The organism is Pseudomonas pisciculturae (assembly GCF_015461805.1).
Classification (GTDB): Bacteria; Pseudomonadota; Gammaproteobacteria; order Pseudomonadales; family Pseudomonadaceae; genus Aquipseudomonas; species Aquipseudomonas pisciculturae.
The window spans coordinates 915,675-972,476 of the sequence record NZ_JACVZE010000001.1 but is presented as its reverse complement, the minus strand read 5'-3'; the positions used below and the strand labels follow the sequence as shown (position 1 = coordinate 972,476).

The 56,802-nt window shown below is 58.7% G+C and carries 54 protein-coding genes (2 of these 54 running past the window's edge); 29 read left to right on the top strand and 25 right to left on the bottom strand.

What is annotated here, in order from left to right; translation table 11 throughout:
- A protein-coding gene (locus tag ICY20_RS04400; protein WP_159959233.1) for a YciK family oxidoreductase crosses the window boundary here: on the top strand, positions 1-272 show its 3' portion. It extends 469 nt beyond the left edge of the window; only the last 272 of its 741 coding nucleotides appear in the window; its start codon lies off the left edge, out of view; the stop codon is at positions 270-272.
- 151 nt (positions 273-423) lie between these two features.
- Here ICY20_RS04400 and ICY20_RS04395 read toward each other — a convergent pair whose 3' ends face one another.
- From ICY20_RS04395 to ICY20_RS04370, 6 genes are read right to left on the bottom strand one after another with little or no spacing between them, the layout of a single operon-like run.
- The gene (locus ICY20_RS04395; RefSeq protein WP_159959235.1) at positions 424-1,938 is read right to left on the bottom strand and encodes an ABC transporter substrate-binding protein; all 1,515 of its coding nucleotides are present in this window, start codon (positions 1,936-1,938) and stop codon (positions 424-426) included.
- A 1-nt stretch (position 1,939) separates the two neighbouring features.
- Complete coding sequence (locus ICY20_RS04390) at positions 1,940-2,938, bottom strand: ABC transporter ATP-binding protein (RefSeq protein ID WP_159959237.1); 999 nt, start codon at positions 2,936-2,938, stop codon at positions 1,940-1,942.
- Positions 2,935-3,891, bottom strand: a complete 957-nt coding sequence (locus ICY20_RS04385) for an ABC transporter ATP-binding protein (protein WP_194937005.1) — start codon at positions 3,889-3,891, stop codon at positions 2,935-2,937. The genes ICY20_RS04390 and ICY20_RS04385 overlap by 4 nt, the downstream gene beginning before the upstream one ends.
- Positions 3,888-4,745, bottom strand: a complete 858-nt coding sequence (locus tag ICY20_RS04380; RefSeq protein WP_194937004.1) for an ABC transporter permease — start codon at positions 4,743-4,745, stop codon at positions 3,888-3,890. Before ICY20_RS04380 ends, ICY20_RS04385 begins: the two co-directional genes overlap by 4 nt.
- The gene (locus ICY20_RS04375; RefSeq protein ID WP_159959243.1) at positions 4,742-5,689 is read right to left on the bottom strand and encodes an ABC transporter permease; all 948 of its coding nucleotides are present in this window, start codon (positions 5,687-5,689) and stop codon (positions 4,742-4,744) included. The genes ICY20_RS04380 and ICY20_RS04375 overlap by 4 nt, the downstream gene beginning before the upstream one ends.
- 3 nt (positions 5,690-5,692) lie before the next feature.
- Positions 5,693-6,580 carry a proline iminopeptidase-family hydrolase gene (locus tag ICY20_RS04370; protein WP_159959245.1) on the bottom strand — a complete coding sequence of 296 codons (888 nt, stop codon included), beginning with the start codon at positions 6,578-6,580 and terminating at the stop codon, positions 5,693-5,695.
- A gap of 183 nt (positions 6,581-6,763) precedes the next feature.
- On the opposite strand from ICY20_RS04370, the gene ICY20_RS04365 reads away from it, so the two are divergent.
- Both ICY20_RS04365 and ICY20_RS04360 read left to right on the top strand, forming a co-directional pair.
- Complete coding sequence (locus ICY20_RS04365) at positions 6,764-7,528, top strand: LuxR family transcriptional regulator (protein ID WP_194937003.1); 765 nt, start codon at positions 6,764-6,766, stop codon at positions 7,526-7,528.
- Positions 7,529-7,622: 94 nt separating this feature from the next.
- Positions 7,623-8,555, top strand: a complete 933-nt coding sequence (locus ICY20_RS04360) for a proline iminopeptidase-family hydrolase (RefSeq protein WP_194937002.1) — start codon at positions 7,623-7,625, stop codon at positions 8,553-8,555.
- Between the two features lie 54 nt (positions 8,556-8,609).
- Here ICY20_RS04360 and ICY20_RS04355 read toward each other — a convergent pair whose 3' ends face one another.
- Positions 8,610-10,112 (bottom strand): nucleobase:cation symporter-2 family protein, encoded by a 1,503-nt coding sequence (locus tag ICY20_RS04355; protein WP_194937001.1) that lies wholly within the window; start codon positions 10,110-10,112, stop codon positions 8,610-8,612.
- Positions 10,113-10,285: 173 nt separating this feature from the next.
- Here ICY20_RS04355 and ICY20_RS04350 point away from each other — a divergent pair, with 173 nt between their 5' ends.
- Both ICY20_RS04350 and ICY20_RS04345 read left to right on the top strand, forming a co-directional pair.
- Positions 10,286-11,236: a LysR family transcriptional regulator gene (locus ICY20_RS04350; RefSeq protein ID WP_159959253.1), complete on the top strand. Its 951-nt coding sequence runs from the start codon at positions 10,286-10,288 to the stop codon at positions 11,234-11,236.
- 143 nt (positions 11,237-11,379) lie between these two features.
- A complete protein-coding gene (locus ICY20_RS04345; protein ID WP_159959255.1) occupies positions 11,380-12,213 on the top strand; it encodes a nucleoside-binding protein in 834 nt (277 codons plus the stop codon).
- A 147-nt stretch (positions 12,214-12,360) separates the two neighbouring features.
- Here ICY20_RS04345 and punC read toward each other — a convergent pair whose 3' ends face one another.
- A complete protein-coding gene (punC, locus tag ICY20_RS04340) occupies positions 12,361-13,545 on the bottom strand; it encodes a purine nucleoside transporter PunC (RefSeq protein ID WP_159959257.1) in 1,185 nt (394 codons plus the stop codon).
- 122 nt (positions 13,546-13,667) lie between these two features.
- Here punC and punR point away from each other — a divergent pair, with 122 nt between their 5' ends.
- Positions 13,668-14,582 carry a DNA-binding transcriptional activator PunR gene (gene punR, locus ICY20_RS04335; RefSeq protein ID WP_159959259.1) on the top strand — a complete coding sequence of 305 codons (915 nt, stop codon included), beginning with the start codon at positions 13,668-13,670 and terminating at the stop codon, positions 14,580-14,582.
- A gap of 119 nt (positions 14,583-14,701) precedes the next feature.
- Here punR and ICY20_RS04330 read toward each other — a convergent pair whose 3' ends face one another.
- The gene (locus ICY20_RS04330; protein WP_159959261.1) at positions 14,702-15,871 is read right to left on the bottom strand and encodes an aspartate aminotransferase family protein; all 1,170 of its coding nucleotides are present in this window, start codon (positions 15,869-15,871) and stop codon (positions 14,702-14,704) included.
- Between the two features lie 103 nt (positions 15,872-15,974).
- Here ICY20_RS04330 and ICY20_RS04325 point away from each other — a divergent pair, with 103 nt between their 5' ends.
- A complete protein-coding gene (locus ICY20_RS04325) occupies positions 15,975-16,880 on the top strand; it encodes a LysR family transcriptional regulator (RefSeq protein WP_159959263.1) in 906 nt (301 codons plus the stop codon).
- Here the strand turns inward: ICY20_RS04325 and ICY20_RS04320 are convergent.
- Positions 16,877-17,500 carry an HAD family hydrolase gene (locus ICY20_RS04320; protein WP_194937000.1) on the bottom strand — a complete coding sequence of 208 codons (624 nt, stop codon included), beginning with the start codon at positions 17,498-17,500 and terminating at the stop codon, positions 16,877-16,879. The two genes, ICY20_RS04325 and ICY20_RS04320, sit on opposite strands and share 4 nt — an antisense overlap.
- Positions 17,501-17,699: 199 nt before the next feature.
- The gene (fabV, locus tag ICY20_RS04315) at positions 17,700-18,893 is read right to left on the bottom strand and encodes an enoyl-ACP reductase FabV (RefSeq protein WP_159959267.1); all 1,194 of its coding nucleotides are present in this window, start codon (positions 18,891-18,893) and stop codon (positions 17,700-17,702) included.
- 309 nt (positions 18,894-19,202) lie between these two features.
- Between fabV and ICY20_RS04310 the strand changes: the two genes are divergently transcribed.
- The 5 genes from ICY20_RS04310 (at position 19,203) to ICY20_RS04290 (ending at position 22,817) form a co-directional block, all read left to right on the top strand.
- Entirely contained in the window at positions 19,203-20,027 is an 825-nt protein-coding gene (locus tag ICY20_RS04310; protein ID WP_194936999.1) for an aspartyl/asparaginyl beta-hydroxylase domain-containing protein, read from the top strand.
- Positions 20,028-20,177: 150 nt separating this feature from the next.
- Positions 20,178-21,551 (top strand): nucleotide 5'-monophosphate nucleosidase PpnN, encoded by a 1,374-nt coding sequence (ppnN, locus tag ICY20_RS04305; RefSeq protein ID WP_159959271.1) that lies wholly within the window; start codon positions 20,178-20,180, stop codon positions 21,549-21,551.
- A 173-nt stretch (positions 21,552-21,724) separates the two neighbouring features.
- On the top strand, positions 21,725-21,982 hold the full coding sequence (locus tag ICY20_RS04300; protein ID WP_194936998.1) for an AbrB/MazE/SpoVT family DNA-binding domain-containing protein: 258 nt from the start codon (positions 21,725-21,727) through the stop codon (positions 21,980-21,982).
- A complete protein-coding gene (locus tag ICY20_RS04295) occupies positions 21,979-22,374 on the top strand; it encodes a PIN domain-containing protein (protein WP_159959275.1) in 396 nt (131 codons plus the stop codon). The genes ICY20_RS04300 and ICY20_RS04295 overlap by 4 nt, the downstream gene beginning before the upstream one ends.
- Positions 22,375-22,442: 68 nt before the next feature.
- Positions 22,443-22,817, top strand: coding sequence for a hypothetical protein (locus tag ICY20_RS04290; RefSeq protein WP_159959277.1), 375 nt, complete (start codon positions 22,443-22,445; stop codon positions 22,815-22,817).
- 53 nt (positions 22,818-22,870) lie between these two features.
- On the opposite strand, the gene ICY20_RS04285 is transcribed toward ICY20_RS04290, so the two are convergent.
- Positions 22,871-23,776 (bottom strand): LysR family transcriptional regulator, encoded by a 906-nt coding sequence (locus tag ICY20_RS04285; protein WP_159959279.1) that lies wholly within the window; start codon positions 23,774-23,776, stop codon positions 22,871-22,873.
- 120 nt (positions 23,777-23,896) lie between these two features.
- Here ICY20_RS04285 and ICY20_RS04280 point away from each other — a divergent pair, with 120 nt between their 5' ends.
- Positions 23,897-24,568, top strand: a complete 672-nt coding sequence (locus ICY20_RS04280) for an NADPH-dependent F420 reductase (protein WP_159959281.1) — start codon at positions 23,897-23,899, stop codon at positions 24,566-24,568.
- An 82-nt stretch (positions 24,569-24,650) separates the two neighbouring features.
- Here ICY20_RS04280 and mqo read toward each other — a convergent pair whose 3' ends face one another.
- Positions 24,651-26,297 (bottom strand): malate dehydrogenase (quinone), encoded by a 1,647-nt coding sequence (gene mqo, locus ICY20_RS04275; RefSeq protein WP_159959283.1) that lies wholly within the window; start codon positions 26,295-26,297, stop codon positions 24,651-24,653.
- 479 nt (positions 26,298-26,776) lie between these two features.
- Between mqo and ICY20_RS04270 the strand changes: the two genes are divergently transcribed.
- The 3 genes from ICY20_RS04270 to ICY20_RS04260 all read left to right on the top strand — a co-directional run bounded on the left by ICY20_RS04270 (position 26,777) and on the right by ICY20_RS04260 (position 29,860).
- Positions 26,777-27,964, top strand: a complete 1,188-nt coding sequence (locus ICY20_RS04270; RefSeq protein WP_194936997.1) for an MFS transporter — start codon at positions 26,777-26,779, stop codon at positions 27,962-27,964.
- 110 nt (positions 27,965-28,074) lie between these two features.
- The gene (locus ICY20_RS04265) at positions 28,075-28,737 is read left to right on the top strand and encodes a Wzz/FepE/Etk N-terminal domain-containing protein (protein ID WP_159959287.1); all 663 of its coding nucleotides are present in this window, start codon (positions 28,075-28,077) and stop codon (positions 28,735-28,737) included.
- Between the two features lie 283 nt (positions 28,738-29,020).
- Entirely contained in the window at positions 29,021-29,860 is an 840-nt protein-coding gene (locus ICY20_RS04260) for a protein kinase family protein (RefSeq protein WP_194936996.1), read from the top strand.
- 177 nt (positions 29,861-30,037) lie between these two features.
- Here the strand turns inward: ICY20_RS04260 and ICY20_RS04255 are convergent, their stop codons facing one another.
- A complete protein-coding gene (locus tag ICY20_RS04255) occupies positions 30,038-31,480 on the bottom strand; it encodes a hypothetical protein (RefSeq protein WP_194936995.1) in 1,443 nt (480 codons plus the stop codon).
- Positions 31,481-31,567: 87 nt separating this feature from the next.
- On the bottom strand, positions 31,568-32,608 hold the full coding sequence (locus tag ICY20_RS04250) for an acyltransferase family protein (protein WP_194936994.1): 1,041 nt from the start codon (positions 32,606-32,608) through the stop codon (positions 31,568-31,570).
- A 428-nt stretch (positions 32,609-33,036) separates the two neighbouring features.
- Between ICY20_RS04250 and dusA the strand changes: the two genes are divergently transcribed.
- The gene (dusA, locus tag ICY20_RS04245; protein WP_194937102.1) at positions 33,037-34,047 is read left to right on the top strand and encodes a tRNA dihydrouridine(20/20a) synthase DusA; all 1,011 of its coding nucleotides are present in this window, start codon (positions 33,037-33,039) and stop codon (positions 34,045-34,047) included.
- Positions 34,048-34,222: 175 nt separating this feature from the next.
- On the top strand, positions 34,223-35,149 hold the full coding sequence (gene tal / locus ICY20_RS04240; protein ID WP_159959375.1) for a transaldolase: 927 nt from the start codon (positions 34,223-34,225) through the stop codon (positions 35,147-35,149).
- Positions 35,150-35,286: 137 nt separating this feature from the next.
- Here tal and rssC read toward each other — a convergent pair whose 3' ends face one another.
- Together rssC and rssB are read right to left on the bottom strand one after the other, a co-directional pair.
- On the bottom strand, positions 35,287-35,769 hold the full coding sequence (rssC, locus tag ICY20_RS04235) for an anti-sigma factor antagonist RssC (protein ID WP_010566476.1): 483 nt from the start codon (positions 35,767-35,769) through the stop codon (positions 35,287-35,289).
- Positions 35,769-36,950 (bottom strand): two-component system response regulator RssB, encoded by a 1,182-nt coding sequence (rssB, locus tag ICY20_RS04230; RefSeq protein WP_159959377.1) that lies wholly within the window; start codon positions 36,948-36,950, stop codon positions 35,769-35,771. The genes rssC and rssB overlap by 1 nt, the downstream gene beginning before the upstream one ends.
- A 276-nt stretch (positions 36,951-37,226) precedes the next feature.
- On the opposite strand from rssB, the gene ICY20_RS04225 reads away from it, so the two are divergent.
- On the top strand, positions 37,227-37,523 hold the full coding sequence (locus ICY20_RS04225; protein ID WP_194936993.1) for a PilZ domain-containing protein: 297 nt from the start codon (positions 37,227-37,229) through the stop codon (positions 37,521-37,523).
- Positions 37,524-37,584: 61 nt separating this feature from the next.
- On the opposite strand, the gene ICY20_RS04220 is transcribed toward ICY20_RS04225, so the two are convergent.
- Complete coding sequence (locus tag ICY20_RS04220) at positions 37,585-38,274, bottom strand: MlaA family lipoprotein (RefSeq protein ID WP_194936992.1); 690 nt, start codon at positions 38,272-38,274, stop codon at positions 37,585-37,587.
- Positions 38,275-38,447: 173 nt separating this feature from the next.
- On the opposite strand from ICY20_RS04220, the gene ICY20_RS04215 reads away from it, so the two are divergent.
- Both ICY20_RS04215 and ICY20_RS04210 read left to right on the top strand, forming a co-directional pair.
- On the top strand, positions 38,448-39,056 hold the full coding sequence (locus ICY20_RS04215) for an HAD family phosphatase (protein WP_194936991.1): 609 nt from the start codon (positions 38,448-38,450) through the stop codon (positions 39,054-39,056).
- Positions 39,057-39,166: 110 nt separating this feature from the next.
- On the top strand, positions 39,167-39,433 hold the full coding sequence (locus ICY20_RS04210; RefSeq protein ID WP_194936990.1) for a DUF4404 family protein: 267 nt from the start codon (positions 39,167-39,169) through the stop codon (positions 39,431-39,433).
- Between the two features lie 138 nt (positions 39,434-39,571).
- On the opposite strand, the gene queF is transcribed toward ICY20_RS04210, so the two are convergent.
- Positions 39,572-40,402: an NADPH-dependent 7-cyano-7-deazaguanine reductase QueF gene (gene queF, locus ICY20_RS04205; protein ID WP_159959385.1), complete on the bottom strand. Its 831-nt coding sequence runs from the start codon at positions 40,400-40,402 to the stop codon at positions 39,572-39,574.
- Between the two features lie 61 nt (positions 40,403-40,463).
- Positions 40,464-40,976, bottom strand: coding sequence for a copper-resistant cuproprotein CopI (copI, locus tag ICY20_RS04200; RefSeq protein WP_159959387.1), 513 nt, complete (start codon positions 40,974-40,976; stop codon positions 40,464-40,466).
- A 156-nt stretch (positions 40,977-41,132) separates the two neighbouring features.
- Here copI and ICY20_RS04195 point away from each other — a divergent pair, with 156 nt between their 5' ends.
- Both ICY20_RS04195 and ICY20_RS04190 read left to right on the top strand, forming a co-directional pair.
- Positions 41,133-41,813, top strand: a complete 681-nt coding sequence (locus ICY20_RS04195) for a heavy metal response regulator transcription factor (RefSeq protein ID WP_159959389.1) — start codon at positions 41,133-41,135, stop codon at positions 41,811-41,813.
- Positions 41,810-43,156, top strand: a complete 1,347-nt coding sequence (locus ICY20_RS04190) for a heavy metal sensor histidine kinase (RefSeq protein WP_194937101.1) — start codon at positions 41,810-41,812, stop codon at positions 43,154-43,156. The genes ICY20_RS04195 and ICY20_RS04190 overlap by 4 nt, the downstream gene beginning before the upstream one ends.
- Before the next feature lie 105 nt (positions 43,157-43,261).
- Here ICY20_RS04190 and ICY20_RS04185 read toward each other — a convergent pair whose 3' ends face one another.
- The 3 genes from ICY20_RS04185 to ICY20_RS04175 are packed head-to-tail and all read right to left on the bottom strand — an operon-like array spanning position 43,262 to position 46,506.
- The gene (locus tag ICY20_RS04185) at positions 43,262-44,506 is read right to left on the bottom strand and encodes a lipoprotein-releasing ABC transporter permease subunit (protein WP_159959391.1); all 1,245 of its coding nucleotides are present in this window, start codon (positions 44,504-44,506) and stop codon (positions 43,262-43,264) included.
- Between the two features lie 58 nt (positions 44,507-44,564).
- A complete protein-coding gene (lolD, locus tag ICY20_RS04180) occupies positions 44,565-45,248 on the bottom strand; it encodes a lipoprotein-releasing ABC transporter ATP-binding protein LolD (protein ID WP_163011976.1) in 684 nt (227 codons plus the stop codon).
- 7 nt (positions 45,249-45,255) lie between these two features.
- Complete coding sequence (locus ICY20_RS04175) at positions 45,256-46,506, bottom strand: lipoprotein-releasing ABC transporter permease subunit (protein ID WP_194936989.1); 1,251 nt, start codon at positions 46,504-46,506, stop codon at positions 45,256-45,258.
- A gap of 94 nt (positions 46,507-46,600) precedes the next feature.
- Between ICY20_RS04175 and ICY20_RS04170 the strand changes: the two genes are divergently transcribed.
- Together ICY20_RS04170 and ICY20_RS04165 are read left to right on the top strand one after the other, a co-directional pair.
- The gene (locus ICY20_RS04170) at positions 46,601-47,185 is read left to right on the top strand and encodes a PilZ domain-containing protein (protein ID WP_159959395.1); all 585 of its coding nucleotides are present in this window, start codon (positions 46,601-46,603) and stop codon (positions 47,183-47,185) included.
- 43 nt (positions 47,186-47,228) lie between these two features.
- On the top strand, positions 47,229-47,951 hold the full coding sequence (locus ICY20_RS04165) for a glycerophosphodiester phosphodiesterase (RefSeq protein ID WP_159959396.1): 723 nt from the start codon (positions 47,229-47,231) through the stop codon (positions 47,949-47,951).
- A gap of 42 nt (positions 47,952-47,993) precedes the next feature.
- Here the strand turns inward: ICY20_RS04165 and sthA are convergent, their stop codons facing one another.
- Positions 47,994-49,388: a Si-specific NAD(P)(+) transhydrogenase gene (sthA, locus tag ICY20_RS04160; protein ID WP_016975273.1), complete on the bottom strand. Its 1,395-nt coding sequence runs from the start codon at positions 49,386-49,388 to the stop codon at positions 47,994-47,996.
- A gap of 236 nt (positions 49,389-49,624) precedes the next feature.
- Between sthA and ICY20_RS04155 the strand changes: the two genes are divergently transcribed.
- A complete protein-coding gene (locus tag ICY20_RS04155; protein ID WP_194936988.1) occupies positions 49,625-50,146 on the top strand; it encodes a chalcone isomerase family protein in 522 nt (173 codons plus the stop codon).
- A 191-nt stretch (positions 50,147-50,337) separates the two neighbouring features.
- On the opposite strand, the gene ICY20_RS04150 is transcribed toward ICY20_RS04155, so the two are convergent.
- Positions 50,338-51,801, bottom strand: a complete 1,464-nt coding sequence (locus ICY20_RS04150) for a glyceraldehyde-3-phosphate dehydrogenase (RefSeq protein ID WP_053136545.1) — start codon at positions 51,799-51,801, stop codon at positions 50,338-50,340.
- A 340-nt stretch (positions 51,802-52,141) separates the two neighbouring features.
- Between ICY20_RS04150 and mfd the strand changes: the two genes are divergently transcribed.
- The 3 genes in view from mfd to ICY20_RS04135 are tightly spaced (at most 11 nt apart) and all read left to right on the top strand, a layout consistent with a single transcriptional unit that may run on beyond the window.
- Positions 52,142-55,591: a transcription-repair coupling factor gene (mfd, locus tag ICY20_RS04145; protein WP_159959402.1), complete on the top strand. Its 3,450-nt coding sequence runs from the start codon at positions 52,142-52,144 to the stop codon at positions 55,589-55,591.
- Between the two features lie 11 nt (positions 55,592-55,602).
- Entirely contained in the window at positions 55,603-56,169 is a 567-nt protein-coding gene (locus ICY20_RS04140; protein ID WP_159959404.1) for a CsiV family protein, read from the top strand.
- Between the two features lie 9 nt (positions 56,170-56,178).
- Positions 56,179-56,802, top strand: the 5' end (the start) of a protein-coding gene (locus ICY20_RS04135; RefSeq protein WP_194936987.1) for a DEAD/DEAH box helicase. The gene runs 2,067 nt beyond the window's last position; the window shows 624 of its 2,691 coding nt (coding positions 1-624); it begins with the start codon at positions 56,179-56,181; its stop codon lies off the right edge, out of view.

The following is a 56,802-nucleotide window of genomic DNA, read 5'->3' as shown; positions in this document are numbered from 1 at the left end:
GCAAGGGCCGGGCGTATTGGGGGGCTTACGGGGTGTCGAAGTTTGCCACTGAAGGCTTGATGCAGACGTTGGCCGATGAGCTCGACACTGTCGCGCCAGTGCGGGCCAACAGCATCAACCCAGGTGCCACACGCACCAGCATGCGGGCCCAGGCGTATCCGGGCGAGAACCCGACGGACAACCCGACGCCGGAGGAAATTATGCCGGTGTATTTGTACCTGATGGGGCCGGACAGTACCGGCATCAATGGGCAGGCGTTCGACGCACAGTAGTCGAAACGCCGCAGGGCTAAATGTGGGAGGGGCGGTGCGACGGTTCGACTTGCTCCCGATTGCAGTGGGTCAGTCAATACATACAGTGACTGACACACCGCTATCGGGGGCAAGCCCCTCCCACATTTGGTTTTGCGTTGGGCTTGAGAGGTTAGTTTTTCACCACTTCTTCAAGGGTGAAACGGCCCAGCGGGTTTTGCAGGAAGTTGCTGATATTGCTGCGTGAAATATTGATGTACGGGCTGTAGTACAGGTCAATCCAGTTCACATCCTGCTTCGCCAACTTCTGCAACTCCACATACATCTGCTCGCGCTTGACCGGGTCGGCCTCGATTCGCGCAGCCGCGACCAGATCTTTGACCTTGTCGTTCTTGTAACGGGTCATGTAGTTCTGGTTGGTGTCGTGGCCCAGCACGAAGGTGGTTTTCTGGTCCGGGTCGAGGATGTCGTTGGTCCAGTACATCACCGAAATGTCGTACTCACCGTCCACCAGCATCTGCCAGCTTTGGGTCGGGTCGACCTTTTGCAGGTTGGCGGTGACGCCGACCTTGGCCAACTGGTCCTTGATGATCACCGCAATCTGCTCGTCGGCTTCGTTACCGGCGTTGACCACGTAGTTCAGCTTCAAGTCCTTGGCACCCGCGGCGGCCAACAGCTTTTTGGCTTCGGTCGGGTCGTACGGGCGTTGCAGGTTGTTGGCGTAGTGGTACAGCGAACCCTTAGGGATGTAGGAATAGGCCACGGTGCCTTGACCGAAGGTGGCGGTCTTCACCAGCGATTGTTTATCGATGGCCATGTCCAGCGCCTGGCGTACTTCCGGCTTGGCCAGCAAGCCGTGCTCGTGGTTGATTAGCAGGTGATCTTCACGGGTGGACGGGTCGGAATGCACCACCACGTTTTTATCTTTCTTCAGCTCTTCTACCCGCGAAAAGGGCACGAAGATCGCGGTGTCCAGTTCGTTGTTCTGCACCATGCGCATGCGGGTGTTGTCGTCGGTCACCGAGACCCACTCCACACCGTCCAGGCTCACGTTCTTGGCTTGCCAGAAGTTCGGGTTCTTTTTCAGGATCACCCGATCGCCCTTGCGCCACTCGTCCACGGTAAACGCACCGGACGTCACCGGGTTTTCCGAGTAGGCGTCTTCGCCCATCTTGGTCATGGCTTTTTCCGACAGGATCGACACCGTCGGCGACGCCAGTTGTGAGAGGAAGGCTACGGCAGGGGTCTTGAGCGTGACCACCAGGGTTTTGGTGTCAGCCGCCTTGGCAGTGTCGATCAGGTTGAAAGGGTCAGCCCACAGTGAAGCCTTGTTGTCGCGAATACGCAGCAGGCTGAACGCCGCATCTTCAGCGGTGATCGCCGAGCCGTCAGAGAACTTCGCATCACGCAGTTTGAAAGTGTAGGTCAGGCCATCCTTGGAGATATCCCAGCTTTCTGCCAGCCCCGGTTCCATCTTGGTGCCCAGGTTATCCACGCGCACCAAGGTGTCGTAGACGTTGGCGAATACCCAAGTATCGCGATTTTGCGCGCTTTTGATCGGGTCGAACGTGGTGCTGTCTTCACGGCAGCCGATGGTCAAGACACCGGCGGCGTGCGCCAACCCGGCAGTAAGGGACCAAGCGGTGAGCGTCGCCGCGGCGAGTAGCTTCAAGTGGCGCGATTGCATGTCATAACTCCTTGTTTATAACGGCAGGAAGGGTCAACGGCTGTTCAAGCACGCAACTGTACCGATGCTCGTGCAGGAAGTGGGTAGGCGGCAACACTACGGAACACATGGCCTGCGCATGCCGGCAGCGCGGGTGAAAGGCGCAGCCGGCAGGCAAATTCAGCGGGCTCGGTGGCTCCCCCGGCAGGGGTTCGGTAGGCAAAGGCCGATGGGGGTCAATCTCTGGAATCGCCTGGATCAGCGCCGCCGTGTACGGATGGCGTGGCGCGGTAAATACAGCCTCCACCGGCCCCTCCTCAACGATCTTGCCCAGGTACATCACCGCCACTCGGTCGCACAGGCGACGCACGATGGCCAGGTCATGGGCGATAAACAGGATCGCCAGGTTCATGCGCTGTTGCAGCTCAAGCAACAGGTTGATGATCTGGCCCTGGATCGACACATCCAACGCCGCCACGCATTCATCGGCGATGATCAGGCGCGGCTCCACGGCCAACGCCCGCGCGATGCCGACGCGCTGGCACTGGCCGCCGCTGAGGGAGCCGGGTTTGCGGCTGGCAAGCTCGGGGCGCAGGCCGACAAGGTCGAGCAGCTCATTAACACGCGCGGGAATCTGCGCGGCAGTGACCTTGCGTTGTACTCGCAGCACTTCGGCAAGGGTTTCGCCGATGGTGTGGCGCGGGTTCAGCGCCGCGTAGGGGTCTTGGAAGATCATCGCGGTTTCATGGCGCAAGCGGGCGATGTCGATGGGGCTGCCGTGGGCCATGTCGATGCCATCGAACAGCACCTGGCCTGCACTGATGGGGTTAAGGTGCAAAATCGCCCGACCGAGGGTGCTTTTGCCGCTGCCGGACTCCCCCACCAGCCCCAACGTTTCACCCGCCGCCAGGCTCAGCGACACACCATTCACCGCCCTCACCCACTGCTTGTTAAGCCCGAAAAAGCCGGTGCCGGACGCGGCGAACTTCACTTCCAGATCCTTGATCTGCAACAGGCTCATGGGCGCGCCTCCAACGGGTAGTGACACGCCACGCGCGCGCCCTCGGGCAACACCTCGGTACACAAGGCGCCGACGTGCGAGCAACGCGGGTTGAACCGGCATCCGGCGGGCAAGGCGTCCAGCAACGGCGGCTGCCCGGGGATGGTGCGCAACAACGCGTGACCGCTACTGTGGGCTGGCTGGCAGTCGATCAGGCCAGCGGTGTACGGGTGTTGCGGATGGGCCAGCAGGTCGTATTTGCTGCCGAGCTCACAAAGGCGCCCGGCGTACATCACCGCGATGGAATCACAGGTCTGCGCCACCACGCCCAGGTCGTGGGTAATCATGATGATCGACAGGCCCCGCTGATCGCGCAGGTCCAGCAACAACCGCAGGATTTGCGCCTGCACCGTCACATCGAGGGCGGTGGTCGGCTCGTCGGCAATCAGCACTTTCGGGTTGCAGCCCAGCGCCACGGCGATCATCGCCCGCTGACGCATGCCGCCGGAAAATTCGTGCGGGTAATTGTCGACACGCGCCTGAGGATCGGGGATGCCCACCTGACGCAACACGTCGATGGCCTGCCTGCGTGCGTCTTTTTTCGATGCGCCTTGATGCAGACGAATGCCCTCGGCGATCTGCTCACCGATGCGCATCAACGGGTCGAGGTGGCTGCTGGGGTTCTGAAAGATCATGCCCAGTTGCCCGCCGCGTACGGCGCGCATGCCGGCATCGTCCAGCTGCAATAAATCCTGACCGGCAAGCCTCACAGCGCCACCGTGCACCCGTAGATTCGGCGACGGCAGCAAACGTATCAAACCGCGACAGGCCATGGTCTTGCCCGAACCGCTCTCGCCCACCAAACCCAGAATCTCACCCTCGGCCAGGTCAAAAGACACGCGGTCAACCAGGGTCACATCGCGCCCGGCATTCGTGGCGATCACGCTCAGGTCCTGCACCTGCAACAGACTCATGAGCGATCCCCCAGCACTTGCGCGACACCGTCAGCCAGCAGGCTGAAGCCCATGGCCAGGGTCACAATGGCCAACCCCGGAAACGTGCAGATCCACCAAGCCGTGGTGATAAAGGCTTGCCCTTCGGCAACCATCGTCCCCCACTCGGCGGTGGGCGGTTGCACACCCAAGCCCAGGTAGCTCACGGCAGCGCCATTGAGCAGCACCAGTACGGCGTCAGACATGGAAAATACAATCGAGCCGAACATCGCATTGGGCAGCAGGTGCCGGAACAGAATGCGCCCGTGACCAAAGCCCAGGCTTTTAGCAGCCAGGGCAAAATCGCTTTCTTTGAGCACCAGAATCTGCGAACGGATCAGCCGCGCATACGACACCCACCCCACCAGCGCCATGGCGATATAAAAGCTCTGCAAGCCCGGCCCGAGGATGGCCATGATCGCCAGCATCAACACCAGAAACGGAAACGCCAGAATCACGTCGATCACGCGCATGCATACGCTGTCGAAACGCCCGCCGATATAGCCCGAGACCGCGCCCACAAAGGTGCCGATCAGAAACGGGAAGATCACGCCGATGACCGCCAATTGCAGGTCAATGCGTGCGCCCCAGATCACTCGCGAAAGAATGTCGCGACCGTAATTGTCCGTACCAAAGGGATAGGCCACGCTCGGGCCAAGCAGGCTGAGATCGGTGTTTTGCGCAATCGGGTCATAGGGCGCGACCCACGGCGCAAACAGCGCAAGCGCAATCCACACCAGCAGAATCAACAGCCCCCATGCCGCGGTCAGGCGGCCATCGCGAAAACCAAAACGCAGGCGCAGACGCCACGGGGCAATCAATGGGCGGCTGCTCATTGCATCTTCACCCGGGGGTCAAGGGTCACCGTGACGACATCGGCGATAAAGTTGACCACCACCGTCGCGCAGGCCAGCACCATGGCCACGCCCTGCACCACCATGTAGTCGCGGGTAAAGATGCCGCGCACCAGCAATTGGCCGATACCGGGGATGGCGAAAAGGCTTTCGATCACCACCGTGCCGCTGATCAGCCAACCGATATTCACTGCCAGCAGGTTGACCGCCGGCACCAGAGAGTTGGGCAACACATGACGGCGAAACACCGCCGCTTCAGGCAACCCGCGCGCCCGTGCTGCGGTGACGTGGTCAGCCTGCAATTCCATCAACATGCTCGCCCGCAGGTTGCGTACCAACACAGCCGAGAGTGCCAGGGCGATGGTCAGGCACGGCAGCACCATATGGTGGGCCTTGTCCAGCCAGGTGCGGCCGTAGCCAGAGACCGGAAACAGCCCCCACTGCACGCTCAACAACAGGATCAGCATCAAGCCCAGCCAAAACGCCGGCATGCCCAGACCGACGGTGGTGAACACGCGAATCAGGTTGTCGGCCCAGCCGCCCTTATTGCGTGCGGCTACGGTCGCCAGCGGTACCGCGATCAACAATGCAAGCACCACGCTGCCCAGCACCAGCACCAGGGTCGGCTCGATGCGGGTGACGATCAGTTTCAGCGCATCGACCTTATACAACAGGGATTGGCCGAGATCGCCCTTGAGCAGGTTTTTCAGGAAGTAGAAATATTGCAGCCACAGCGGCTGGTCGAGCCCGTACTGGGCGCGGATTTTAAGCAAGGCGTCGGGTGTGCTGCGCGAGCCCAGCAGCGCACGCGCCGGGTCGCCAGGTATCGAGCGCACCAGCACAAAGGTAATCAGGCTGATGCCAAACAGCACCGGCAGCAATTGCAGCGGCCGGGACAGTACAAAGCGGTAGCGCGACAGGTTCATCCGTCAGCCTCGGTGACGCGCAAGAAAGTCCAGCAGCACTGGGAAATACGCCTGGGGTTCTTCGTAGAACGGCATATGGCTGCTGTTGGGGAATACATGCAGTTCGGCGTGCTTGGCTGCCACCTTCATGCGCATGGCGCAGGCCGGAGTGAGTTCGTCGTGCTGGCCGGTAGTGATCAGCATCGGCATCTTGAACGCGGCCATCTCCTTGAGGCGATTCCAGTCCTTGAGGTTGCCGATGTAGAGGAATTCGTTGGGGCCTTGCATGGTTTCGTAAGGCCCCATGTTCCAGTCGCCAAGGGAGCGTTTGACCGGCTCGGGCCACTCGTCGAGGCGACACACGTGGCGGTAGTTGAGCAAGGTGATTGCGGCCTGGTACTGCGGGTGGTCCAGGGTGCCCATGGCCTCGTGGCGCTGCATCATGGCCACGGTTTCGCTGCCGAGGGCGCCGCGCAGGCGCTCTAGCTCTTGGGACAGGTGCGGAATGTCGCCGACGGTGTTTTCGAGGATCAGGCTTTTCAGGGCGTCGGGATAATGGATGGCGTATTCGATACCCAGCCACCCACCCCAGGAATGCCCGAGCAAATGCACGCGGCCCAGGCCCAGGGTTTGGCGCACGGTTTCGACTTCTTCGACATAACGGCGGATTTCCCACAGTGAAACGTCGGTCGGTCTGGCTGATGCGCCCGTGCCAAGCTGGTCGAATGCAACCACTCGCAGGTTATGGTCTTTGAGCCAGCCATGGGCGTCGCGCAAGTAGTCACACGGCAGGCCTGGCCCGCCGTTGAGGCACAACAGCACCTCATCACCTTCGCCAAAGCTGTAGACCACGAGGTTATGACCGTCGACTTGCACGTTGTATTGCTGGTCGGGGGCAATTTCACGCCACATGCATACATTCCTTGTGTTGTATCGGCCTCGCAGGCAGCGGCCGCTTAACAGGCCAACACTACCGAGGTTGCCGTGCGTCCATAACCTAGCATTTCTTATAGGTTTGGCCTGGCAGTCCTTCGCCGGGGCGTGGCATTCTACTTGCAGCAAGTCGAGATTCAAATGAATTCGGGAGCAGAACGGATGCTGGCCAAGCTAACCGCCTTCAATCACCGTCTGATGCCGGGCAGGAGCCTGGACGAGCAGATGGACAACACCTTTGTCCTTGCCCAGCAGTTGGGTTTCGATGCCTTGGTGTATGACTACACGCCTGTGCCCATTGACCAGGATGGTGCACTGATCACCCCTTCGGTGCTGGAGCTGCGCAACACGCCGCCAGGCTGGCACACCCTGTGGTGCAGCGAAGGGTTTTACCAGATCGATCCGGTGCAACATCTGGCCCTGAGCAGCGTGTCACCCTTCGTGTGGTCCTACGACCCCAAAGCCGATACTGCCCTGCAAAAAATCATCGACCCCTGCCACGCCCCGGTTTCCTCCTACCTGCATGACCAGCAACTGACCTGCGGCGTCAGCGTGCCGATCCACCTGCCCCGTGGCGGCTTTGCGTCGCTGACCGGCCTGCGTACCGGCAAGGCGCGCGCCGTACTGCAAGATGCGCAGCAGACCTTGTCGGATTTCAGCCTGATTTCCCATGCCTTGCAGGAAGCCGCCTACCCGCTGTTCGGCAAAGAGCTACGCACCTACCCGCATATCCACCTGACCAAACGTGAACGCGAGTGCCTCAAATGGGCTGCGGACGGCCTGACAGCTGCCGAAATCGCCAGTCAATTGAGCCGTTCACTGGCGGTGGTCACCCTGCACTTGGCCTCGGCGATGCACAAGCTGGGCGCCAAGAACCGCGTACAAGCCGTGGTGCGCGCCACCCACTACCGTCTGCTCGAAGACTGACCCAGCAGTAAAAACCTAGCTGTTTTGCTAGTTACCTGAATTGCCCGCACGGATTATCGTGGCCCTGATCCTTTTTTTCAGAGCAGGGCACGAAATGGAATTCATCGAAAAAATCCGCGAAGGGTATGCGGCGTTTGGCGCCTACCAGACTTGGTACCGTGTCACCGGTGACCTGAACAGCGGCCGTACACCGCTGGTGGTGATCCACGGCGGCCCAGGCTGCACCCATGATTATGTCGACGCGTTCAAGGACGTTGCCGCCAGCGGCCATGCCGTCATCCACTATGACCAGCTGGGCAACGGGCGCTCCACGCATTTGCCCGACAAAGACCCGTCCTTCTGGACCGTCGGTCTGTTCCTCGAAGAGCTGAACAATCTGCTGGAGCACCTGCAGATCAGCGACAACTACGCGATCCTCGGCCAGTCCTGGGGTGGCATGCTCGGTAGCGAGCACGCGATCTTGCAGCCCAAGGGGTTACGCGCGTTTATCCCGGCCAACTCGCCGACATGCATGCGCACCTGGGTCAGCGAAGCCAACCGCCTGCGCACCCTGTTGCCCAAAGGCGTGCATGAAACCTTGCTCAAGCATGAGGCCGCCGGCACTTACCAAGACCCGGAATACCTCGCAGCATCGCGGGTGTTCTATGACCAGCACGTTTGCCGGGTCAACCCTTGGCCGGAAGAAGTGGCGCGCACCTTTGCCCAAGTGGACTCAGACCCCACGGTGTATCACGCCATGAGTGGCCCGACCGAGTTCCACGTCATCGGTAGCTTGAAAGATTGGAAATCCATCGGCCGCCTGTCGGCGATCAACGTGCCGACCCTGGTGATTTCCGGCCGGCACGACGAGGCCACGCCGCTGGTGGTCAAGCCGTTCCTGGATGAAATTGCCGACGTGCGCTGGGCACTGTTTGAAGACTCCAGCCACATGCCCCATGTGGAAGAACGCCAAGCGTGCATGGGGACAGTGCTGAAGTTTTTGGATGAGGCGTGCTCGGTGCCGTACAAAGCACTCAAGGCTGGCTGAACCACAATCCTGGATAAGTTCCAATATGGGTGGGGGGCCCCCCCCCTCCCACATTTAGACTTCGCTGGCCTCAGCTTGTGTGACTTTCTTCGGGGCATCGGCCACCAACGGAATCTCCCGACCCTCGGCGTCAAACAGCTTGCCGCCCTTGAAATAATCCCCGTCGCGCAGTTCCGATACATCACGGAAGCACAAGCTGCGCTCAGTCCCCGCCACAAACACCGACTGCTGGTCCGAATTCCCCGCGGTGAAGTGGTTGAACGCCAAGTTCAGTAGGATCGCCATGATCGCCGACGAGCTGATACCCGAATGGAAAATGGTCGCGAACCAACTCGGGAACTGATCATAAAAGCTGGGCGCCGCGATGGGAATCATGCCGAAACCGATGGAAGTCGCCACAATAATCAGGTTCATATTGTTGCGGTAATCCACCTTCGACAGCGTCCGAATGCCGCTCGCCGCCACGGTACCAAACAGCACGATGCCCGCCCCGCCCAACACCGACGTTGGCACGGCCGCGATGACCCGGCCCATGAACGGCAGCAGCCCGAGGATCACCAGAAACAACCCGCCGGTCGCCACTACAAAACGGCTTTTGACCCCGGTAACCGCCACCAGGCCGACGTTCTGGGCGAACGCGCTCTGGGTGAACGAACCGAAAATCGGCGCGAACATGCTCGACAACATATCGGCACGCAGGCCGTTGCCCAAGCGTTTGGAGTCAATCTTGGTGTCGATGATTTCGCCCACCGCCAGGATGTCCGCCGAGGTTTCCACCAGGGTCACCATCACTACGATGCACATGGAAATGATCGCTGCCACATGGAAGGTTGGCATGCCGAAATGGAATGGTGTAGGGAAGCCGAACATCGGCCCTTGGGTGACGCCCGAGAAGTCCGCCATGCCCAGGAACACCGCAATCACGGTGCCAATCACCATCGCCAGCAGGATCGACAGGCGCGAGATGGTCGCGCTGCCGATCTTGCTCAACAACAGCACCAATACCAAAGTGAGCGCCGCCAGGCCGACATTCGACATGCTGCCGAAATCTGCCGCGCGGCTGTTACCGCCCATCGCCCAGCGCGCTGCAACGGGCATTAGGGTCAAGCCGATGGTGGTAATCACGATGCCGGTCACCAGGGGCGGGAAAAACTTGGTGATCCGCGAGAACACCGGCGTGATCAATAAGCCGATAAACGACGCGGCCATCACCGCCCCGAGAATCGCCGGCACCCCGCCGGCGCCGTCGCTGCCCACAATCGCCACCATCGTCGCCACACCGGCGAAGGACACACCCTGCACCAGCGGCAACTGACAGCCAAAAAACGGCAGGCCAAGGGTTTGCAAGAGTGTGGCCAGGCCACCGGCAAACAACGACGCGGCGATCAGCAAGCCGATATCCGCCGGCGACAGACCGGCCGCCTGGCCGACGATCAGCGGTACGGCAACGATGCCGCCGTACATGGTGAGCACATGCTGCAGGCCGTAAGCCATGTTGGCCGCGACGCCTAGATTTTCATCTTCAGGCCGCTGCGGTGACGCCTTCGGGATAGTCATGGTGAGGGGATCTCTGTTTTTGTTGTGCAATCACTGTATGCAAAGGAATCAAGGGATGTCCATAGAGTTGTATACAATCAATCCCACAATAGGCTCTACCCAGTCGTTACAAAAATCCATTCAGCCGCCCTGCCCTGTGGCTTGAAGCCGTGCGCAAAAGGACCTGAAAAAAAATGCTCAACCGTAAGCTGCGTATTCACGCCCCAGCGATCTATTACTTCGACATGGTGCGGCGCTGTCATTCGATCCGGGAGGCGGCGCGTCGCCTTAACGTGGCGTCATCGGCGGTGAACCGACAGATCCTCAAGCTGGAAGATGAAATGGGCACGCCACTGTTCGATCGCCTGCCGGGCGGGCTGCGGGTAACAGCCGCCGGTGAGATCCTCACCCGCCACGTGACGCTGCTGTTGCAGGATGTGGAACGGATGCGCGGCGAACTGGATGGCTTGCACGGTGTGCAGACTGGCCATGTGGAAATTGCCACGGTGGAAGGTGCCGCCGTCGAACTGCTGCCCGCCGCCCTCAAGCGCATGCGCGAGCGTTACCCGCAGGTGACGATTGGCGTGACGGTGCAAGGTTCGCAGTCGATCCCAAGTGCGGTGACCAATGGCCAGGCTGATGTTGGGCTGGCCTTTGCCCTACCCCGAAACGCTGAAATTACGCAGCTGTGTGTCGGGCATTTCCGCTTGGGTGCACTGATGGCCCCCACCCACCCGTTGGCCGGTGAGGCCAGGGTCAGCTACGGGCAGTGTTGCGAACATGGGGTGATCCAGGCCAAGAGCGAGCTGTCGGTGCATCACCTGATCGCCCCGTTGCATAAGCGCACAGCGGCCGCGAACAAACCCTTGCTGCACAGCAACTCCATGGAGTTGGCCCGGCAGTTGGCGCGCCAGCAATTGGGCATCGCCTTTCAGACCCGTATCGGCATCGAGGCCGACCTGGCACGCGGCGAACTGCTGCATATCCCCTTGAGTGACCAGGGCGGCATCTTCAGCGACCTCGGCGTGTATGCCCGCAAAGACCGCGACCTGCCGGTAGCAGTGCAAGCCCTAACCCACTTGCTGGGCGAGGAAATCGCCCTGCGCGAACGGGAAGAAACGCTCTGCGCGCCGCGTATTTCCTGACTTTAACGGCAGTTTCGTTGCTGCCGATTCGGCATCGGCCCAGGCGAGATTCTGTTCTTTGGCGCACGCCGCCCTTGTGCTGATACTGCGCCGGTCGGCCCCTGCAAGGCCGTCATGAGCCAAACGCCAAAGGAACTAAAACAATGAAAAAGGCACTGCACGGCGCAACCGTATTGCTCACCCTGCTCGGCGGCGGGGAGGCCGTCGCGGTGGAATGGATGAACAACAGCGTAGGGTTTCGCTACGGCCAACAGTTCACCAATCCCAATAACCCCGACGATTTCAGCAAGCGCATCTACAGCTTTACCCACGCCAGCGGCTACCAATACGGCAGCAACTTCCTGAACCTGGATGTGTTCCTCTCCGACAGCCGCGACCCACGCAAGGGCACCGATCATGGTGGCAGTGAGGTGTATGCGGTGTACCGGCATCAGTTGTACGCATCACGGGTGTTCGATGTACCGCTGGGCACCGGTGTGATCAAGGATTACGCGCTGACCCTGGGCTTCGACGCGAACCGCAACAACAACTTCGCCTCCGCCAAAAAGCGTGCCCTGGTGATTGGCCCGACCCTCAAGTTCAATACCGTCGGCGTGTTGGACCTGAGCCTGATGTACTACAAGGAAAAGAACCACACCGGCATCCCTGGCGCCCGGGAGTCGAACCACACGTTCGACGATACCTACATGCTCAACCTGACGTGGATGCGCCCGTTCGAGATCGCCAACCATGGGGCGAAATTCCAGGGTTTCATCAATTACGTTGGGGAAAAAGGCGAGGATTACCATGGCCGCGATACCGCGCCGGAAGCGCTGATGCGTACGGCGTTGATGGTGGCAGTGCGACCGGGCAAGAGCGTGAAGCCGAACCTGTATCTCGGGGTGGGCTACGAGTACTGGCATAACAAGTTTGGTGTGGACGGTGGCCGGGGTAGCCGCACGTCGACGCCGACGGTGAATATGGAAATCACCTTCTAACTCATGCAGCTTAAACACTGAAGAAACCCAATCAAAATGTGGGAGGGGGCTTGCTCCCGATTGTGGAGTGTCAGTACTGAAAATGCTGACTGACACACCGCTATCGGGAGCAAGCCCCCTCCCACATTTTTTTACCGTATTGCCAGGTCAAGCCTTTGCCAGTTCCGAATTATCCGATTTCGGCCGCGCCAACCAATACCCCAACACCGCCAACGGCGCCGTCGCCAGCATCACGATCACGGTAATCAACAGGGGCTGGTCAATCATCGACGACACCAACAAGCTGCTTAAAAAGCACAGCCCCAATTGCAGCGTATTTTGCAGCGCCGCCGCCTTGCCGGAATTTTCTGCAAAGGGCATCAGCGCATTCGCCACGACGATGGGATAACTGGCACCGTTGACCAGTGCCATCAGGCAGAACGGAATCAATAAAGTCGTAAGGGTCGGCACGGTCAACGTGGCAACCAGATACAACGCCACCATGCTGATGCAGTAAGCCAGCAGCAACCACGGCAACAGCGTCTTACCCTGCAAATGCTGCAAGGCACTGCGGCAGCTGTAGCCGCCCACCAGAAAAGCCAACGTCGGCAGCACGTAGCTCAGGCCGATGTCATTCGGGCTGTAGCCCATGTCTCCGAGGATGAACGGTGACGCGGTCAGCCAGGCGAAGAAGCTGGCCGAGCATGCGGCGAACATCATCACGTTGCCGGTAAACACGCGAGAGGTCAGCAACTGGCCGTAGCCCAGGCGTGAAGTTTCACCTTCAACCGCCTGGCGTTTCGGCACGGTGCGCAGGAATAATGTAGGCAGCAGCAACAGCAACGACACCCCCAGCAATACCCCGAAGATCGCCTGCCAGCCAAGGTGATTCAACACCATCGCGCCCAACAGCGGCGCCAGGGCTGGTGACAGTGACATCAACGGCATGATGCTGGCGAACACGCGATGGGCCTTGTCCGCCGGGTAGCGGTCAATTACCAGCGCTTGCCAGCTCACGGCGGCGGAACACACGCCAATCGCTTGCATAAAGCGCAGCGCCAGCAGTTGCGGCGCAGTCTCGACCCAGAACATCCCCGCACAGCCCAGTACGAACAGGCTAAGGCCGGCAAGCAGAATCGGCTTGCGCCCCAAGCGGTCAGACAACGGCCCCCACAACAACTGCCCCACCGCAAAGCCGGCGAGGAAAATACTCAGGCTGGCGCCCACCGCCCCCGCGCCAATCTGCAACTGCTCGCCCATGGCGCCAAACGCAGGCAAGTACATGTCCATGGCGAGATAACCGAGCATGCTCAGCCCCGCCAGATACCAGGTGAAACCAAAAGAATTTTTCATCGACGCCTTGTAGATCCTGCCATCAAACTATTTGCTGACTGGCGCCCATTATGAAGCTGACAGTTTGTGTGTGAAGCGATAATAATTGGACACCTCTATCAATAATTTTGAAGGCAGCGACGATGTGGTCCGAATACTCCCTGGATGTAGTCGATGCGGTGGCGCGCCATGGCAGTTTCAGCGCAGCCGCCCAGGAATTGCACCGCGTGCCGTCGGCCATCAGCTACACAGTGCGTCAGATTGAAGAATGGCTGGCAGTGCCCTTGTTCGTGCGACGCCATCGCGATGTGGAACTGACGCCCGCCGGCCGCCTCTTTATAGAAGAGGCTCGCGGCGTGATGAAAAAAATGCTCGGCACAAGGCGCCTGTGCCAGCAAGTGGCCAATGGTTGGAGCGGCCAGTTGAAGGTGGCGGTGGACTCCATCGTCAAACCCCAACGCTGCCGGCAATTGGTGTTGGATTTCTACCGGCAGTTTCCCGAGGTGGAGTTGTTGCTGGAGTACGAGGTGTACAACGGCGTGTGGGATGCCCTGGCGGACGAGCGCACTGACATTGTGATCGGCGCCACCAGCGCTGTACCGGTGGCCAGCCACTTCAGCTTTCGCGATATGGGTTTGCTGAACTGGCTGTGTGTGGTCAGCGCGAAGCATCCACTGGCAGCACTGGAAGGTTTGCTCAGCGACGACCAATTGCGCCCCTACGCCTCGCTGTGCATGACCGACACGTCGCGCAACCTGCCCAAGCGCGACACCTGGACCCTGGATAACCAGCGGCGGCTGGTGGTGCCGAATTGGCCGTCGGCCATCGATTGCCTGCGCGATGGCTTGTGCGTTGGCATGGCGCCGGCGCATCAGGTGTTGCCGTGGATTGAGCGCGGTGAACTGGTGGCCTTGCAGTTGAGCCGGCCGTTTCCGGCCAGTCCCTCGTGTGTGGCGTGGGCGCAGAACAAATTGTCGCCGGCAATGGCGTGGCTGCTGGATTACCTGGGGGACAAGGAGACCATGAACCAGGAGTGGCTGAATGGGCATGACCTCTGAAAACAATGGAGATACCTTGTGGGAGCTGGCTTGCCTGCGATAGCGGTGTATCAGTGAGCACATTAGTCACTGGCTCTCCGTTATCGCAGGCAAGCCAGCTCCCACATTTTGATCATATTTCAAGCAAGTAAACGGGTAATGGCCCGTACGATCATTTCCACCTCCTTGGCATCCAGGGTCAACGGCGGCAACAAACGAATGATCTTGCCCCGTGTCACGTTAATCAGCAGACCATGCTCTTGCGCGGCGCGCAGGGCCAGGTCGCGATAAGGGCTAGCCAACTCGATACCGATCATCAGGCCTTGCCCACGAATCGCCAGTACCTGCGGATGCTCGGCCAGCTCAACCCGCAACCGCGCCAGCAGGCGCTCGCCTTGTTGCGCAGCATTGTGCAGCAAGCCCTGCTCTTCGATGATATCCAGCACGGTACACCCCACACGACACGCCAGCGGGTTACCGCCAAATGTGCTGCCATGGCTACCGGGCGTGAACAGTTGAGCCACCGCCGACCGGGCCAGGCACGCGCCGATGGGCACGCCGTTGCCGAGGCCTTTTGCCAGGGTCATCACGTCAGGAACGATGCCTTCATGCTGGAAGGCAAACCAGGCGCCGGTACGACCGATGCCGGTCTGGATTTCGTCGAGCATAAGCAGCCAACCGTGACGGGTGCAGTGATCGCGCAAGGCCCGCAGGTAGCCCGGCGGCGCTGGCAGTACGCCGCTTTCACCCTGGATAGGTTCCAGCAGCACCGCGGCGATACGTGCACCAAAGGCTCTAGTGATCGCCTCTATCGCAGCCATATCGCCAAAGCCGACCTTGAGGAAATCCCCCGGCAGCCGTTGAAAACCCAGGCGTACCGAGGGCCCGTCACTGGCCGCCATCGTGCCGAGGGTGCGACCGTGAAAGGCGTTTTCCATCACCACCACCAACGGTTCCTCAATGCCCTTTTTCCAGCCATGCAACCGCGCCAGTTTCAGCGCGGTTTCGTTGGCTTCGGCGCCGGAGTTGTTGAAGAAGGCACGGTCCAGGCCGGACAGCTGGGTCAGGCGCTGGGCCAACCGTTGTTGCCAATCGATGCTGTAGAGGTTGGAGGTATGCAACAACAAACCGGCTTGTTCACTGATGGCCGTCACCAACCTGGGGTGAGAGTGACCGACGTTGGTCACCGCCACACCGGCCACGGCATCCAGGTACTCGCGACCTTGCTGGTCCCACAGGCGCGTGCCCAGGCCGCGGGTAAAGCTCAGGGCCAAAGGTTGGTAAGTGGTCATCAGGCAGGCGGCGGTCATGGTGGCGGGCTCCAGTGCATCGTTGTGATGGCGCCAGTATCGTTAGCCACCAGTGATGGATAAACTGCACATTCCTGCAATGACTTTAAATCAGGGCTTGATAATGGATTTATTCCAGGCAATGTCGGTATATGTGAAGGTGGTGGAAACCGGCAGCATGACCGCAGCCGCCCAGGCGTGCGGTCTGTCGACCACCATGGTCGGCAACCATCTGCGCGCCTTGGAGCAACGCCTGGGCGTCAGCCTGCTCAAGCGCACCACGCGCAAACAAAGCCTCACGGAATTTGGTGGGCAGTATTACCAACGTTGCCTGGAAGTACTGGGGCTGGTGGCAGACTCCGAACAACTGGCCGAACAGGCACACAGCGAGATACCCAAAGGCACCTTGCGTATCACTGCTCCGCCAGCCTTTGGCACGGAGCGCCTGGCGCCGGCCTTGAGCGAATTTGCCCAACGCTACCCGTTGATCAAACTCTACGTCGTGCTCAGCAACCAGCGCGTGGACATGGTCGACAGCGGCTTCGACGTGGCCATCCGCCTCGGCGAATTGGAGCCTTCAAGCCTGATCGCCCGGCCGATGCAGGACTACACCATCACCCTCTGCGCCTCACCTGATTACCTGGCACGGCGCGGTATACCGCAAACCCCTGAAGATTTGCAGCAACATGACTGCCTGGCGTTCGCCTACCCTTCCACCGACGATTGGCGCAACGCCGACAAGCTGTGGCGCATGACTGGCGAAGAAGGCGAAGTGGAGGTGCCGGTATCCGGCTCACTGACCATCAATAGCTCCCAAGGCCTACGCCAGGCGGCTGTGCAAGGCATGGGCATCGTCATGTTGCCCGATGCCCTGGTGCAGCCGGACCTGCAGACCGGCAAGCTGGTGGCCTTGCTGACCACCTATCAGTTGCCGAGCCGCCCCATGCACGTGCTGTATGGCCAAGACCGTTACCGTCTGCCGAAACTGCGGGCTTTTGTCGACTTTGTGATGGAAAAATGGGCGCGCTAAAAGCCCACTCCCCACTCACGCAACTGCGCGGCGGTGCGCTCGGCCGACACATGATGGATACCTTGCCAGCCAAGAGCCACGGCAGCGTCGATATTGCCCTCGACATCATCGATAAACACAACTTCAGCGGGCTGTATGTCAGGCAAATAGGCGCGCACCTGGCTCAGGCTGGCGTGATAGATCGCCGGATCAGGCTTGATCAACTTCAACTCACCCGACACCACGATGTCACGAAAATGCTGGAGAAACGGGTAATTGGCCAACGCATAGGGAAAGGTCTCTGCCGACCAGTTGGTGAGCCCGAACAACGGCATATTTGCCTGGTGCAACGCCTTGAGAATCGCCACGCCTTCGGGCAGCGGGCCCCGCAACATCTCGTGCCAACGCTCGTAATAGGCCTGGATCAGGCGCTCATGGTGGGGATGTTGCTCGATCAGGCTGCGGGTGCCCTCGGCAAGGGAGCGACCGGCGTCTTGCTCGGTGTTCCAGGCTTGAGTGCAGATGGTATCGAGGAACCATTGCCGCTCGTGATCGTCGGCAATCAGCTTGCGGTACAGGTGGTGCGGGTTCCAATCGAACAGGACACCGCCGAAATCAAAAACTACTGCACGAATCGTCATCAGATCCTCCGTTAGCGTGAGTGATAGCGGAAGGAGTCTGGCAGATCTGAGCAGCAACTGGCGTGTAAGACGGTTCTGAAAAACACACAGGTCAAATGTGGGAGGGGGCTTGCTCCCGATCGCGGTGTGTCAGCCACAGATTAGCTGACTGACATACCGCAATCGGGAGCAAGCCCCCTCTCACATTTTTTGACCGTGTTTAGGCTTGAACCAAGCCATTGATCTTCACAGTCGGGTTCACATCAGCTTCGTAGTCCACACCGTCGATCTCGAAACCGAACAAGCGCAGGAACTCAGCCTTGTAGCCGGCAAAATCACTGATCTCGTTGACGTTGTCGTCGGTGACCTGGTTCCACAGTGCAGCCACAGCGTCCTGGACCTTGGGCTCAAGCTCGGCCAGGTCGGCACGCAGGCGGCCGTCGGCGTCGAGTTTCGGCTCGTTGCCGTAGAGGCTGTCCTTGAACAGGCCGTAGACCTGCTCGATGCAACCTTCGTGGGTGCCCTGCTCTTTCATCACTTTAAACAGCAGCGACAGGTACAGCGGCATGATTGGGATCGCCGAGCTGGCCTGGGTGACCACAGCCTTGAGCACCGACACGCGGGCGTCACCCTTGAGTGCGGCAAGGTTGTCGCGCAGGGTCAGGACTTTTTTGTCCAGGTCTTTCTTGGCTTCGCCGATGGAGCCGTTCCAGTAGATGTCCTGGGTCAGCTTCTCGCCGAGGTAGGTGAACGCAGTGGTCTTGGCGCCTTCGGCCAGTACATCGGCGTCACGCAGGGCGTCGATCCACAGCTGCCAGTCTTCACCGCCCATCACTTTGACGGTGCCGTCGATTTCTTCCTGGGTCGCGGGCTCAAGGGTGGTGTCGACCACCACGCCTTTGTCGGTGTTGATACCGCGCAGGGTCACGGCCTTGCCGATCGGCTTGAGGGTGGAGTTGTGCACCACGCCTTGCGGGTCGGTACGGCGTGGCGCGGCCAGGCTGTAGACCACCAGGTCGATCTTGCCCAGGTCTTTCTTGATGGTTTCGATAGTCAGGCGCTTGATCTCATCAGAGAACGCGTCGCCGTTGATGCTCTTGGCGTACAGGCCTTTTTCGACAGCAAACTTCTCGAACGCGGCGCTGTTGTACCAGCCGGCCGAGCTCAGCTTGCCTTCTTCGCCTTCTTTCTCAAAAAACACGCCCAGGGTATCGGCGCCGCAGCCAAACGCAGCACTGATGCGCGCGGCCAGGCCGTAGCCGGTGGAAGCGCCCAGGACCAGCACCTTCTTGGGGCCGCCTTCAATGGCGCCGTGCTGGGTAACGTAGTCGATCTGCTCTTTGACGTTCGCTTCACAGCCAACAGGGTGAGCGGTCACACAGATAAAGCCACGAACCCGCGGTTTGATGATCATAAAATTTCTGCCTCTTCCAAGGGGTCGACGGCCAGTGGTGGCCATTCAACTTCATTCGTACCGGTCTATGACGTCCGAAAAACCGAAGCGTCACGATAGTCGCAAATCTTCTGTTTACAAAATCCAATCGGTAAAACACCTATCCCGTTAAAAACGGAGTAAAGCCTTCACAATTTCGCAATATTTATAACGCTCAAACGGCGCAGGACGCCTTATCATGGCGCAGTTGTTTCAATATGTTTCAAACCCCCACCACTCGCAGCCAGGGACCCGGACCTGTCGAATGGCGTCCTGCTGGAGCTCTGCTGCATGAACAAGCCTGCTTTGCGTAAAAAAGCGATATCGGTCGCCTGGGTACTGGGCGTACTGCTGATCATCGATGTGTTCCCCGAAACCACCGTGGTGTTTCTCAGCCTGGTGCTCGTCTGCGGTATTTACGACTTCCTGCGTAACGGCCTGTACGACATGCCCACCCTCAAAAAATACTTTATCGGCAGTGGTCGCAACACCTGGCTGCTGGCACCGTTCAACACGTTGTTTGATCTGCTGAGTTCGCGTAACCGCCACGTTTATACGATGCACGACTTGCCACCCGCCTGGCGTGCAGACCTGCAACAGGTGATCAACGACGCCATGGCCCACAAAGATGAAATCATTGGTTACCTGGATGAACGCATGGCCGAGAAAAAGCGCGGCATGTTGTTTTTTCAATGGTACGGTCGGCCCATCGAAACCACACTCGATATCCCGGCACTGCGGGAAAAACTGCCATTCGTGAAGACCATCGGCGTGTCGGTCTTCAACGAAAACCGCTCGACCTCCTTTCACTTCGGCCCGCTGCGCATGATGTTCCGCGTGCTTTACAACATGGCGCCGGCGCCTCATCACGAGGGTGTTTACATCCAAGTGGGCAATCACAAGCACTACTGGCACGATGACCCGCTGTTTATCTTCGACGACACGCTGATGCATGCCTCCTTCAACAAGAACGACGCAAAGCGTTACTGCCTGTTTATCGATATCGTGCGGCCGACGCCGTTGCCTTTGGTGCTCAACGCCCTGATCGCGGGGTTTGCCGGGATGGTCTTTACCCTGCGTCGGGTTTTCTACAAAAACTGGAAGCTGATTCAGTAAGTTCTGCGGCATGATGGTGCTGGACGGTGTTTGCACTCGGCACAGGGCCTGAGGTAAATATCCGTCTCGTGCGACCGTATTCGGCGCCCATCATTCTCAAGCCATCGCGGCCCGCTGCGGGTGCGGTGGCTGTGCTTTCAAGGAATCAGAATGCCCCAACGTCAAGTGATCAACGCCTCCGTCAGCCCCAAAGGCAGCCTCGAAACCCTCTCCCAACGTGAAGTGCAGCAACTGAGCGAAGCCGGCACCGGTAGCACCTACACCCTGTTTCGCCAGTGCGCCCTGGCCATCCTCAACACCGGCGCACATATCGACAACGCCAAGACTATCCTCGACGCCTACCAAGACTTTGAAGTGCGCATCCACCAGCAGGATCGCGGCGTGCGCCTTGAACTGCTGAATGCGCCGGCCGATGCGTTCGTTGATGGCGAAATGATCGCCAGCACCCGCGAGATGTTGTTCAGCGCCCTGCGTGACATCGTCTACACCGAAAATGAGTTGGACAGTCAGCGCATCGACCTCAGCAACTCTCAGGGCATCACCGACTACGTGTTCCACCTGCTGCGCAACGCCCGTACGTTGCGCCCCGGCGTCGAGCCGAAGATCGTGGTGTGCTGGGGCGGGCACTCGATCAATACCGAAGAATACAAATACACCAAGAAAGTCGGCCATGAACTGGGCCTGCGCAGCCTTGATGTGTGCACCGGCTGTGGCCCCGGCGTGATGAAAGGGCCGATGAAGGGCGCGACCATTTCCCACGCCAAGCAACGCATCACCGGCGGGCGCTACCTGGGCCTGACCGAGCCCGGCATCATCGCGGCAGAAGCGCCGAACCCAATCGTCAACGAGCTGGTGATCCTGCCGGACATCGAAAAACGCCTTGAAGCATTCGTGCGCGTGGGCCACGGCATCATCATCTTCCCCGGTGGCGCCGGTACCGCCGAAGAGTTCCTGTACCTGCTGGGCATCCTCATGCACCCGGACAACCGCGACCTGCCGTTCCCGGTCATCCTCACCGGGCCGAAACACGCCGCGCCCTACCTGCAACAACTGCATGCATTTGTCGGCGCCACCCTGGGCGAAGCTGCGCAGGCGCACTACCAGATCATCATCGACGACCCGGCCGAAGTGGCGCGCCAGATGACTGTTGGGCTCAAGGAGGTGAAGCAGTTCCGTCGCGAGCGCAATGACGCTTTCCACTTCAATTGGCTGCTGAAGATCGACGAGGGCTTCCAGCGCCCGTTCGACCCGACCCACGCCAATATGGCCAGCCTGCAACTGAGCCATTCGCTGCCACCCCATGAACTGGCAGCCAACCTGCGCCGAGCATTCTCCGGGATTGTGGCGGGCAACGTGAAGGACAAGGGCATCCGCCTGATCGAGCAGAACGGCCCGTATGAGATCCACGGCGACCCGGCCATCATGAAGCCGCTGGACGAGTTGTTGCAGGCATTTGTCGCCCAGCACCGCATGAAGCTACCAGGTGGTGCGGCCTACGTGCCGTGCTATCGCGTAGTGCAATAAGGGCCAGTATTGAGTCACATGTTGTAGCGCTTTGATTGCTCACAAAGGTATGCGAATGGGCGTGAGTCGGACTAGGTTTTACTTATTCCGATTCACCCCCAACCTACGAGCAACCTATGGACCAACGGATCTTGTCCTCCATTACTCCTTACCCTAAGGTAAGGAGCATCACGATGGAGACCGTCACTATGGCAACCGCAACACTCACCTCAAAAGGGCAAATCACCATTCCCGTCCAGGTCAGAACGGCCCTGGGCCTCGAAACCGGAGACCGCGTCGAATTTGTCGAGATGGAAGACGGCAAGTTTTCCATCATTGCAGCCAGCAAAACCGTGCATGACCTCAAGGGCCTTATCCAGAAGCCCACCAAAGCGGTTTCCCTTGAAGACATGAACCGTGCTATCGCGGCTCAAGGAGCGAATGCTGGATGATCGGCCTGGATACCAATGTGCTGGTGCGCTACGTAACCCAGGATGATCCGGTGCAATCGCCCAAGGCATCCGAGCTGATCGAGTCGCTCACTGCATTTTCTCCGGGCTTTGTCAGCCTGGTGTCCGTGGTGGAGTTGGTCTGGGTTTTACAAAGCTGCTACACATCGGCGAAAAGCGACATTGTGACCGTACTGGAAACGCTGCTGCGCACCCGTGAACTGACCATCGAACATGCCGAGATCATCTGGCAGGCGCTGCGGCGCTTCACCGCGAGCAAAGCCGATTTTGCCGACTGCCTTATAGAGCGTTGCGCCCATGGGGCCGGCTGTGAGTACACGGCTACGTTTGACCTTAACGCCGCCAAGGGTGCTGGGATGAAACGGCTGACATGAGCCGCTGCATTGCCACTACCTCCAGGCTTTGGTAAAAACGCTCAACCTTGTTTTAGAGACAGATTCACGTGCGCACATTTGTTCTCGCTGCCTTGCTCATAGCCTCTACGCAGGCCAATGCCGAAGCCATCACCTGGCCCGACCTGCCGCACAGCTGTTTTGTCAGCGGCCGGCCCGCCACCAGTGCGGATGTAGACACAGGTTGTGCGGCATTTCTGATCAATGTGAAAGGTCAAGCAGCAGGCACCCCGATAAAGCTGGATATTCCGCAGTACGCCATGCACATCGACGAAGCCACCGGCAAGGAAACACCGGTGATCATCATCCAGGCGGAAGAAAACGGCGAGATAAAAGCAGTGGGCTACAGAGAATTGGGCACCGATCAACTCGGTGCCGCGCTGTTGCGGGAGGTTCGTCTGCTGGGCACCAAAAAGCCTGGCTAGCCAAGGTTCAGCGAACCCAACCACCCTGGTTCCTGCTCGGCCCCGAATCATTTTTAACAGGTGATATCTGTCGGGCTGCTGAACCCGTCGCGCCCGAAACGCAGCAGCACAGCCTCAACAAAGCACCGCAGCTTGGCCGTGCGTTGCCGATTCGCCGTATACACCAGATGCATCGGGCGGCTCGGCGGATCAAACCCCGGCAGTACCCGCACAAGCTCGCCCCTATCCAGCGCCCCGCGCAAAAAGTCTTGCGGGCCGAGAACAATGCCAAAACCATCCAACGCAGCAGACATCAGGGCGCGGCTCTCATTGACCTGCAAGCGACTGGACACCTGCACCCTCGACACAGCAGAGCCTTGCTGGAACGCCCATTCCCGATCCGCCGGTCGCGACCAGAAGACGTAACCGAGGCATTCATGCTGTTCAAGGTCTGCCGGTACCAAGGGCGCGCCCCGTGCCGACAAATAGGCGGGCGCAGCGCAGGCCACCAGTTGATAAGGCGCCAGGGGCCGGGCCGTAAGGCTGCTGGTCGCCAGGGGGCCAATCCGGAATGCCACCTCATAGCCCTCCTCCACCAGGTCGACGAAACGATCCGTCAGGTTCAGGTCGATTTCCACATCCGGATGATCACGCAGAAACTGAGTCACCAATGGCATCAGACTGTAGGAACCGAAGGTCACCGGGGCGGTGATTTTCAGCTTGCCGCGCGGCGTGTCGTTCATGATCTGTGCGAGCGAATCAGCGGCATCGGCCTCCGCCAAAATGTGCCGGCAACGCTCGTAGTACGCGCTCCCCAACTCAGTGAGGCTTTGCCGTCGCGTGGTGCGGTTAAGTAAACGGGCACCGAGTCGTTGCTCTAGGGCCGCGACATGTTTGGCCACCATCTGTGGCGACATATTCAAACGCGCAGCGGCACGCGCATAGGAGCCCAACTCGGCGGCCATTACAAAGGCATTCATGCTGGAAAGGCGATCCACTATTCACAACCCTCAGTAACAACAGCGACACGTTATTGATTATTTATCGCCGCTCAGTAGCCAATCATCATAGCCACTCCCGCAACTCAACGGAGCAAGGACATGAAGATTGGCGTTATTGGAGCAGGCTTTATCGGGCGCGCCGTGGCCGAACTGGCGCTGGCTGCCGGGCATGAGGTGATGCTGAGCAACTCCCGCGGCCCACACACCATGAGCAGCGTGCGCAGCGGCATACCCGGCGCCCAAGTGGGCAGCGCTGAAGATGCAGCCCGGTTTGGTGACGTTGTACTGGTCGCCATCCCGTTTGAGCATTACCGCAACGTGCCCGCGCAGTGGCTGAAAGGTAAAACGGTGATGGACCCCAATAATTACTACCCGGACCGCGACGGACATTTCCCTGCCCTGGACCGCTTTGAAACCACCACCAGCCGGCTGATCGCCGAGCATTTTTCACAGTCACACGTGGTGAAAGTGTTCAACGCGATCTTTGCGCCCGAGTTGATGCTGGACGCACGCCCTCATGGCGCTTCAGGTCGCCGCGCACTCCCGGTAGCAGCAGATGACGCTGCGGCAAAGGCGCAGGTAATCCAGCTGCTCGATGAGCTAGGTTTTGATGCGGTGGATGCAGGCGGGCTGAATGAAAGTTGGCGATTTGAACGTGCCAAACCAGCTTATTGCATTGCGCTGGACCAAGCCGGCTTGAAGGCAGCACTGGCGGCGGCCGAGCGAAGGGTTGAGCTGCCCCACCCCGAACGTAACCCCACCAAAGCCTGACAATCGCGCTCACTGCAAACAGCCAACAAAAAGCCCGCTGACCGTTACCGGTTCAGCGGGCTTTGTTGCAGCTCGACTTGGCTTACAGCGCCAGGTCAGACGCTGGCTTGCTCGGCTCTGCCGCAGGCTTGGCAGCCTCAGTCGCCTTAGGAGCAACCATCTGCGGGATAGCAGGCGGTGGAGTCAGTTGCAGGATTTCGGCGGTATACGCCCATTCCTTGGCAACCGCTTCCGGGCTTTCGTTCAGCTTGGTGCCGTAGCTCGGTACGATCTGGTGCAGTTTGGCCTGCCACTCAGGGGTCGCAACCTTGTCCTTGAACACTTTTTGCAGCACGGTCAGCATGATCGGAGCCGCGGTGGACGCGCCTGGCGATGCACCCAACAGGCCTGCAATGGTGTTGTCGGCGGAGCTGACCACTTCTGTACCGAGTTTCAGGACGCCGCCCTGCTCTTCGTCACGCTTGATGATCTGCACGCGCTGACCGGCTTGCCACAGACGCCAGTCTTCTTTCTTGGCGTTCGGGAAGTACTCTTTCAGGGCATTGAAGCGGTCATCATCCGACAGCATCAGTTGGCCAGCAAGGTACTCGACCAGTGGGTATTCACGAATACCGACTTTGGTCATTGGCCAGATGTTGTGGGTGGTGGTGCTGGTCAGCAGGTCCAGGTACGAGCCTTCTTTCAGGAACTTGGTCGAGAAAGTCGCGAACGGGCCAAACAGAATCACACGCTTGCCATCCAGCACGCGGGTGTCCAAGTGTGGAACCGACATCGGTGGCGCGCCAACCGAGGCTTTGCCGTAGGCCTTGGCCAGGTGTTGCTCGGCAACGGTTGGGTTCTCGGTCACGAGGAACGAGCCACCTACCGGGAAGCCAGCGTATTCCTTGGCTTCAGGAATGCCGGACTTTTGCAGCAGGTGCAGTGCACCGCCACCCGCGCCGATAAACACGAACTTGGCGTCGGTTTCAGTCTTGGTGCCGTCTTTCAGGTTTTTGTAGCTCACACGCCACGAACCGTCGGCGTTCTTGGTGATGTCCTGCACTTCGCTCGACAGTTTCAGGTCGAACTTAGGGGTGGTTTGCAGGTGAGCGACGAACTGGCGGGTGATCTCGCCGAAGTTCATGTCGGTACCGATCGGCGACCAGGTGGCAGCGATTTTCTGGTTCGGGTCACGCCCTTCCATCATCAGCGGAACCCACTTGGCGATCTGCGCCGGGTCTTCGGAGTACTGCATGCCGGCAAACAGCGGGCTGGCTTGCAGGGCTTCGTAACGCTTCTTCAGGAACTTGATGTTGTCATCGCCCCACACAAAGCTCATGTGCGGAGTGGAGTTGATGAACGAACGTGGGTTCTTCAGCACGCCCTGGCGGACCTGCCACGACCAGAACTGACGGGAGATCTGGAACGCTTCGTTGATCTCGACCGCTTTCGGGATCTCAACGTTGCCGTTCTTGTCTTCCGGGGTGTAGTTCAGCTCAGCCAACGCCGAGTGACCGGTACCCGCGTTGTTCCAGCCGTTGGAGCTTTCCTGGGCGACGCCATCGAGGCGCTCGACCATTTCCATCGACCAGTCCGGCTGCAGCTCATTGAGCCATACACCCAGGGTTGCACTCATGATGCCGCCGCCGATCAGCAGCACATCGACTTTCTTTGCCTCTTCCGCGTGAACGGAACTGATCCCCAGCGACAAAGCCAGCCCCAGCAAGGCAGTGTTTACTTTTTTAAACATCAGTAGCACCTATGATAAAACGCCATCCGCCCTACCGCCCCAAATCGTGAGCAAGCCTTCATCACGCTGCGCCAGGCAACGCACCGCGGGGTTCGCACATTCACTTGAGGGCCGCAGGGTGGGCACACAAGGCCGACGTATCGACCTCACTTTTATGTCCCTTCTGCGCTGACTTTTTATCATTATTGGCTTCAGCTACCTGGGCAACAGCCAATCGCTGGGACGTATACGGGTGTACGTACCAGATAGAGACTAGACCAAGACGGCGCGCAGAATATCACGCTAAACGGGCGATATGCGCTGTTTGGCCAATTGACAGCGCTAAAACGCCGGTTTTAGCAAGCTTGGCGGGCGCGACCTGAGGTCACAGGCGCCAAACTGCATTGAACTATCACCCCACGGCCCGTTCTAGACACCTTCGCCGCTGCTTGCGTAGCATCGGCGACTCCTTCGTGCAATCCATCAGAACAGAGCGATCCATGTCTATCCACCAAACACCCGGGCACATCCTGCCCGCGCGCAGCGCCGCCAAAATGGAAGCTGCCATGGCCGTGGGCGCTTTCGCTATCGGTACCGGCGAATTCGCCATCATGGGTTTGATGCCCGAGATCGCCAACAACCTGCACCTGAGCGAACCCCAGGTGGGCCACGCCATCAGCGCCTATGCGCTGGGGGTAATGGTCGGCGCGCCACTGCTGGCAATTCTCGGCGCCAAATTATTGCGCAAACATATGCTGCTGTTACTGATGGGGCTGTATGCCTTGGGCAACCTGGCCACAGCGTTTACACCGACCTTTGGCTCGCTGGTAGCCTTTCGCTTTATCAGCGGCCTGCCCCACGGCGCCTACTTCGGTATCGCCGCTGTGGTGGCATCGAGCATGGTGCCCAGCGACAAGCGCGCCGGCGCCGTGGCACGGGTGATGATGGGGCTGACCCTGGCGATGCTACTGGGCAACCCCATTGCTACATTTCTTGGCCAATACCTGGGATGGCGTTCAGCGTTTGCACTGGTGAGCGTCATTGCCCTGTGCACCATCGCGTTGGTCTGGCGCTTTGTCCCAGACAGGCGCGACGAGCCGCGCAGCGACCCTCGTAAAGAACTGCGCGCCTTCACCAAACCCCAGGTATGGATGGCACTGGCCATCGCTGCAATCGGTTTTGCAGGGATGTTCTGCGTGTTCAGCTACCTGGCACCGACGATGCTCGAAGTGACCAAGGTATCGCCGCAGTGGATTCCCTTTGGCCTGGCAGCCTTTGGCGCGGGCGCAATTATCGGCAATATCGCCGGCGGCAAGCTGTTTGACCGCATGCAGTTCCGTGCGGTGGGTTTGATCCTGGTGTGGTCGACGGCCGTGCTGGTGTTCTTCCCGTTTGCTGCGGGGTCAGTGTGGGGCGTGTTGTTGGGCATTGGCCTGGTCGGCACCATGATATCGCTGGCCGCACCGCTGCAAATCCGGTTGATGGACATCGCCCATGAAGCACCGAGCCTGGCGGCTGCATCCAACCACGCGGCCTTCAACCTGGCGAACGCATTGGGCCCATGGTTTGGCGGGATGGCAATTACGGCGGGGCTGGGCTGGACGAGTACGGGCTATATAGGTGCGGCCACCGCATTGGTGGGGCTCGGCATTTACCTGATCGCTCGACGGATGCAGGGCGGGCATTGATACAAAGGTGGGGGGTAGGAAAACTTCCCCCCGAATACTCCCCCCGAATATTCAATGGCAGATTGTATTTTTTTCTCTACAATCCGGGGACGTTTAGAAAGGAACTTTTCGTGAGCATTTCAACGAATCCCGCGCCTCGCCCCCAGAATGATGAAATAGAGTTGATCCCCTTACTCCAAACGCTTTGGAGCCACAAACTAACGATCCTGGCAACAACCGTTGCAGGCATTCTTATCTCGCTGTCTCTCTATGGGGTAATGCCCGAACAATGGACCGCGAGCACTTACATCACCAAACCGTCGCTTTATAATTTATATAAAGAAGTTAATGGCCAGGAAGAGAGCGTCGGCGAACATTCACAACCCGCGCAATCGGGGCTGTATAGCGCTATACAAAACGACCTTTTCTATACTGCAATGGGCGTGATGGCTTCCCAGTCCATTTCCTTGAGAGAGACAGCACCCAAAACCGGCAACAGCGAACCCATCCTCTATATTGCTTCGACCACTGCCCGCACCTCAGAACACGCTGCTGCTCAATTGAAAGCGGCCTTGGACAAGGCAAACAACGACGCTTTATCCCTCAGCCTACCGGCTTCGGCTGCCAAGAACGATGTCAGAGCCTTCAATGCGCTTGATGAAGTCAAAATCGTCAACAGCATGAGCGCCAAGAAACTTACTGTGCTGGGGGCATTTCTGGGTCTATTACTTGGCAGTGTATTTGTGATTAGCCGTTGCATCATCCGCCAACACAAGCAGACAGACCACACTTAGGCTCAATCAAAAACTCGCTGGCCAACTTTAAATAATGCAGTGACGGCTATTGGCCGCCACTGCATTTTGCCTTTAATTTCCCATACCTATTTTCATTGCCTATCCAGTGCAACGGATACGCGACGACAAAAACCCACAAAATAACCACCAAGTCAACCGAAAATCAACTCAAGCCCACCAAAATTAAATAAATTTCACTTTCAGACAGGTTGGGTTCAGGTTGGATCCAATGACATCAATCTGTAACATGTCCTACATATTTCATAAATGACAAGGATGTGTTTTGAGCTTTCCTGACAGAAGTGTGCTCCAGGGCTTTCCAACGACACTCAACCATCGCAACGCAACGGTTTTCACCGTAGACATCGCTGACATCAGCGCTCAGCAGGCGATTCAGGATCTGATCGACGCACGCCACGAGTTGCAAGACCGCATCAGCGCACCGCTCAAAGGAATGGAGAGCGACCTGTTCGCCAAATCCCAGCCGCTCGACAGCCTGCGCCCTAAGCTAAGGGTGACCTTGGGCCGCGCAAAACGTGATGGTGCTTTCGACTGGCCAGTAGAAGAAGTGATCAACACGTTCGGCGCACAGCAACGTGGGGCGCCGGTAGCCCCCTTGTATGGCTTCGGTTACCGCAAGTCCGCGCTTGGCCTGATCCAGGAATATTTCATCTTTACCCAGATGCTGGATGGCCACCTCAATGGACTGGAATGGCTCGAACAAACCCGCGATATCCAGAGCCTGATCAGCGTGTCGTTCAACCTGCTGCGCGCCCTGCACAGCAAAAACATCGTGCACATGGACTTTTGGGCCAACAACGTGATGATCAACCTTGAGCAACCAACGCTCGCCAAGGCAATCGACCTGGAGAACTGCTTCCTCACCCCCACAGATCACCTGACCGAGGTGCTGGCATTCCAATTCGGCTTTTATTACCGCCGGGAGATTTTCCGGTTCGTGATCGAGCGCGATTTCGACCAAATGGTTCAGGAAGAACTGCGCAAATACGACGGCATTGATGCAAGCCGCTTTGAAGAGATGTACAGCCTGAGCAAACATGAAAACATCAGCCGCCGCGCCCGGCGTGAGATTTTTCATAACGGGACGGTTATTACGGGCTGACGAGGCGTCGCAGGAATCCTTCCGATGGATTCTCTGCTCAGCCTCTGCCCTACCCACTCAAATCGCCCAATGCCTGCAACTATCAGCTACCTGGACAAGCCGCAGGCATTTAGGCTTCGCTTAGCCCTCTCCTAACAACGGAAGAGGCGTAAATACGATTGCTGTAGAAATACGGCCTTAGAAACCGTGCTCAATGCAAACCGAGCCACCTTCTTTACGTATTACCGAGTAAACAGTAAACCCTGGGTAATCGGAGTACAGACTGTAGTACCCAGGAGCGCCGTCTAAAAACTCTCTCGCACCGGAGAAGATATCAGTTAAAGGAACGCCCGACTCAAAAGCTTCAAGCATGTCGAAGTTCAGAGATTGTTTCAGCGTTTCCTTTTTCATTGAGGAGTAAAGGCTTACTTCCAATGTGCCTTCTGCTACCGCCCCGTAAATTTCCGGAAGAGCATGAGTCAACAGTGCGGTTGAGTGGGAAACATCCTCGCGTACCGGACCCCACCACAGTCTTTTCTTCGGCTGAACAGCTGTCAGAATCCCCAGTGACATTTCACATGGGATTCGCTCAGAGGAATCACTTCCCACAATTGCAGTCACGATTCGGCTAGGAAGTCGACCGTCAGTCCTGCTAAAAATAGCCATACCACCTTGGCAGGAGGTTTCGTAACGCTGCCCAGAAGCGAACTGATGAGACTGGTCATTCAGTTCAAATGAATAAGAGCCAGGCTGTGAGTCTGGATAGACCAAAACGGAAGCGTTTTTAATATTGATGGGCGGGATATACATGTAGCCTACCGCATCATCCACCTCCAGCAAGTCTGTCGCATGCTTACTGTAGTTGAAGTTCGAGTGGGTAACCTGCATATCGGTGCCATCAATGGCTTCAGTTCCCACGAGCATCCGCGTGAAGCCCTCCCCCAGGTTAAAGGAGAGATTGGCGCTGCCCGGCTTGCCATCTAGAAAGTCAACGAGGTTCGCGAAGTAATCTCTTGGGGCAATCTTGATGGTTTCGTACGCTTTCAAGGCTGGTAATTTTATTTCAGCCTGCATGCGACTGCCTGAGGAATCGCCGCTAATAACTTCCAGCGTTGCAGTTTGCTCAGGAACCTCTCGCGGCCCGTTATGAAACACGCAGAACGAACGTTCTAAAGCACTGTCCCGCAGCGTCCAGCAACCTTCCTCACCCGAAGAAATGGTTCTCTTATCTTCAACCTCATGTCGCGAATACGCACGTGCATAACTATGAACAAGCGTCACCCCATTGGCCGTTTCATAATATGCAATGATGGCGGCATAGGGTATGAACATGTTTTTTATAGCGAAGATTTCAATCTCGACACTACCTTCAAAGTCATCATGCGTATGCGGTTGATAGTTGATCACGTCGCCATCGGTGAAGGACAGAGACTCACGGCTGCACAGCGTTCCTGACATGTCACGCAGCGATGCAACCACCAACACTTCCAGGCCACGCTTTTCCTTCCAGTAATTCATGAAGGAAATCTTGGTTTTTACGCTGGAAGATGACACATAATAAAAAATCGCAGAGGATCTGTTAACAATCCCAAAATTTGCTGCAAAATTTTCTTTTTGATTTATTTCAATCCGTTTTTTCATTTTTGCTCCTGCACCCACACTATGTGAAGCGTATTAATTTATAGTAAATGGCTGTGCGTAAACTTTACGCAAACATGCCTAAATGATTTATGCGAGACTGCGCTTTATTGAGAGACGACTTCCCAAGCGTGTTAAACGAAGCAGCGGCTTCTCCAGCACGTAATAGCAAACTACGCCCCCAAGCACGCCGATAGAAACTGCCCCTACAAAATAGTAGATGGCCAGGTCCTTATTCAAAATCTGCCCAAACGCCAATACAAACACCACATACCACACCCTTTGCGAGATGGGGTGTGACAAGTAAAGCGAATACGATATTTCCCCAAAGAACAAAGGCAACTTACTGACGTGGCGCTTAATATATTTTTCTAGAATGACGACCCCGGCCACCAACATTAACGATGGCACTCCGTAAATCAAAAATCTCGAAGACGGGTCCGCACGATAGGTAAACAACGCTACGAGCGATAAGATCACCAACCCAATCCCGATCTTCAAGTTAGCCTTAAGGAAGTAAGCTCGACAGTATCCCAGCCCCACCCCAGCCAAAAACTCCAACATAATAGAGTTTGTATAGGTGCTCAGCACCACCCCTTCGAAATCAAAAATCATCCCACAGCAGGCCAATCCGCCCACCACGCCAAATACGAAAGCGAGCCTCTTTTTCAGGCCTATCAATAGAAGACTAAACCCAAACACAAAATAGAAAAACATCTCATAAACCAAGGTCCAGCCTATTGTATAGATGGGCGTCATCTCTCCAACATCAGGATTTATGGCAGGAATTAACAGAAAAGACTTTATAACAAAAAACGGATCAAGCCCCCTCGAATTAAAAAATAACGAAGGCATCAGAACCACCGCACAAACAAAGCAAAGCGTAAACACCCAATAAAGCGGAATAACACGCAAAATCCGTGACTTCCAGAAGGACAATGTATTAGTGGACTTATTTTCTGTTGCCACCCACATGACAAAACCAGATATCACAAAAAAAATATCAACCCCGAACTCACCTCTAGGGCTACTAAAGTATGGAACAACAGCGGACATAACCATTGAGTGGTAACAGATCACGAACAACGCCGCTATACCGCGAAGGTATTGGATACCGTAATATTTTTCCACTCGCTATAACCCACTTAGGCTTCATAAAAAAGATTGTAGGAATTTTCCTACAATCTTTAATTATCGCGAATGCAGTAGCCAAGTGCAACACGGTCTTTGAATTGAGGCTCAGGCAGGTGCAAGCATCTCGCAGCATGCCAATTGCCACGGCGAGGAGATCTTGACTTGATTCAGAGGTAGGGAGCGTGAAACACCAGGGAGCCGAACTGTTTCCGGGCGAAGGTCTGCCTCTCTTGGTAGACTTGCACACCCTCGCGCTTGATGCAGATCTAAGCGGTATCGCTAACAGGTCCATCCGCCAGCTTTCTTCCCCTGACAGTTTCCGTATCGAAGGGGTACGCGCCAGTTTTGGGGTGGTACATCGTACCTCCAAGATCCAAAGCACACCCGAAAACGCCCATAAACACGTTAAAGACACGTTGAGTAAAATGATTCAAAACCAGAGCGTTAGCCCAGCAGAATCAAGCCCCGCACTGTCTCGGCGCTTTAGCGTTGCCCCGATGATGGATTGGACGGACCGCCACTGCCGCTTCTTCCTGCGCCTGCTCTCCAAGCACACCCTGCTCTACACCGAGATGGTCACCACGGGCGCTATCCTGCATGGCGACCATGAGCGCTTCCTGCGCCATAACGACGCGGAGCATCCGCTCGCCCTACAACTGGGCGGCAGTGTTCCCGCCGAGCTGGCGGCTTGCGCACGCATGGCGGAGGCTGCCGGGTACGACGAGGTGAACCTTAACGTCGGCTGCCCCAGCGACCGCGTGCAGAACAATATGATTGGCGCGATTCTGATGGCCCACCCTGCTCTGGTGGCAGATTGCGTGAAGGCGATGCGGGACGCAGTGTCAACCCCGGTCACGATCAAGCATCGGATCGGCATCAACGGCCGGGACAGTTATGCCCAGCTGTGTGATTTTGTCGGCCAGGTGAAGGACGCAGGCTGCACCAGCTTTACCGTGCATGCACGGATTGCGATTCTCGAGGGGTTGTCACCCAAAGAGAACCGGGACATTCCACCGCTGCGTTATGACGTGGCCGCCCAGCTGAAGCGCGACTTCCCTGAGCTGGAGATCATTCTCAACGGTGGCATCAAGACGCTGGAAGACTGCCACGCGCATTTGCAGACTTTCGATGGGGTCATGCTGGGCCGTGAGGCTTATCACAACCCGTATTTGTTGGCGCAGGTGGACCAGCAGTTGTTCGCCAGCACGCAGCCGGTGATCAGCCGAGCAGAGGCGCTGGTGCAGTTACGCCCCTATATTGCCGAGCATTTGGCAACGGGCGGTTCGATGCACCACATCACGCGGCACATCCTGGGACTGGGCACGGGCTTCCCTGGGGCTCGCAAGTTTCGCCAGTTATTGTCGGTGGATATTCATAAGGCGCCAGACCCACTGACACTGCTGGATCAAGCCGGCGCATTGCTTGAGGGTCGCTGAAAGCGCTTTCGGGTTGAACCTGTTCGGTGTTTAGCCCTCCTATTTAGCAGTCAGGCCCGCCATTCAAACCACTGTTCTCAGTTGTTGCCACGGCGGGCCGTTGAACGCATTTGCGCCCTTGAGTGGCTGTCTGCGCTCGCGTAATGTCACCAGACCCATAGGACAGAGCACGCCCATGACTTCCAAGCTGGAACAACTCAAACAGATCACCACCGTCGTAGCCGATACCGGCGACTTTGAAGCGATCGCTCGGGTCAAACCGCAAGACGCCACCACCAATCCTTCACTGCTGCTCAAAGCCGCTTCGATCCCGGCGTATGCCAAGCTGCTGGATGAGTGCGTGCAGGACTGTAACGGTGACGTCGGCCTGGCCAGTGACCGTTTTGCAGTGGCCGTGGGCCAAGAAATACTGAAAGTGGTGCCAGGCCGTATCTCCACCGAGGTGGATGCACGCCTGTCGTTCGACACCGACGCCGTACTCAAGCGCGCGCACCGTCTGATCGACCTGTACGAAAAAGCCGGCATTGGCCGTGATCGTGTGCTGATCAAGATTGCCGCCACCTGGGAAGGCATCCGTGCTGCCGAGAAGCTGGAAAAAGAAGGCATCCAGACCAACCTGACCCTGCTGTTCTCCTTCGCCCAGGCCGTGGCTTGCGCAGAAGCCGGCGTGTTTCTGATTTCGCCATTTGTGGGCCGCATCTACGATTGGTACAAAAAGGCCAACGGTAACGACTACACCGGCTCCGACGATCCAGGCGTGCAGTCGGTGACCCGCATCTACAACTACTACAAGGCCAATGACTACAAAACCGTGGTCATGGGTGCGAGTTTCCGCAACCTGAGCCAGATCGAAGAACTGGCGGGCTGCGATCGCCTGACCATCAGCCCGGACCTGCTGGAAAAACTGGCCGCCGATAATGGCAAGCTGGAGCGCAAGCTCTCGCCGGGGCATGCCGGTGAGGCGCGGGTGCATTTGACTGAAGCGCAGTTCCGTTGGGAGTCCAACGAGGATGCGATGGCTACCGAGAAGCTGGCTGAGGGCATTCGTCAGTTTGCCCGAGACCAAGAGAAGCTTGAGGCGCTGTTGACTGCCAAGCTGTAAGGCTGGCTGCACCAAAAAGGGCGCTACCTGTGAGGGTAGCGCCCTTTTTTCATTCGCCGACATAGAGCCGAACTCAAATCAAAATGTGGGAGCGGGCTTGCCCGTTCCCACATTTTGACCGTATTTCTCAAGGAGAATTAGTGGCGCTCTAGCGCGTTGACGAGATCGTGGAAAGCTTCACGATTGGACTCGTTCAAGCCCATCAGGATCTTGTGCGCTTCCAGCACTTTGATGCGCACGACTTCTTCGGACTGGTCCTGCGACGGCAGGTCAGTCAGGCACTCAGGGCATGGAATCGGCCGATCAACGATGTTGAACACCTGATCAAACCCCATGGACTGCAGCAGACGGGTGATATCTTCGTGCGTGGTGACGACCGTCGGCAACAGGCCGACCTTCTGCCGAGACAGAATGGACAGCTTGGCCAACAGCCCAAGGGTGGTGCTATCGATGCTGCGGGTTTCGGTCAGATCAATCACGATCGCCGAGAAATTCAACGCTGTGAAAATCCGCTCAATCGTCGCATCCAGCGCTGAACATAAGGTCAGGCGCACTTCACCGACAAATTTCAGGACAAAGGTCCCGTCTTGCTCGGCGAATTGGATTCTTCCGGTACTCATCAAAGATTCCTGCTCAACACCAATAGGGCGATATCATCCGGCATCTCCCCAAGCGTGGCCAATCCAAACACTTGCCGCAGGCCATCCAGGCTGCCGCCCGCTGCCTTGACCTTTTGGGGCAAGGCGGCTTCTTTCTCCTTGAGTGTAGGCTCTGGAAGCAAGTCCAGGATGCCATCAGACATCAGCGTAAGGCTGAACGTCGGTGGCAGCTCCAGGATGTGGTCTTCGTACGTGGCTTCATTGAACAAGCCTACGGGCAGGCCACGGCCTTCCAGGTAGCGCACACTGTCGGGAGTGTACAAAACAGGCATCGGCAGGTGACCGCCAATGCTGTAGGTCAAAAGACCGGTTTCTTCATCGATCACGCCGCCCACCATCGTCACGTGCTTGCCCAGCTTGCAGCTGATCAGGCCTCGGTTGATGTGGCCAAGCACCTCGGAGGGGGTGAACTCCGGCAAGGTGCCGTTGCGCTTGGATTCGAACAACAACCGTGTCGTCATGAACTTCAACAACACGGTGACAAAAGCGGAGGAAGCCCCATGGCCGGATACATCGGCCAGGTAAAACGCCACGCGACGCTCATCAACGCGGAAATAATCGACAAAATCACCCGACAGGTACAAAGACGGGATGATCTGGTGCGCAAACTGGAACTCGTCGATGGACCAAGGGCTGACCGGCAACATGTTCATCTGCACCTGGCGACCGGCATTCTGGTCTTCCTGAAGCAAGTTCAAACTCGCTTCAAGTTCGCGGTTGGCCGTTTCGAGCTTTTCGCGGTAGCGCTGGTTTTCTTGCAGCAGGCGCGCACGATCCAGGGCACGTCGCACCGAATGCTCCAGTACCGCGAGGTCTTCCAGGGGCTTGATCAGGTAGTCGGCAGCCCCCAGGCGCAGAGCCTCGACGGCGTCATTCATGACCCCAGCGCCAGACACGACGATCACCGGCGTTTGCGGGGCCAGCTCGGTCACCTGGCGAATCAGCTCCAAGCCGCCCATCTGGGGCATGCGCAGATCGCAGATCACGAGGTCGGGCTGGTCGCGCTCGAATACCTGGAGACCCTGTTGACCATTGCTGGCCTGCAGGACGCTGAACCCACTGTCTTCCAAATAGGCCGCGAGACTCGCGCGCACTACTTCGTCGTCATCGATTATCAGCAGCGTGGCACTGGTTTTTTGCATGTGGGCAAACGGCGCCAGAATTAGGTTGGCGTAAGTGACTCGACAATGGCCGGGCTCACGTACTGGATTCGCTTTCTAGCCTCTCTGTCCTACAAAGCATAGGCTTTTGACCCACGCACAACGGTAAAGCAGAGGTGCCCTTCTAAGGCGCAGACGGTACTCCCATCCGTCAGGGGTTTCAAGCTCATGCCGATGGTCGCCGGGCGTCTTTACATCGCAAATCACCGGGAGTTATAAGAACACCCACCACCACAACACAAAGTAAGGATGGAACCCATGGGCGAACACGAGCGTGACTACGCCGAAAAACGCGATTTCATCCGCATGCGTGTGGAGGCCGATGTGTCGCTGATCCACGCGGGGCAGGAGATTGCCGGGGTTTGCGTGGACCTTTCCAGCTCCGGTATGCAGGTGCAGGCGCCTCGCCAATTCAAGGTAGGCGACCAGTTGAAGGTGCGCATTGATTCTGAGCACGCCGCCCTCACGGGGCTTGAGGCGGATACCGAAGTGGTTTGGACCAAGACAAATGGCCCCGACCAACATTTGGGCCTCAAGATCCTGAAAATGTACTAAAAAGCCGCACATAAAAAAGGCGACCCTCAGGTCGCCTTTTTTCGTTTCAAAACGTCACGACTTAAAAGTCGTCGACAACCTTGCCGTCCTTGACCTTGAACTCACGGTTCTGCAGGTAAGCATTACGGATAAAGGTGTACTTATCGCCAGTGATCAGCTTCTCACTGTCGAGCAGGCTGGCGCGGGTATCGACAAGGCTGAGGCCGATCAAGCTGTTGCGCAGGGAAACATCATCCATATAACGGTACGGCTGGGTGTAGCTGTCGACGTACTTGGACGGCGCATCACGCAAGGTGCTAGGGCCCAGCAGCGGCAGCATCACGTATGGACCGCTGCCAACGCCCCAGTAACCGAGGGTCTGACCGAAGTCTTCATCACTGCGTTGCAGCCCCATTTTGGTGCCCACATCGATAAAGCCCAGCACGCCAAAGGTCGTGTTGACCAACAGGCGGGCGGTATCGACGCCGGCATTATGGGGCTTGAGTTGCAATACGTTGTTGGCCAGGTTGCCAACGTCGCCGATATTGCGGAAGAAATTGTGGATGCCGTCCTCGACAAATTGCGGAGTGATCCACTCGTAACCCTGGGCCAATGGCTTGAGGGCATAGGTATCGACCGTGTCGTTAAACGTAAAGATCGGACGATTGATGCTTTCCCATGGATCGTCTTCCGACGCTGCTTGCACGGTGAACGGGGCCAGCAGGACAGTGGCACACACCGACAGCTGAGCGAAGTAGTGGCTCCAGCGCATAGCTTTTGCTCCTTGAATGGTCTGTCATGGGCGCTATGCCCTGAATGAGGCGGTGAGTATATGACGGAAGTACGCATTTAGGCAGTAACGGGGAAAATTCCTACAATTTCAACCCGTGTCATCGGGTTGTCATCCTGACTCGATAGCGTCACGGCTATTTCAGGGATATCGATATGCCCCACGCCGAAATAGCCATCGCCAGCGCACCCGCCTTGACTGCCGTGTTGTTTGGCCTGAGTGGCTGTTTAGTGGACTTCGGTTCCCAGGCGCGCACCGATTCACCCAGCGCCGACTCCCAGGCTACGCCGGGCGCCCTGAAAATCCTGCGCAGCTTGAAGGAACAGGGCGTCCCCTGTGCCTGGCTGGATGAACTTCCCCCCACCATCACCACGTCACTGGCCGCCGTACTGCCTACCTGGCTCAAGGCAATAGCGCCCTCCCCTATTCGCTGGCCCGCGCCCCACGCGTGCTGGCAGGCCTTGATGGAACTGAATATTGAACGCCTGGAAGGCTGCGTATTGGTCAGCGGTGAGCCGCGCTTACTGCAATCGGGGCTCAATGCCGGGCTGTGGACCATCGGCCTGGCCTCCTGCGGTTCACTGTGCGGCATGGCGCCTGAGCAATGGCAGGCCCTGAGCGAACAGGAGCGCGAACACAAGCGCGGCAAGGCCACCGTGGCGTTGTACGGGCTAGGGGTGCATTCGGTGATCGACCACCTTGGCGAGCTCGGCACTTGCCTGGCCGATATCAGCTTGCGCCAGCTTAAAGGCGAGAAGCCCTGATCGAGATCATGCACAGTCGGCGCCGGTGGATTAATCTACAGGTCAGCCCGTAGACCTTTCACGGCGTGCCGTGGTCTATGCCAGTGACTATCGATAAAAGGAAGACCGTCATGCCTGATCGCAAAAAGCTGGAAGAACAGGTCGAGATCCTGCGCGGGCAATTGGAACAGGAGCCGCCGCTGCCATTGGAAAAGCGTGAAGCGCTGGAAGCCCTGATTGCCAAGTTTGAGCTGCAACTTGAGCTGGAGCCGGCTACCCAGACCCCTAGTATTTCCGATGATGTGAATCAAGCGGCCATTGAGTTCGACGCTGAACACCCGGTTATTTCCGGAACACTGCGCAATATCATGATCACCCTGGGCAATATCGGCATTTGATCCGCCAACCAAGCCCAGTGCTGAACCAAAATGTGGGAGGGGGCTTGCCCCCGATAGCGCAGTGTCAGTCAACAGATTCATCGACTGATACACCGCCATCGGGGGCAAGCCCCCTCCCACATTTGATTTGGGTGAAATTTACTGACGCGCCAGTCGCACGTTCTGGAACGCCACACCCTCAGTGCTGCGATACGGGTTGATATCCAACCCACCCCGCCGCACATAGCGCGCATACACGGTCAACTTCTCTGGTTTGAGCAAGCGCTGCAAGTCCAGAAAGATGCGCTCCACGCACTGCTCGTGAAAGTCGGAGTGCTGGCGAAAGCTCACGATGTATTCCAGCAAGCTTGCGTGATCCAGCGCCGATCCACGGTATTCCACCACCACGCTGCCCCAATCCGGCTGACTGGTCACCGGGCAGTTGGATTTGAGCAGATGGCTGTGCACGCTCTCTTCAACGATGCGCGTGTCATCGCAACGCAGCAGCTCCGGCCGTGGGTGCTCGTAGTTACTAACGCTGATCTCCAGGTCATCGATGCACACACCCGGCAACGCCATCACGCCCTCGGCCTCGATCTCGGCCAGGCTGCGGATACGCACGCTCACCGGTTTGCCGGCGGCAGCGCTGAGGTCGTTACGCAGCGTCGCTTCCAGGCTGGCCGTATCGGCATATGCAGTCTGGTTCAGCGAGTTGAGGTACAACTTGAAGGATTTGGACTCAATGATGTTCGGCGACTCAGCCGGGATGCTGAACTCACCAATGGCCACCACCGGCTTGCCCGACGGCAGCAGCCAGGACAGTTCGAAGCAGTTCCAGAAATCCACACCCTTGTAGGGCAGCGTCTCGGCACTCAGGCCCAGCTCGGCCCACTTGGCGGCGCGCGGAATCGGGAACAGCAATGAAGGGGTGTAAGTGGAGATGTATTCACTGGACTTGCCCAGCGGCGAATGTTCGGCTGCGGGATGCATGGCGGAAACCTGGCTAAATAAACCGCGCCAGTCTACCAGCCTTTGCCCCCGCCTTTGCTGCCTACTCGACGTTCAGCTCTCCGACCATGCCCGCTTGGTAGTGCCCAGGCAGGTTGCAGGCAAACTCCAGGCCCGTGCTCTTGGTAAAGGTCCAGGTCAGTTCGGCCGTTTTGCCGGGTTCGACCAACACGCTGTTGGGATCATCATGCTTCATCGCGCCATGGCCCATTGTACTGTGGTCCATTTTGCCCATCCCGGTGGCAGTGAGCATGCCGCTGGCCTGCATCTGTAACATTTCCTTCTGGTGTTCGGCATGCATCGCCGCGTCGCCCAGGTTGAATTCATGGAGCAACCGGCCTTTGTTGACCAGTACAAAGCGCACGGTCTCACCGGCTTTTACATTCAAAGATGTGGGCGAAAAGGAAATATCCTGCAGCGTCACTTCAACAGTACGTGTTGCTTCGGCTGTCGCTGCTGCATGGCCAAACCCATAGGTATGAGCCGCATCTGCCATCGCTTCAACACTCAATGCCAATAGGCAACCCGCCAACAACAGGGATTTACGCAACGCCATCGCTCTTCTCCAAAAATAGGTCAACCGTCTGACACGCACCCTATGATGACGCCGCTGCCAGCCAGCTGACTGCTAGATTACAACTTTGTCAGGTTGCGCCCTTATCGCAGAACCCACGGTATAAAGCCCGTCGTACCACATTACCAAGAGTCGCCCATGAAACTGCTGATCGTCGAAGACCAACTGAAAACCGGCCACTACCTGCGCCAGGGCCTGGCCGAAGCGGGTTTTACCACCGAGTTGGTGGCCGACGGCATCACCGGGCAACACCTGGCATTGACCGGTGACTACGACCTGCTGATTCTGGACGTGATGCTGCCGGGCCGCGATGGCTGGCAAATCCTGCAAGCAGTGCGGGGTGCTGGCCTGGAGATTCCAGTGCTGTTCCTCACCGCCCGCGATGCGGTGGAAGACCGCGTGCACGGCCTGGAGCTGGGCGCCGACGATTACCTGGTCAAGCCCTTCGCCTTTTCCGAACTGCTGGCGCGGGTGCGCAGCCTCTTGCGCCGAGGTGGCAGCGCGCCCCAGGAAACCTCCCTGCAGCTGGCCGACCTGCGCCTGGACCTGATACGCCGTCGTGTCGAGCGCAACGGCCAACGCATCGACCTCACCGCCAAGGAGTTTTCCCTGCTGGAACTGCTGCTGCGCCGTCAGGGCGAAGTGCTGCCCAAGTCACTGATCGCCTCCCAGGTCTGGGACATGAATTTCGACAGCGACACCAACATCATCGAAGTCGCCATCCGCCGACTGCGCCTGAAAGTCGACGATAACTACCCCAACAAACTGATCCATACCGTACGCGGCATGGGCTATGTGCTGGAGGAACGATGCAGTTGATTCAGCGCCTGTCTCTCACCAGCCGCCTGGCGCTGCTGTTTGCCGCCTGCACCGCCGTGGTCTCGTTGCTCGCTGGCGTGTTGTTCAACCGCGCCAGCGAAGCGCACTTTGTCGAGCTGGATCAGCAACTGCTCGATAGCAAACTGAGCGCCTTGCGCAGCACCTTGCAAGGCGTCGACACACCGCAGTTGTTCGCCCAACGGCAAGCGCAGTTGCGCGCAGAACTCAATCGCCAACCCGATCTCGCCCTGCGTATCAGCGCGGCCGGCCAGCGTTGGCTGGATGGCGCACCGGGCGTCGCGCTACCCGACTCCCCCGGCCTGCACCGCGTGCAGAGCGCCGGTACGGACTATCGCGTGTACAACGTGCCGCTGATCGCCGGCCAGCCGGATTCGCCACGCCTGAGCCTGATGCTCGACATCACCCACCATCAGCACTTTCTGCAACGCATGCAGCACCTGATCTGGCTCACCGTCGGCCTCTCGGCCCTGGCCACCGCACTGCTCGGTGCCTGGGCCGCACGCAGTGGGTTGCGGCCCTTGCGGCGCATGGGGGAAGTGGCCGCGAGTGTGTCAGCCCACTCCCTGACCCAGCGTCTGCCGCAGCAACAGATGCCAGCGGAACTGGCAGATCTGGCCCAAGCTTTCAACGCCATGCTCGAACGCCTGGACGATGCCTTTCAGCGTCTCTCGGCCTTCTCCGCCGATATCGCCCATGAACTACGCACGCCACTGTCGAACCTGCTCACCCACACCCAGGTCATCCTCACCCAACCGCGCCCGCTGGAGGATTACCGTGAGGCACTGCACAGCAACCTCGAAGAGCTGCAATGGATGGCGCAGCTTGTAAACGACATGTTGTATCTGGCCAAGGCCGATCACGGCTTGCTGGTACCCAAGCGCGAGTCGCTGGCCCTGGCCGATGAAGTGGATGCGTTGCTGGAGTTTTTTGCGTTGCTCGCAGAAGACGCGCAAATCAGTCTGGTGCGCGAAGGCACGGCTCACGTCGCCGGGGACCGCGGCATGTTGCGTCGGGCGTTGTCGAACTTGCTGGATAACGCGATGCGGTTTACCCCGGTGGGGGGCGAGGTGCGAGTACGGATTGAAGATGGCATAAGGCTGACTGTTGAGAACAGCGGCGAAGGTATTCCTGCGCAGTTACTGCCAAGGTTGTTTGATCGATTTTACCGGGCTGATCCGGCGCGGCATGAGGGCAGCAGCGAGCATGCGGGGCTGGGGTTGGCGATTACGCAGTCGATTGTGCGAGCGCACGGGGGGAGGATTTTTTGTGAATCTGAAGCAGGATGGACAAGGTTTGTGATTGAGTTGCCCAAGGTCGATTGATGCAAGCAGTGCCGGCCCAATCGGGGGCAAGCCCCCTCCCACATTTAGATTTGTGAATACAGTCAAATGTGGGAGCTGGCTTGCCTGCGATAGCGGCCTAAAGCCTTACGAATATCTCAGCGCATGCGCCGGCTCAATCTTCGCCGCCCGATACGCCGGATACAGCGTCGCCAAAAAGCTCAACACAAACCCCGCCGTGCAAATCAGCACCACATCCCCACCTTGCAGCTCCGAAGGCAGGTTGCTGACAAAGTACACGTCCGAACTGAAGATATGCTGCCCGGTCACCCGCTCCACCCAGCCCACCAGCTCACTCACGTTCAGCGCCGCAATCACCCCCAGCACGCCGCCGATCAGGGTGCCGACGATGCCGATGACGGTGCCCTGCACCATGAAGATCGCCATGATCTGCCGTGGCGTGGCGCCGATGGTGCGCAAGATCGCGATGTCCGCGCCCTTGTCGTTCACCACCATGATCAAGGTGGCGATGATGTTGAACGCGGCGACCGCGACAATCATCAGCAGCAACAGGCCGATCATGGTTTTTTCCATCTTCATCGCGCTGAACAGGCTGCCCTGGGTGTGGGTCCAGTCATCGGCCTTGTAGGCCGCGCCCAGGCTGGCGGCGACATCGGCCGAGACCTTGGGCGCCGCGTAAAGGTCTTTCACCGCCAGGCGCACGCTCTGCACCTGGTTCGGCTGCCAGTGCTGGATCTCGGCCGCGTCAGCCATATGGATCAGCGCCATGGAGCCATCCAGCTCGGCGCCGACCTTAAAGATGCCCACCACGTTCAAGCGCTGCATGCGCGGGGTGATGCCACCGGGTGCGGTGCTGATTTCCGGCACGATCAGGGTCAGCTTGTCACCCACGCTCAAGCGAAAACGCCGCGCGGTGATTTCACCCACCACCACGCCGAACTCACCGGCTTTCAGGTCTTCGAGTTTACCCTGCACGATATGCTGGGCAACGATCGATACCTTGCCTTCCTGGGCCGGGTCGACGCCGCTGATCTCGATCGGCTGCATCGCCCCCTTGTAGGAGAACATGCCATCCATCTGCGTGAAGGGTACTGCGGCAGTCACCTCAGGGTTCTTCATCGCCGCAGCGGCCACCGGCTGCCAATCATCAATCGGGTTGACACCGACGATAGTGGCGTGGGGCACCATACCCAGGATGCGCGAGCTCATTTCACGCTGGAAGCCGTTCATTACCGACAACACCACAATCATCGCCAGCACACCCAGGGCGAGGCCGATCATCGAGGTCATCGAGATAAACGAAACAAAACGGTTGCGGCGCTTGGCGCGGGTATAGCGCGTGCCGATGAAAATCGATAACGGTCTGAACATTCGCGGGCACCGTTGAAAAAATAGAAAACCCGGCGTCAGACACCGGGTTTGAAACAGGTCAGATGGCGACCAGATGACCTTCCTGCAGGTGCAACACGCGGTCCATCTGGCGGGCCATGCTCATGTCATGGGTCACCACCAGGAACGCGGTGCGCATCTGGGTGCTCAGCTCCAGCATCAAGTCCTTGATGCCCTGGGCCGTGTGGGAGTCGAGGTTGCCAGTCGGTTCGTCGAGCATCACCAGGCCTGGGTTGTTGACCAACGCACGGGCGATGGCCACACGTTGGCGCTCGCCGCCCGACAGTTCAGCCGGCTTGTGCTCCAGGCGATGGCCCAAACCGACACGCTCAAGCAGCGCCTTGGCACGCTGGCGGGCCTCAGGGATCGCGGTCTTGCCGATCAACAGCGGCATGCACACGTTTTCCAGCGCGGTGAATTCCGGCAACAAGTGGTGGAACTGGTACACAAAGCCGAGGGAGCGGTTACGCAACTGACCACGAGCCTTTTCACCAAGGGCCGACAGCTCTTCGCCCGCCAGCCACACACTGCCCTGGGACGGCGTATCAAGGCCGCCCAACAGGTTCAGCAAGGTACTTTTGCCAGAGCCGGAACTGCCGACAATCGCCACGCGCTCGCCGGGGTGCAGCTCCAGTTGCAGGTTGGCCAGCACCACCACCGATTCCGGGCCTTCCTCGTAGGATTTGCCCAGGTTGCGGCAGCTCAAGATTGCTTTTTCACTCATGCCCGATTCACTCATAACGTAAGGCCTGTGCTGGCTGGGTACGTGCCGCGCGCCAGGCTGGATACAGGGTGGCAAGGAAGCTCAATACCAACGCAGCGCCGCCCACCATCAACACGTCCTGGGTTTGCACCTGGGACGGCAAGTAATCGATGAAGTAGACGTCGGCGTTGAGAAATTTGTGACCGATCAGGGTTTCGAGCCCGGCAATGGCGGCGCTCACATTCAGCGCAGCCAGGATGCCGACCGCCGTGCCGATCAAGGTGCCGACCACGCCGATCACCGTGCCCTGCACCATGAAGATCGCCATGATCTGCCCCGGCGTGGCGCCAAGGGTGCGCAGGATGGCAATGTCACCCTTCTTGTCATTCACCACCATCACCAGCGTGGAGATGATGTTGAACGCAGCTACGGCGACGATCAGCAGCAACAACAGGCCGATCATGGCTTTTTCCATGCGGATCGCCTGGTACAGGTTGCCGTGGGTGCGGGTCCAGTCGCGGGCGTAATACTGGCTCTCGCCAAGATGCTGGGCGATGTCCCACGCGGCACGCGGCGCGTCGAACAGGTCGTTGAACTTCAGGCGCAGGCCTTGTACCTGGTCTGGCTGCCAGCGATGCAGGCGGGCCAGGTCGGTGAGATTGGTGAGGCCGAGGTAACCGTCGATCTCGCCGGCGCCGACGTGGAAGGTGCCCACCACGGTAAAGCGCTTCATGCGCGGGAACATGCCGGCCGGGGTCACGGTGACTTCCGGCGCGACGAAGGTCAGCTTGTCGCCGAGCGTCACACCGAGCTTGGCCGCCGCCTTGTCGCCGATCACGATGCCAAACTCGCCGGGGGCCAGGTCATCGAGTTTGCCTTGCAGCATGAACTTGTCGATGATCGAAACCTTGCGCTCCTGGGCCGGATCGATGGCATTGAGCAGGATTTTCTGCACCTTGCCATTATTGGTCAGCAACCCCTGCATCTGGGTGAATGGCGCGACGGCCACTACCTTGGGGTTCTGCTTGACCTTGTCGGCCAGGCTTTGCCAGTCACTGATGGGCGCGTCGCCCTCAATGGTCGCGTGGGGCACCATGCCCAGCACGCGGGTGCGCATTTCATGATCGAAGCCGTTCATCACCGACAGCACCACGATCATCACGACCACGCCCAAGGCGAGCCCGATCATCGAGGTCAAGGAAATGAACGACACAAAATGATTGCGACGTTTTGCACGGGTATAACGCGTGCCGATAAATACGAAGAGAGGTCTGAACATGTCGGGGCTTGTTCGGAGGAAAAGAAGACGTCCCGGTGGCGGGGTCTGATAAGCAGCTTTACACTCAGACCATTAACGCTAGCTGGGGTTCGCCATGTCGACATTAGATGAAGAAGAGCGCCGCGAATACTACCGTATCGACGACATGATCGCACTTCAAATCAAAAGCCTGTCTGCCCCCGAAGCGGCGAGCAAGGAAGTGTTGCTGGATGATTCGCCGCTGTTCAATCTGCTCAGTGAGTTGCACTTGAGCGAATTCGAGGCCCAGCACCTGCTGCGCCAGATTAGCGAGAAAGATCGCAGCCTGGCGGCCTTCCTCAAAGTCCAGAACAAACGCCTTGACCTCCTTAGCCAGGTTATGGCGCAAAGCCTGCGCAATGAAGTCGGTGCGCCACAGCCGGTGATCATTTCCGAAGGCGGCATCGACTTCCAACACCCGACCGCCCTCGCCCCTGGCGCACACCTGGCGATCAAGCTGGTGCTGATGCCCCAGGCGCTCGGCCTGTTGCTGCGTGCGCGAGTGACGCATTGCGACCCCAAGGGTGACGGTTTTGATGTGGGCACTGAGTTCGAATCCATGACCGACGCCCAGCGCCAGCTGCTGGCGCGCTACATCTTGCAGAAACAAGCCCAGGAACGCCGCCTGGCGCGGGAACAAAGCGACGCCCAAGACACCTGAATAGCATTCACCCCGCCAGACGAGCTGGCGCATAGGAGCAACTGTGACCCTGATCTACGGCCACCGCGGTGCCAAAGGCGAAGCACCGGAAAACACCCTGACCAGCTTTCAGGAGTGCCTCAAGCACGGCGTACGCCGCTGCGAATTGGATTTGCACCTGTCCATGGACGGCGAGTTGATGGTCATCCACGACCCCACCCTCAAACGCACCACCGACCGGCGCGGCAAGGTCGTCGAGTATTCGGCAGCAGACCTGGTGAAAATGGACGCACGCAAAGGCGGCCCGGGCTGGATCAAGCCCTGCCCGATCCCACGCCTGGAAGAGCTGTTCGAAAAATGCGACTTCGATCACTGGCAACTGGAAGTCAAAAGCGCCTCGCGCACCCGCGCAGCCACCACGGTACTTGCGATTCGCGAAATGGCCGTGCGCTTTGGCCTGATGGACAAGGTCACTGTGACCTCAAGCTCGCGGGAAGTATTGAAGGCAGCCGTTGAGCTCACCCCCGACCTGTCACGCGGCCTGGTGGCCGAATACGCCTGGCTCGACCCGTTGAAGGTCGCACAGAACTACGGTTGCGAGTATTTGGCGTTGAACTGGACGTTGTGCACCCCTGAGCGTCTGGAAAAAGCCCAGCGCCAGGGCTTGCACGTGTCCGTATGGACGGTCAACGAACCTGCGCTGATGCGCAGGCTCGCCGACTTCGGCGTAGATAGCCTGATTACAGACTTTCCCGGTTTGGCCACTGCCACTCTCGAGAATTACTGAAATCGGTCTCCCCGGCCGGCTCAGGCCACCGGCCGGAGCCGCTCAAAAAAGCCGGTTGAGGCCGTCGTAGGCCGCTACCCGGTAGGCTTCAGCCATGGTCGGGTAGTTGAACGTGGTGTTCACAAAATACTTGAGGGTATTGAGTTCACCCGGCTGGTTCATGATGGCCTGGCCGATGTGCACGATCTCCGAAGCCTGGTAGCCGAAGCAATGCACGCCGAGGACTTCCAGGGTTTCACGGTGGAACAGGATCTTCAGCATGCCCTGAGGCTCACCGGCGATCTGTGCACGCGCCATGCTCTTGAAGAACGCCTTGCCCACTTCGTAAGGCACTTTGGCCTTGGTCAGTTCGTGCTCGTTCTTGCCGATGGAGCTGATCTCGGGAATGGTGTAGATCCCGGTCGGCACATCGTTTACATAGCGCCAGCTGCCATTGTCGACGATGCTGCCAGCAGCCGAACGGCCCTGGTCATGCGCCGCACTGGCCAGGCTTGGCCAGCCGATCACGTCACCGGCGCCGTAGATGTTCGCTACGCAGGTACGGTAGTTCTCATCCACTTCGATCTGGCCACGGCTGTTGACCTTCACGCCGATGTTTTCCATACCCAGCTTGTCGGTGTTGCCGGTACGGCCGTTGCACCACAGCAAGGCGTCGGCCTTGATCTTCTTGCCGGACTTGAGGTGCAGGATCACGCCGTTGTCCAGGCCTTCGACCCGCTCATACTCTTCGTTATGGCGCACGGTGATGTTGTTGTTACTGAAGTGGTAGCTCAACGCCTGGGAAATTTCCGAGTCGAGGAAGCTCAGCAACTGGTCGCGGTTGTCCACCAATTCAACCAGCACACCCAGGCCGCTGAAGATCGAGGCGTATTCACAGCCGATCACGCCGGCGCCGTAGATGATCAGTTTGCGCGGGGTGTGGCCCAGGCTCAGGATGGTGTCGCTATCGTAGATACGCGGGTGGTGAAAATCGATATCGGCCGGGCGATACGGGCGCGAACCTGTGGCGATGATGATGTGCTTGGCCACCAGCTTCTCGACCACGCCGTTGGGGCAGACCACTTCGATGGTTTGCTCGTCGGCGAAGCTGCCGGTGCCGAAGAACAAATCGACACGGTTACGGGCGTAGTAGCCAGTGCGCGATGCGACTTGCTTGGAGATGACTTTCTCGGCGCTTTTGAGCACGTCCGGGAACGAGAACCAGCGCGGCTCACCAATGGCCCGGAACATCGGGTTGGTGTTGAACTGCATGATCTGGCGCACTGAGTGACGCAAGGCCTTGGACGGGATGGTACCCAGGTGGGTGCAGTTGCCGCCGACCTGGCGACGGCTATCGACCATCGCCACCTTGCGCCCAGCTTTGGCGGCGTTCATCGCCGCACCTTCTCCAGCTGGGCCGGAACCCAGTACCACCACGTCGTAGTTGTAGACAGCCATGCGTACTCCTCAGAACAGGCCAGGCGCACGGTTGGGACGCCTGGCTAAATCATGCCGCGGCCAGCGGTCATGAAGGACATTTTGGCTCAAGTGTGTGAACCGGGGCACAGTCTATATAAGGCTCAACGCCGCGCACATTAACCCTTGGTCGCGTCGTAGGCCAGTTTTGCCGTCACTACAGGGTAAGGAAAATGCAATTACACTGCCAGCACGCACCTTTTACAGGACTGGCCATTATGCGACATGTCGCTTTGTGTTTATTACTGATGTTGTCGGTCGCGGTGCAGGCCAATGAGGCGGACCGGCTTCGGCAGGCCGGTTTTGCTGCGCAATCCCATGGATCAGCCCTGAAAAACCAGGTGGTGCTGACCTACCTCTGGGCGGATGTCTACGCGGCAGCGCTGTACGCCCCCGCCGACGTGCGCGCAAGGCTTGCCTGGGAGCAACAAACGGATCTGCGCCTTGAGCTGTATTACTTTCGCGATATCGACCGCAGCGATGTGATCAAGGCCGCCAATACCACGTTGAAGCGCCAGCAAGTCAGCGCCCGATTGAAGCCAGAGGTGGACATGCTGCATGCGCGCTTTCGCGACATCCAAAAGGGTGATCGCTATGCGCTGGATTTTCGCCCTGGGCGTGGGTTGAATCTGGAGATCAATGGGGAGGTGGTGTTCAGTAGCCCCGATGTTGGATTGGCGAAGGCTTACCTGGGGATTTGGTTGGCGCCCAAGGGGTTGTCGGAGGGGTTGCTGGATTAGCAGGGTGTCAGTTCTGGCCTCATCGGGGGCAAGCCCCCTCCCACATTTGACTGTATTCACATATCTAGACCTGTGAACACAGTCAGTGTGGGAGGGGGCTTGCCCCCGATGAGGCCCTGTCAGGCAGCACAAAACTCCCAGGCATAAAAAAGCCCCGAACCAGTCGGGGCCTTTTCATTTACTGCAAAGGGTTAGCGCGGAAACGCAGGCGGGTTAACCCCAGCCATGTCTTCCATCACGCGAACCACCTGGCAGCTGTAGCCGAACTCGTTGTCGTACCACACGTACAGCACAACACGGTTGTCCTGGGTGATGGTCGCCTCGGCGTCCACCACACCGGCGTGGCGCGAGCCAACGAAGTCGGTGGAGACCACTTCCTGCGAGTTGACGAAGTCGATTTGCTTATGCAGATCGGAGTGCAGCGCCATGTAGCGCAGGTACTCGTTCATCTCTTCGCGGGTGGCGGCTTTCTCAAGGTTCAGGTTGAGAATGGCCATCGACACGTTTGGCGTCGGGACGCGGATCGCGTTGCCGGTCAGCTTGCCGGCCAGCTCAGGCAGGGCCTTGGCAGCAGCGGTGGCAGCACCGGTCTCGGTGATCACCATGTTCAACGCGGCGCTACGGCCACGGCGATCGCCTTTGTGGAAGTTGTCGATCAGGTTCTGGTCGTTGGTGTACGAGTGAACCGTCTCAACGTGACCGTTAACGATACCGAACTTGTCATTCACAGCTTTCAGCACCGGCACGATGGCGTTGGTGGTGCAGGAAGCGGCGGACACGATCTTGTCGTCAGCGGTGATTTCGCCATGGTTGATGCCATGCACGATGTTCTTCAGCTTGCCCTTGCCCGGTGCGGTCAGGACAACGCGGTCGATACCCGGGCAGGTCAGGTGCTGGCCCAGGCCCTCGGCATCACGCCATACGCCGGTGTTGTCCACCAGCAGGGCGTCCTTGATGCCGTACTGGGTGTAGTCCACCTCAGTCGGGTTCTTCGCGTAGATCACCTGGATCAGGTTACCGTTGGCGGTAATGGTGTTGTTTTCTTCGTCGATGACGATGGTGCCGTTGAACGGACCGTGCACCGAGTCACGACGCAGCAGGCTGGCGCGCTTGGTCAGGTCGTTCTCGGCACCTTTGCGCACAACAATGGCACGCAGGCGCAGGCCGTCGCCGCCACCGGTTTTTTCGATCAGGATACGCGCCAGCAGGCGGCCGATACGACCGAAGCCGTACAGCACAACGTCAGTGCCTTTACGGGCAGCGGCGTTTTGCTGGCCAACCACGTCAGCCATCTCTTCGCGTACGAACTGCTCAGCGCTACGGCCAGCACCTTCTTTACGGAATTTGTAGGCCAACTTGCCCAGGTCTACCGAAGCCGCGCCGAGCTTGAGCTCGCTCATGGCTTTGAGCAGTGGGAATGTTTCGTGGACGGAGAGTTCGCTGTCGTCGGCAGAACGATGACGCGCAAAGCGGTGAGCTTTGAGAATCGCGATGACAGACTGGTTGATCAGGCTGCGGCCATAGATCGAGCTCACCACATTGTTATTGCGGTACAGCTGGCCGATAAGCGGAATCATCGCTTCTGCGAGTGCTTCACGGTCGATCCATTCACCAAGACACTGGTCGGGCTTCTGAGTCACGGGAACCTTCCACATGTAGGGGCAGAAAAAAGGGGCTACATTATGCCGCCCGACTGCCCTCTGAGCAATGCGCGCCCCGCAACAAAAACAGCTTGCGAAAAAATGACACCGCGCTGGAGCCCAGTAAATACGCGGGTTCCAGAAGGCCACTAGTTAAGCGACAACGCCAACTTGTCCGTAACTCTCCGAAAACCTCGCAGGTTTTGGCACTACATATTGAGTCAAAACCCGCCATTGTTTGTCTTAGCCACTACATTTCCTACAAACCGTATTAGGCTCAGTCAGCAACTGACAGACGGCGCCTCGCACCGTTACAATTACCGACTTTGTCGCAACGCTTGGAGCTCAACCTTCCGTGCCCGTCCTGCGTCTACCGCTACTCCCTGCTGCGGCAGGCAAACAGCACTGGGGCAACCTGCCCGGTGCCGCCCTGAGCCTGGCCATTGCCGAGGCTGCCAGCGCAGCCAAGCGCTTTACCTTGCTGCTGACCGCCGACAGCCAAAGTGCCGAACGGCTGGAGCAGGAGCTGAGCTTCTTCGCCCCCGATTTGCCGGTGCTGCATTTTCCCGACTGGGAAACCCTGCCCTACGACCTGTTCTCGCCGCACCAGGACATCATCTCCCAGCGCATCGCCAGCCTGTACCGCCTGCCGGAACTGGCCCACGGCGTGCTGGTGGTGCCGATCACCACGGCCTTGCATCGCCTGGCGCCGACCAAGTTCCTGCTGGGCAGCAGCCTGGTGCTGGATGTCGGCCAGAAGCTCGATGTGGAGCAAATGCGCACGCGCCTGGAAGCCAGCGGCTACCGCTGCGTCGACACGGTGTACGAGCACGGTGAGTTCGCGGTGCGCGGTGCGCTGATCGACCTGTTCCCGATGGGCAGCAAACTGCCCTACCGCATCGACCTGTTCGATGACGAAATCGAGACGCTGCGCACCTTCGATCCCGAGAACCAGCGTTCCATCGACAAGGTGGAATCGATCAAGCTGCTGCCCGCCCGCGAGTTCCCGCTGCAAAAAGACGCGGTCACGCGCTTCAAGGCGCGCTTTCGTGAACGCTTCGACGTCGACTTCCGCCGCTGCCCGATCTTCCAGGATTTAAGCAGCGGGATTACACCGGCCGGTATCGAGTACTACCTGCCGCTGTTCTTCGACGAAACCTCGACCCTGTTCGATTACCTGCCCCAGGACACCCAAGTGTTCTCGCTGCCGGGCATCGAGCAGGCGGCGGAAAACTTCTGGAACGACGTGCGCAACCGCTACGAAGAGCGCCGCGTCGATCCATCCCGACCTTTATTGCCGCCCGCCGAACTGTTCCTGCCGGTAGAAGACTGCTTCGCCCGCCTGAAAAGCTGGCCGCGCGTGGTCGCCAGCCAACAAGACGTGGACGCCGGCAGCGGCCGCGAGCGCTTCCCCGCGCAGGCACTGCCTAACCTGGCGATTGAAGCCAAGGCCAATCAGCCGCTGGAAGCGCTGTCCAACTTCCTCGGCGACTTCCCCGGCCGTGTGCTGTTTACCGCCGAATCCGCCGGCCGCCGTGAAGTGCTGCTGGAGCTGCTGGAACGCCTGAAGCTGCGCCCGAAAACCGTCGACAGCTGGCCAGACTTTGTAAAAGGTAAAGACCGCCTGGCGATCACCATCGCACCGCTGGACGAAGGCTTGCTGCTGGAAGACCCGGCCCTGGCGCTGATCGCCGAAAGCCCGTTGTTCGGCCAGCGCGTGATGCAGCGCCGTCGCCGCGAAAAACGCGCCGACGCCAACAACGACGCGGTGATCAAGAACCTCACCGAACTGCGCGAAGGCGCGCCGGTGGTGCACATCGACCACGGCGTGGGCCGCTACCTGGGCCTGCAAACCCTGGAGATCGACAACCAGGCCGCCGAATTCCTCACCATGGAATACGCCGAGGGCGCCAAGCTCTATGTGCCAGTGGCCAGCCTGCACCTGATCGCCCGCTACACCGGCAGCGACGACGCCCTGGCGCCGTTGCACCGCCTGGGTTCCGAAACCTGGCAGAAAGCCAAACGCAAAGCCGCCGAGCAGGTGCGCGATGTGGCCGCCGAACTGCTCGATATCTATGCCCGGCGTGCGGCACGCGAAGGCTACGCGTTTGCCGACCCGAAAGCCGACTACGCCACCTTCAGCGCAGGCTTTGCCTTCGAAGAAACCCCAGACCAGCAAACCACCATCGAAGCCGTACGCGCCGACATGCTCGCGCCCAAGCCGATGGACCGCCTGGTCTGCGGCGACGTGGGCTTCGGCAAGACCGAGGTGGCCATGCGCGCGGCCTTTATCGCCGTGCACGGCGGCCGCCAAGTAGCGATTTTGGTCCCAACCACCCTGCTCGCCCAACAGCACTACAACAGCTTCCGCGACCGTTTTGCCGATTGGCCGGTGACCGTCGAAGTGATGAGCCGCTTCAAGTCGGCCAAAGAAGTGAATGCTGCGGTTGCCGACTTGGCCGAAGGCAAGATCGACATCGTGATCGGCACCCACAAGCTGCTGTCGGACGATGTGAAGATCAAAAACCTGGGCCTGGTAATCATCGACGAAGAACACCGCTTTGGTGTGCGCCAGAAAGAACAGCTCAAGGCCCTGCGCAGTGAAGTCGACATTCTTACCCTCACCGCCACACCGATTCCGCGCACGCTGAATATGGCCGTGTCGGGCATGCGCGACTTGTCGATCATCGCCACGCCGCCGGCGCGCCGTTTGTCGGTGCGCACTTTCGTGATGGAGCAGAACAAAAGCACGGTCAAGGAAGCGCTGCTGCGCGAACTGCTGCGCGGTGGGCAGGTGTACTACCTGCACAACGACGTGAAGACCATCGAGAAATGCGCCGCCGACCTCGCTGAACTGGTGCCGGAGGCCCGTATCGCCATCGGCCACGGGCAGATGCGCGAACGTGAACTCGAACAAGTGATGAGCGACTTCTACCACAAGCGCTTCAACGTGCTGATCGCCTCGACCATCATCGAGACCGGCATCGACGTGCCGAGCGCCAACACCATCATCATCGAGCGGGCCGACAAGTTCGGCCTGGCGCAGTTGCACCAACTGCGCGGCCGCGTCGGGCGCAGTCACCACCAGGCCTATGCCTACTTGCTCACGCCGCCACGCCAACAGATCACCTCCGACGCAGAGAAGCGCCTGGAGGCCATCGCCAACACCCAGGACCTGGGCGCCGGTTTTGTACTGGCCACCAACGACCTGGAAATCCGTGGCGCCGGCGAATTGCTGGGCGACGGCCAGAGCGGGCAGATCCAGGCCGTGGGCTTCACCCTGTATATGGAGATGCTTGAGCGCGCCGTGAAAGCGATCCGCAAGGGTGAACAGCCAAACCTCGATCAACCGCTGGGCGGTGGCCCGGAAATCAACCTGCGCTTGCCAGCGTTGATCCCCGAAGACTACCTGCCGGATGTGCATGCACGCCTGATCCTGTACAAGCGCATCGCCTCGGCCACCGACGAAGAAGGTCTCAAGGACTTGCAGGTGGAGATGATCGACCGCTTCGGCCTGTTGCCGGAACCGACCAAGAACCTGGTGCGCCTGACCCTGCTCAAATTGCAGGCCGAGCAGTTGGGCATCAAGAAGGTCGATGCCGGGCCGCAAGGTGGGCGCATCGAATTCGAAGCGCAGACACCGGTAGACCCGTTGGTACTGATCAAGCTGATCCAGGGCCAGCCCAACCGCTACAAGTTCGAAGGGGCTACGCTGTTCAAGTTCATGGTGCCGATGGAACGCGCCGAAGAACGCTTTAATACATTGGAGGCGCTGTTTGAGCGCCTCATCCCCAAATCCGTTTGAAGGACGCCGTCATGCGCCTGTTCCGCATCCTGAGCCTGTTGTTGGTGGTCGTGGCCCCGTCGGCATTCGCCGACAGCCCGTACCAGGTGGAAATGATCCTGGTGCGCCAGAACGCGGAGCCGGTGATCAACAGCCGCGCTGCGCCGGAAAACTGGGATGCCGGGGCGGTACGCCTGGGCGATAAAATGAGCCCGCCACGCCTGAATAACATCGTCGACAAGCTGCGCGCTGACACCAGCTACACCGTGTTGGCGCACAAGGCGTGGGAGCAGAACCTCGGCGAGCAACCGGTAAAAATTGCTATCACCGATGGCCAGGAGCAGTTCGGCCAGTTCCCCATCGAGGGCGTACTGAGCTTGCAATTGGGGCGCTTCACCGACATCGACGCCAACTTCTGGATCAACCAGTTCGACAGCAACGGCAGCGTGATCGCCAGCGAACACCTGAGCCAGACCGACGTGCGCACCAAGAACAACCAGCTCAACTACCTGGACGGCGGCCACTTGGCGCTGCTGATCAAGATCACCTCGCTGACCGCCAAGCCACCCAGCGCGCCTCCGCCCGACATTCAGGACTGATCTAGCGCCATGCCCCTGACGTCGCCGTTGACCAAACCCCTGGCCCCGTCGTGGGCCAATCGCTTTAAAGAGCAAAGCCTTGAGCGCGGGCGGCGTTATGCCCTGGAAAACCGCGTGCGCATCGTCGAGTCCGGCGACAGCACCATCGTCGCCAGCTGCGAAGGCTCAGGCGGCAACGTTTATCGCCAGACCATTTCACTGCGCGAGTCAGCCAAGGGGGCACTGATCCTGGTGGACAGCCGCTGCACATGCCCGGTGCACACCAACTGCAAACACATCGCCGCCGTGTTGTTCAAGGTGCAGGAAACCCTGGCCTACCCCGCCGCCGCCCAGGACGCCGAACTGCTGGAAAAACTCCAGGCCGTGCTGGATAACCGCGTGACGTTACCGCAGGTGGTGATGGAGGATGTGCCGCCAGTGCCGCGACTGTGGCTGGCCAGCGTGGAGTTCAGCGCTTTTGAACCACGCAACGGCAAGATGCAGCGCTATATCCAGCACCGGGCGGCGCTGTCATTCAACTACCTGGGCAACTATGTCAGTGGGCAAAAGAACGCTGATATCGTGGTGCGCCAAGAAACCCAAAGCCTTCGCATCAAGCGGCACCCGGAGCTGGAGCAGCCGTATCGCGAGCAA

Coding starts and splice junctions, on each gene's coding strand:
- ICY20_RS04395 (WP_159959235.1), bottom strand. CDS start 1,938: ATGCAATCGCGCCACTTGAAGCTACTCGCCGCGGCGACGCTCACCGCT.
- ICY20_RS04390 (WP_159959237.1), bottom strand. CDS start 2,938: ATGAGCCTGTTGCAGATCAAGGATCTGGAAGTGAAGTTCGCCGCGTCC.
- ICY20_RS04385 (WP_194937005.1), bottom strand. CDS start 3,891: ATGAGTCTGTTGCAGGTGCAGGACCTGAGCGTGATCGCCACGAATGCC.
- ICY20_RS04380 (WP_194937004.1), bottom strand. CDS start 4,745: ATGAGCAGCCGCCCATTGATTGCCCCGTGGCGTCTGCGCCTGCGTTTT.
- ICY20_RS04375 (WP_159959243.1), bottom strand. CDS start 5,689: ATGAACCTGTCGCGCTACCGCTTTGTACTGTCCCGGCCGCTGCAATTG.
- ICY20_RS04370 (WP_159959245.1), bottom strand. CDS start 6,580: ATGTGGCGTGAAATTGCCCCCGACCAGCAATACAACGTGCAAGTCGAC.
- ICY20_RS04365 (WP_194937003.1), top strand. CDS start 6,764: ATGCTGGCCAAGCTAACCGCCTTCAATCACCGTCTGATGCCGGGCAGG.
- ICY20_RS04360 (WP_194937002.1), top strand. CDS start 7,623: ATGGAATTCATCGAAAAAATCCGCGAAGGGTATGCGGCGTTTGGCGCC.
- ICY20_RS04355 (WP_194937001.1), bottom strand. CDS start 10,112: ATGACTATCCCGAAGGCGTCACCGCAGCGGCCTGAAGATGAAAATCTA.
- ICY20_RS04350 (WP_159959253.1), top strand. CDS start 10,286: ATGCTCAACCGTAAGCTGCGTATTCACGCCCCAGCGATCTATTACTTC.
- ICY20_RS04345 (WP_159959255.1), top strand. CDS start 11,380: ATGAAAAAGGCACTGCACGGCGCAACCGTATTGCTCACCCTGCTCGGC.
- punC (WP_159959257.1), bottom strand. CDS start 13,545: ATGAAAAATTCTTTTGGTTTCACCTGGTATCTGGCGGGGCTGAGCATG.
- punR (WP_159959259.1), top strand. CDS start 13,668: ATGTGGTCCGAATACTCCCTGGATGTAGTCGATGCGGTGGCGCGCCAT.
- ICY20_RS04330 (WP_159959261.1), bottom strand. CDS start 15,871: ATGACCGCCGCCTGCCTGATGACCACTTACCAACCTTTGGCCCTGAGC.
- ICY20_RS04325 (WP_159959263.1), top strand. CDS start 15,975: ATGGATTTATTCCAGGCAATGTCGGTATATGTGAAGGTGGTGGAAACC.
- ICY20_RS04320 (WP_194937000.1), bottom strand. CDS start 17,500: ATGACGATTCGTGCAGTAGTTTTTGATTTCGGCGGTGTCCTGTTCGAT.
- fabV (WP_159959267.1), bottom strand. CDS start 18,893: ATGATCATCAAACCGCGGGTTCGTGGCTTTATCTGTGTGACCGCTCAC.
- ICY20_RS04310 (WP_194936999.1), top strand. CDS start 19,203: ATGAACAAGCCTGCTTTGCGTAAAAAAGCGATATCGGTCGCCTGGGTA.
- ppnN (WP_159959271.1), top strand. CDS start 20,178: ATGCCCCAACGTCAAGTGATCAACGCCTCCGTCAGCCCCAAAGGCAGC.
- ICY20_RS04300 (WP_194936998.1), top strand. CDS start 21,725: ATGGAGACCGTCACTATGGCAACCGCAACACTCACCTCAAAAGGGCAA.
- ICY20_RS04295 (WP_159959275.1), top strand. CDS start 21,979: ATGATCGGCCTGGATACCAATGTGCTGGTGCGCTACGTAACCCAGGAT.
- ICY20_RS04285 (WP_159959279.1), bottom strand. CDS start 23,776: ATGAATGCCTTTGTAATGGCCGCCGAGTTGGGCTCCTATGCGCGTGCC.
- ICY20_RS04280 (WP_159959281.1), top strand. CDS start 23,897: ATGAAGATTGGCGTTATTGGAGCAGGCTTTATCGGGCGCGCCGTGGCC.
- mqo (WP_159959283.1), bottom strand. CDS start 26,297: ATGTTTAAAAAAGTAAACACTGCCTTGCTGGGGCTGGCTTTGTCGCTG.
- ICY20_RS04270 (WP_194936997.1), top strand. CDS start 26,777: ATGTCTATCCACCAAACACCCGGGCACATCCTGCCCGCGCGCAGCGCC.
- ICY20_RS04255 (WP_194936995.1), bottom strand. CDS start 31,480: ATGAAAAAACGGATTGAAATAAATCAAAAAGAAAATTTTGCAGCAAAT.
- dusA (WP_194937102.1), top strand. CDS start 33,037: ATGATTCAAAACCAGAGCGTTAGCCCAGCAGAATCAAGCCCCGCACTG.
- tal (WP_159959375.1), top strand. CDS start 34,223: ATGACTTCCAAGCTGGAACAACTCAAACAGATCACCACCGTCGTAGCC.
- rssC (WP_010566476.1), bottom strand. CDS start 35,769: ATGAGTACCGGAAGAATCCAATTCGCCGAGCAAGACGGGACCTTTGTC.
- rssB (WP_159959377.1), bottom strand. CDS start 36,950: ATGCAAAAAACCAGTGCCACGCTGCTGATAATCGATGACGACGAAGTA.
- ICY20_RS04225 (WP_194936993.1), top strand. CDS start 37,227: ATGGGCGAACACGAGCGTGACTACGCCGAAAAACGCGATTTCATCCGC.
- ICY20_RS04220 (WP_194936992.1), bottom strand. CDS start 38,274: ATGCGCTGGAGCCACTACTTCGCTCAGCTGTCGGTGTGTGCCACTGTC.
- ICY20_RS04215 (WP_194936991.1), top strand. CDS start 38,448: ATGCCCCACGCCGAAATAGCCATCGCCAGCGCACCCGCCTTGACTGCC.
- ICY20_RS04210 (WP_194936990.1), top strand. CDS start 39,167: ATGCCTGATCGCAAAAAGCTGGAAGAACAGGTCGAGATCCTGCGCGGG.
- queF (WP_159959385.1), bottom strand. CDS start 40,402: ATGCATCCCGCAGCCGAACATTCGCCGCTGGGCAAGTCCAGTGAATAC.
- copI (WP_159959387.1), bottom strand. CDS start 40,976: ATGGCGTTGCGTAAATCCCTGTTGTTGGCGGGTTGCCTATTGGCATTG.
- ICY20_RS04195 (WP_159959389.1), top strand. CDS start 41,133: ATGAAACTGCTGATCGTCGAAGACCAACTGAAAACCGGCCACTACCTG.
- ICY20_RS04185 (WP_159959391.1), bottom strand. CDS start 44,506: ATGTTCAGACCGTTATCGATTTTCATCGGCACGCGCTATACCCGCGCC.
- lolD (WP_163011976.1), bottom strand. CDS start 45,248: ATGAGTGAAAAAGCAATCTTGAGCTGCCGCAACCTGGGCAAATCCTAC.
- ICY20_RS04175 (WP_194936989.1), bottom strand. CDS start 46,506: ATGTTCAGACCTCTCTTCGTATTTATCGGCACGCGTTATACCCGTGCA.
- ICY20_RS04170 (WP_159959395.1), top strand. CDS start 46,601: ATGTCGACATTAGATGAAGAAGAGCGCCGCGAATACTACCGTATCGAC.
- sthA (WP_016975273.1), bottom strand. CDS start 49,388: ATGGCTGTCTACAACTACGACGTGGTGGTACTGGGTTCCGGCCCAGCT.
- ICY20_RS04155 (WP_194936988.1), top strand. CDS start 49,625: ATGCGACATGTCGCTTTGTGTTTATTACTGATGTTGTCGGTCGCGGTG.
- ICY20_RS04150 (WP_053136545.1), bottom strand. CDS start 51,801: ATGTGGAAGGTTCCCGTGACTCAGAAGCCCGACCAGTGTCTTGGTGAA.
- ICY20_RS04140 (WP_159959404.1), top strand. CDS start 55,603: ATGCGCCTGTTCCGCATCCTGAGCCTGTTGTTGGTGGTCGTGGCCCCG.